Source organism: Pseudomonas sp. H26/SER47-MNA-CIBAN-0231, from assembly GCF_040310465.1.
Classification (GTDB): Bacteria; Pseudomonadota; Gammaproteobacteria; order Pseudomonadales; family Pseudomonadaceae; genus Aquipseudomonas; species Aquipseudomonas atacamensis.
Map to the genome: position 1 here is coordinate 114934 of NZ_JBEOPW010000004.1, position 56392 is coordinate 171325.

Below are 56392 nucleotides of genomic sequence, written 5' to 3' on the forward strand. Positions count from 1 at the left end.
CAATTGACACGTGAGTACGACAAGATGACCGCTGGTCGGATACAGCCCTCGACCTGTAATTTCTGACAGTAGACCGTTTTCAAGCTCTGACCTAGCTTGGAGGTCCGTCCTCTGGAAGCGGCTGGCAACCACCATGAAAGGATTCTCTGCAACTACCGTTATCGGACTGGCCGATGCGCTCATCCATTGGCAAATATTTTTCGTGCTTTGTCAGGCGGCCGCCCTGAGTCAGGCGGCCAGCAACTTTGCGGCGTTCTGCGTAGCTGCTGCGCTCTCTTTCTATCTGAACATGCTTTATATCTTTGAAAGGGAAACGCCGGTATTTCCCTATCTGATGTTCATCGGCCTGATGGGCGGCGTCAGTTATGGCGTGGGTGTCATCGGGGACGTCTGGCGCTTGTCCGGGCTTGTGACGGTCGCTTCGTTTTCGCTGGTGAATATTGTTTCAGGGTACTGCGTTTTCCGCTTTGTCCTTTTTCCAGGGCGACGGGCATGAACGTCTCTCCGCCTGACGTACTGCCGATGTCAGCGTCCTGCGCTACTTCAATGCCCTTCGTGGTTGATCTGGACGGGACCCTCGTCAAATCTGATCTGCTGTTCGAATGTGTGATGTCCTTTGTCCGCAGCAAACCATTGCACTGCCTGAAACTCTTACCCTGGCTCTGGCATGGCAAGGCGTATCTGAAAGATCGACTGGCAATGGCGACGGACATCGATGTCGCGACTTTGCCCTATGATCCCGACGCGCTCCGGATGATTGAGGAACAGCGCAATGCCGGTCGGAAAGTTGTTCTGGCCACGGCCAGTCATCACACATTGGCGGTACGTATCGCCGAGCACCTGAAGCTCTTTGATGACGTTCTGGGTACGACCCTTGAGCAGAACCTTTCCGGAACGAACAAGCGTGATGTGCTGGTGACGTTATATGGGGAAAAAGGGTTCGATTACATCGGTAACTCGCTGGACGACTTGCCGATTTGGCGCTCGGCCAGACGTGCTTATATCGTCAACCCTTTAGCAGGCGTCGAACGCGCCACCCGGCACATGGATAATGTAGTTCAGGTGGTTCAATCTCGGGTTACGTATTTCAGAAGTTTGTACAAGGCCTTGCGCATTCATCAATGGATGAAGAATGTGCTGATTTTCGTTCCCCTTCTTGCGGCGCATCTAATGGCCAATCCGCTGCTGTTGGGGCGCGGCATGCTGGCCTTCATACTTTTCGGCTTGTGTGCATCGAGCGTCTATCTCCTGAATGACTTGCTCGACCTGAACGATGACCGCAAGCACCCGACCAAACGCAATCGACCCTTCGCCAGTGGATCGTTATCTATCCAGTCCGGTCTGGTGGTTTTTCCCCTGCTGTTGTCAGCTTCGTTCATCGGTGCCTGGTTGTGGCTGCCTCATCCATTCGTTGCCGTGCTCGCCTGTTATTACATTTTGACGCTGGTGTATTCGCTGGCGCTGAAGCGGTTGATGGCACTGGATGTGATCGCCTTGGCGCTGCTTTATACCTTGCGCATCATTGCCGGTGGCGCCGCGTTTGGCCTCGACCTGACGGGGTGGATGCTGGCTTTTTCCATGTTCATGTTTTTGAGCCTCGCGCTGGTCAAGCGTTATGCCGAACTGTTGCTGGCGCTGCACAGCGGCATCACCGGTAAGACCGGCGGCCGCGACTACTTCCCTGCGGACCTGGCAATGCTCTCCTCTTTGGGGGCCGCATCCGGTTATCTCGCCGTCCTGGTGTTGGCGCTTTACATCCATGACAGCGTGACTACCCAGCTGTACGCATCTCCCCGATGGCTCTGGTTTGCCTGCCCACTGATGCTGCTCTGGATCACCCGTATCTGGCTCCTGACGCATCGAGGCCGCATGAATGAGGATCCGGTGGTTTTCGCACTGCGTGATCGCTTGAGTCTGGTGATGGGAACGGCGTTCTGCCTGATTTTCTGGGTGGCGGCATGAGCCACTCGACTTGCCATCGCAGGCGCTATGGCGGGACCTGCGTCTTTTGACAGATTTTTGCTTCGAATGGAGTTCGAATATGAGTCAGCTGAACGTCGAAAATTTCTACCGCAACTCTCGCATCAATACCTCGGATATGAGGATTGCGATACTGGTTTTTTTTGTGCCGACGGGTTTGTTGTTGTTGTCGACGTTGGTGATGAACTCTGGGGTTATGATTTATACGCTGGATGACCCCTACATACATATGAAGATGGCCAGAAATATCTGGAATGGCCATTACGGAATAAATCTTCATGAATACTCTGCGCCGTCGTCAAGTATCATATGGCCCTTTCTACTGGCGCCTTTTTCATATCTAGGCAGCGTATTTTTTTATGTGCCGTTAGCGCTGAATGCAGTGTTTGCGTTTTTGACGTTTTTGTTGGTATTCAATCTTCTAAAGAGTCTCGGTTGCAAATACGCAGCGTTGATCACGTTTGCCATATTTTGCTCATTTAATTTATATGGTCTTGTTTATAATGGCATGGAGCATAGCCTGCAGGTCGCTCTGACGGCTTTTATTGCTGCAAGTATTGTTCGGCGGGAGTATTTGCAGGAAGAGAAAATAACGAACTTTACGTATTTCGCCATTTTTTTGTTGCCACTGGTGCGTTATGAGGGACTGGCCGTTTCGCTGCCGACGTTAATTTATCTATTGATCAATGTTGAACGTAAAAAGCCTTTGTTTTGCGCTATTGCAATACTGCTCGCCCTGGTCTCTTTCAGTTTTTTCCTGAACAGCCTGGGGCTGGGCTGGTTACCCTCTTCAGTGCTTGCCAAAAGCGATATCAATGATATGGCGTCATTGGGGCTGCATGTTTTAACGCAATACGGCCAATGGGGGTGGGTGGTCTACACGGTATTGATGGTTTGCGCGTTTTTCGCTGGGAATAAATCGGTGATATGGCTGCTGCTCAGCGTTACGTTACTTCATATGGTATTCGGCAAGTCGGGTTGGTACGGGCGATATGAAATTTACTGGCTGGTATTCGTCGCCATGTTGATCCTCGCAATCTGTAGCACGCAACTCGTCGGGAGGGGGATGGTGCTTGTATTCAGCTGCTTGCCCGTGGCGTTCACTGGGCTTGTCTACGTAACATTAAGCACTCCTTGGGCATCCGCAAATATCTATAATCAGCAATATATGATGTCAATGATTGTCGGTCGTTTGAATGAAGCCGTGGCGGTTAACGATCTGGGACTTGTTTCGTTGGCGACAGACAATTACATATTGGATCTCGCGGGTCTGGCTAGTTATGAGGCCTTACTGTTGAGACGTAAGCAAAAAGACTCGTTGTGGATCGGGGGGCTGATGAAGCGGCATAATGTCAAATACGCTTTTATTTATGAAGAGTGGTTCGCCGGGCGTCCTGCCAACTTCCTGAAAGTTGCTATTTTGAAATTGGCAGTTCCGAATATAACTTCAGCCGAGAGTTCTGTCTCTTTGTATGCAGTGGACTCGGCATCCGCTGACAAGTTGAAGGTTGTATTGGCTGTGTTTCGCAAAGCATATCCGAGTCGTCAATTTGAGCTCATCTATGTTCAGTAACCTAAAAATTATTCGTTGGATTTTTTACCAAGGATAGGAGGTGACACCATTGTTACTTTCGTCATGGGGCAACTACCCCTTTGCAGCACAAACTGGTCATCCTTGCCAATGGCGAGCCGATATCAGACCGCAGTGGCAGCAGTTGATCGAATCACACGGGACAACTTTGCCGTTTGGCAATGGCCGCAGCTATGGCGATAGCTGCATGGCTGCAAGCGATCATGTGCTGCAATTGCGTCCTCTGAACCGCTTCATCGAAGCCGACTGGGAAAAGGGTGAGATCTGCGCTGAAGCCGGCGTGACACTGGGCGAGATTTTACAACTCGCCATTCCCCGTGGCTGGTTTTTGCCCGTCACGCCCGGTACGCGGCATGTAACGCTGGGTGGGGCGGTAGCCAACGACGTCCACGGGAAAAATCACCATCGCTGCGGCACGTTTGCTCATTCGCTGGTGTGTTTCGAACTGCACCGATCCGTGCAATCGCCGATGGTCTGTTCGCGGCGGGAAAATCCTCAGTGGTTTGCTGCGACCATCGGCGGGCTCGGCCTGACGGGCGTGATTACCTGGGTGCGCATTCGTCTGCGCAAGATCCAGTCGAGCCTGATCGACAGCACACGGGTGCGTTTTGACTGTCTGGATGATTTTTTTGCCCTGTCGGCCGACATGGATGCGCAGCATGAATACAGCGTCGCGTGGATTGATTGCCTGGCCAAGGGCAATGCGCTAGGGCGCGGATGCTTCACGGCTGGTGATCATTGCGTGGCGGGGCCCCTTGAGATCGCTGCACCACGTTCTCTGTCTGTCCCGATCCGCCCTCCGGTATCGCTGATCAATTCGCTCACCTTGAAACTGTTCAACGATCACTACTGGAAACGGCAGCCAACGAACGGACAACATCAAAAGGTTGGCTACAGCTCGTTCTTCTATCCGCTGGACCGTATCGAAAACTGGAATCGTATCTACGGACGCAGAGGTTTCCAGCAATTTCAGTGCGTATTGCCGGCCTCGGGTGCAGCCGTGGCACTGGCCGAATTACTCAAGTCGATTGCGCGCAGCGGCAGTGGCTCTTTCCTCGCGGTGCTCAAGCGTTGTGGCGACATTCCTTCGCCGGGATGGCTTTCCTTTCCTATGCCCGGTACTTCATTGGCGCTGGACTTTCCACACGACATAGATCTGCCGAAAAAACTTCTGCCGCGTCTCGACGCCATCGTGCGGGAAGCAGGCGGTCGTTTGTACCCAGCCAAGGACGCTCACATGAGCGGTAGCGATTTTCGCCAGGCCTATCCCGCCTGGGAGCAACTGGAAGCGATGCGCGATCCGACCCTGATGTCCCGTTTCTGGCAGCGAGTCACTCGATGAAAAAAATACTGATTGTGGGCGCCACCTCGGCGATTGCCTGTGCTTGCGCACGATTGTGGGCGGCTGATCGCAGCGAATTGTTCCTGGTTGGCAGGGATGCGCAAAAGCTTCAGCAAACCAGCATCGATCTGCAGGCTCGAGGTGCCAGAGCCGTGACCACGTACGTCATGGACGCCAGTGATATCGCCGCACATCCGGTCATGTACGAGAAATGCCTGGCGACGTTGCAGACGGTGGATATCTGTCTGATTGCCTATGGCTCGCTGCCAGATCAGTACGCGTGCGAACAACACGTTGAACAGGCCATGGAGCAGTTCGCCAATAACGGCAGTTCAATGATCGCGCTGTTGACGCTGTTGGCAAATCGCATGGTTGTCCAGCAGCACGGCACGCTGGCGGTCATTTCATCGGTTGCCGGGGATCGAGGACGACCTTCCAATTACCTGTACGGCGCGGCAAAGGCGGCGGTTTCCACGTTCTGCGAAGGCTTGCGGGTACGCTTGTTCAAAGCGGGTGTGCATGTGATCACGATAAAGCCTGGGTTAGTCGACACGCCCATGACGCGAGGGTTGGCGCTGCCCTCCGTGCTTGTAGCGCAACCGGATACGGTTGCCCGGCGAATAGTCAGAGGGATCAATCGACAGGTGGCGGTGCTGTATGTGCCCGGCTTTTGGGCGGTGATCATGTGGCTGATTCGGGTGATGCCGCAGCCGCTGTTCAAGAGGCTGAACCTGTGAATCAGACGCTGATGTTATCCGGGTGGCGTTACCGCGTTTTGATTGGCTCGGTGATCTGCTCCGCCCTCGCTTATCTCGCTGTTTCCCTGTGGGGTGGGTGGTCGGCGGTGAGCGCGGCGGTCAGTCGAGTAGGTTGGTGGCAGTGCGGGCAAATCGTCGGCGTGATTTTGCTTGGATACGGTCTGCGTTTTTTGCGTTGGCAGGGTTATCTGTCTGCCCTGGGTCACCGGTTGCCCTGGCGGCCGAGCTTGAACATCTACCTGGCCGGATTCGCCCTGACGACTACTCCCGGCAAGGCCGGGGAGGCGTTGCGCGGTGTTTTGCTCAAACGTTTGGAGGTGCCTTACGCACAGAGCTTTGCCGCGCTGTTCAGTGAGCGGCTTGCGGACCTGCTGGCGATGGTGGGCCTGGCATTGTTCGGTTTGAGCGCGCATCCGGAATGGTTGTCGATGGTCGTTGCCAGTCTCGTCCTCCTGGCATGCGGTGCATCGATGATGTTTTCGCCAAGCCTTGCCAGCGCGATTGATCGTCGCACTGAGCAACGGCACGACAGATTCTCGCGGTTGCTGGGGCATGCCGTTCAGGTATTGCGTCAGTCGCGCCGCTGTCATTCCCCTCGTCGCCTCATGGGCGCAACGCTATTGAGCCTGCTGGCCTGGGGGCTTGAAGCATTGGCGTTTTACTGGATTTTGCAGGCGATGGGCGCGGACGTGAGCCTGACGTTAGCGATCTTTATTTATGCGGTGGCCATGTTGGCGGGGGCGTTGAGTTTCATGCCGGGTGGGCTCGGTAGCACCGAAGCAGTAATGGTGGGGTTGCTGGTGTCGAGTGGCGTGGAATTGGCAGATGCGATTGCGGCGACGGTTTTGTTGCGGTTGGTGACGTTGTGGTTAGCAGTTGGGTTGGGAACGGTTGTACTAATTCAAATAAAAGTCTGATTCCGGACAAGGCTGTTGTTCGGAATGTCGAGAGGGGACTATGCGTATCCTGACAAATAAGAATACTTTAATAGTTTATGTTTTATTAGGATCTTGTATTGCGCTTGGTGCAATACTTAGAAGTTATAATATTTTTGATAAAAGTCTGTGGATGGATGAGCTTTTTAGTGCGTGGGCTAGCGATCCGGAAAATAGTCTCGAAACGGTTTTTCATAGGACGGTCGAAGACGTACATCCGCCACTATTTCAAATATTGCTTTGGGTTGCGTATAAGATTTTCGGTTATGACGAAAGGGTGGGGCGGGTTTTTTCAATGGTTTTGGGTGTTGCGGTTATCCCAGTCATGTACGTTCTTGGGTATAAATTGTTCAATGTGACAGTGGGGTTGTTTGTTGCGTTCTTGTCGGCAATTAATTTTTACTTGATTGTGTTCTCTCAAAATTCTCGATCTTACGAGTTGCTGGTGTTTTTAACTGTTGTGTCTTTTGTTTTACTGCTTGATTTGATCAGGAAGCAAAATTATTCAAGCGCAATATATTACGCGCTGGCGTGCGCGGCTTTGGTCAATACGCATTATTTTGGTTTTCTGCTGGTCATGAATCAGGCCTTGTTTTTAATGTGGTTTTCATTTTGCCCGCGTTTTAAAAAGCGTGTTTTTTTTCTCGGTGCGGGAGCTGGCGTTGTTATCCTAGCGTCAATTGTTCCAATAATTCCCTATATTTTGATCAATATGGAAAGAAAAGATACCTGGATTCAGGTTCCTGTTGGAACATTTGCAGTTGAATCATTGGTGTTGCCCTTCGGTGATCTATCTGCGGCGTTGTTGAGTCTTGTGCTTCTATTATTCGGGTTGAACTCGTTGATTAAAAAAGATGCGGAGCGCTTGCCCTTGTCACTACTCTTGAGTTGGTGGTTGATAAGTTACGCAGTCGCATACGTGAAATCGATTTTTTTTACCCCTGTATTATCGGAGAAGAATATTATTGTTTTTGTTCCGGTGTTGCTGGTTTTTATTGCTTGTGGTGTCGAGCAAGTAAGAGGGGGTGGGGCAAGAGTAGTGTTGCTCGCATTCCTTGCGTTGGTGTCTGTTTCCTATTTTTTAAAAGGAGCAGATTTGCCTGAAAGTGTAAGGATTGAACACGACTTGAGGTCTCCGGCTATCAAAATAATTAATGAAGGGGGAAATATTCCCGTGTATGGACGTTGGGATACTCTCCATGCGACCTACTTTAAATTATTAGGTGCTTCAATTGACGTGGCAGGTCTTGATGTTATTGAGGATGGTATGGCTGCAGGTAAGGCGCCGGTCTGTTTTTTTATGATCGCCGATCAATGGGATAGGGAACACATCAATAACTATCCGAATAAGTATTCGGTCGAATTAAAAGATACGGCCGAATTCAAGAATTCGGCCGTTCTCAAGTACTGTGTCATGGGACATTCAGTTGAGCCACCATGATATTGCTTTTCTGAATTCAAGAATCGGAGTTCCGAATAGGTACGATGTTCCGTCTGTTCTCTAAGCTGCGACGACCTCGCTCGGCTCAAAACTGTCCGCCCGCGCCATCTGCCACATCCGCGAATAGAACTCGCCATTCACTTCACCGGTGAGCAATTCCCCCGGTTTCAAAAACACGTGCAACTGCGAGAACAGTTTGATCTCGGTCGCCGACATGCGTCGTACCAGATGCTTGGCCGATAGTTGCGACGGATGCTCAAGCCCGGCCGCCGCGAGCATTTCCGCCAGTGCTTTGAGCGTGCTGCGATGGAAGTTGTAGACGCGCTGGGCCTTGTCCGGCACCACCAGAGCGCGTTGGCGCAGGGCGTCCTGGGTGGCGACGCCGGTCGGGCATTTGTTGGTGTGGCACGACTGTGACTGGATGCAGCCGATGGCGAACATGAAGCCGCGCGCCGAGTTGGCCCAGTCAGCGCCGATGGCCAGCACGCTGGCGATGTCGAAGGCGCTGACGATCTTGCCGCTGGCGCCGAGTTTGATCTTGTCGCGCAGGTTGAGGCCGACCAGCGTGTTGTGCACGAACAGCAGGCCTTCGCGCATCGGCACGCCGATGTGGTCGGTGAACTCGACAGGCGCTGCGCCAGTGCCGCCTTCCTTGCCATCGACGACGATGAAGTCCGGAAGGATGCCGGTTTCCAGCATGGCCTTGGCAATGCCCATGAACTCCCACGGATGGCCGAGGCAAAATTTGAAGCCGACTGGTTTGCCACCGGACAGTTCGCGCAGTTGCTGGATGAACTGCATCATCTCGATCGGCGTGGAAAACGCACTGTGGCGCGACGGCGAGACGCAGTCCTCGCCCATCAGGATGCCGCGTGTTTCCGCAATCTCCCTGGTGACCTTGTGCTTGGGCAAGATCCCGCCATGGCCGGGTTTGGCGCCCTGGCTCATCTTGATTTCGATCATGCGCACTTGCGGATTCTGCGCCTGCACGGCGAAGCGCTCAGGGTCGAAACGGCCGTCGCTGGTGCGGCAGCCGAAGTAGCCGCTGCCCAGCTCCCAGGTCAGATCGCCGCCGTGTTCGCGGTGATACGGGCTGATGCTGCCTTCACCGGTGTCGTGGGCAAAGTTGCCGAGTTTCGCGCCCTGGTTCAGCGCGCGAATGGCGTTGGCGCTGAGCGAGCCGAAGCTCATCGCCGAGATATTGAAGATCGACGCTGAATATGGCTGCGTGCACTGCGGCCCGCCGACAGTGACGCGGAAACCATTCGGGTCGCTCAACGGCGCCGGGCGCATCGAGTGGCCGATGAATTCGAAGCCGGACTGGTAGACGTCGATCAGTGTGCCGAACGGTTTGTCGGCGGTTTCGTTTTTCGCTCGCGAGTACACCAGCGAACGCTGGGCGCGGGAGAAGGGCAGGGCGTCGCTGTCGGATTCGAGCAGATACTGGCGAATCTCCGGGCGGATACCTTCGACCAGATAACGGATGTTGCCCAGAATCGGATAATTGCGGCGCACTGCATGGCGCGTCTGCAACAGGTCGAACACGCCGAGCAGGCTCAGCACCGCGGTGATGGCGGTGATCGGCCACAGCCAGTCATGTTCGAGAAAGGGCAGGCTGGCGAGGGTGAAAATCACGCAGACGGCAAAGAAGGCGTAGCGGCTCAGCAGCGACAGGCTCATACGGTTTCCTTGGTTCGGACTCAATTTTGTGCAACGGCACGCATTTCTGTGGGAGCGAGCAGGCTCGCTCCCACAAAAAGCGTTAGTCACATTGTTTCAGGCGTTCTGCGCCTGCAGAAAAATCGAAAACAGCTCGGACTGGGATTTGATCCCCAGCTTGCTGTACATGTGTTTCTTATGGACTTTCACGGTTTCCACGGAGATTTCCAGCTTGCGGGCGATTTCCTTACTGGAACAACCGCTGAGCATCAAACGCCCGACGTCCAGTTCCCGCGCGGTCAGTTGGGCGCCCTTGAGCTGTTGCACCGACGCTTCCAGTTGCACCCGCCAGTCTGCCTGCGCAGGTGCGGCGGCGAGGGCCACGGTTTCGTTGATTTCGTACGGCAGGCGCTGGCGCAACAGGCCCAGCACCCATGGTTGAATCAAAGACAGCAAAGCGATCTGTTCGCCAGTGAAACGTTTTTCACTGCCCAGCGACAGGCACAGCGTGCGCTCGCCTTCGAGCTGGCAATTGAACTGGATTTCGTCGGCCACCACATTCAGACGAAAGTATCGCTGGTAGTACTCGGTCAGCTCGAAATGCTCCGGCGCGACTTCCGAGAGGCGATACAGGCCGGTGCGCGACTGCTCGCGGCAGGCGATGTAGAACGGATCGAGCAAATACAAACCGCGCAGGTAATCCTGGAACAACGGGTCCGGGCTGCCGTCCTCGCCGGGGCATTCGGCGAAGACTTGCGGATGCTGATCGGCGCTGAACAGCAGCACCACCCAGCTATCGAACGCCACGTACTGCTCAAGCAGACGCACCAGTTGCGCCCAGAAATTCGGCTTGTCGAGCGCGTCGATCAGTTGCCCGACGGCGCGGTGCCAAGTGATGTCATTCAACGAAAGTGTCATCGATCTACCCCTATCGGGTTACCCCGGCCGCGTGATTCCCTGGCCGGTTGCTTGCTGCGCATACTGGCCCACAGACAGGCACCGGGCAATCTTTCCGGGCCGGGCCACATAACAAGGGATAACCATGAAAGTCGAACTCGCCCAACTGGCGGGCCGTGACAACGACACGGCTTACAACCTGCAACGCGCACTGGCGGCGATTGCTGCCTGCGCGGCCGACACGCAGATGATCGTGTTCCCGGAAACCCACCTGATGGGCTTCCCCAACGCCGAAACCGTGGCGCAGATCGCCGAACCGCTCGACGGCCCGACCGTCAGCGCCGTGCTTGCGGCGGCGCGTGAGCGCAACATCGCCGTGGTGGTCGGCATGGCCGAGAACGACAACGGCCGCTACTACAACACCACGCTGCTGATCACCCCCGAAGGCATCGCCCTGAAATACCGCAAGACCCATCTGTGGGCTTCGGATCGCGGCGTGTTCGAAGCCGGCGATCGTTATGCCACCTGCGTGTGGAACGGCGTGCGCGTGGGCCTGTTGATCTGCTACGACATCGAGTTCCCGGAAACCGCCCGCGCCCTGGCGCAACTGGGTGCGGAATTGCTCATCGTCACCAACGGCAACATGGACCCGTACGGCCCGACCCACCGCACCGCGATCATGGCCCGCGCCCAGGAAAACCAGGCGTTTGCGCTGATGGTCAATCGCGTTGATGCAGGGGATGACGGCCTGGTGTTTGCCGGCGGCAGTGCGCTGGTCGATCCGCTGGGGGCGCTGCTGTTCGAGGCCGGACGCGAAGAAGGGCAGTTCAGGGTCGAGCTGGATTTCACGCAACTGGAGATCGCGCGCAAGGATTACCGCTATCTGGATGATCAGCGTTTGAAGTTGCCGGGGGAGGTGGTGGAGCAGGCTTGCGGTGTTCGCGAGCTATTGATTCCACACCCATAACCGCTGCCCTCACCCTAGCCCTCTCCCGGAGGGAGAGGGGACTGACCGAGGTGTAGTTTCGAGATACATCGACCTGAGATACCGAGTCGAACTCAGATATTGAAGTCCACATAGATCGGCTCCCTTTCCCCCTCGCCCCCTTTGGGGGAGAGGGCTGGGGTGAGGGGGTAACGATCTTCAGTCGAACAAAAATAATCAGCCACACCCGAAATTTTTGCCGAACCCGGCTCTGCCATAAATCCAATAACATTCGGAGTAAGTCGCCCATGGCTCGTTTGCAACGCACCCTTTCGCTAGGGTCGGTGGTGCTGTTCGGCATCGCCTACATGACGCCGATCATTGTCCTCGGCACTTTCGGCATCCTCGCCCAGTCCACCGCCGGCATGGTGCCGGCCGCCTACCTGGCCGCGCTGGTGGCAATGTTCTTCACCGCCATGAGTTACGGACGCATGGCCGCCGCTTTCCCGGTCGCCGGCTCGGCTTACAGCTACGTGCGCAAGGCGATCAGTCCGAAACTCGGTTTCATTGCCGGCTGGGCGGTGTTGCTCGATTACCTGTTTCTACCGATGGCGATCTGGCTGATCGGCGCCGCTTATCTGGCTTCGGCATTTCCGTCGATCCCGCAATGGATCTGGGTGCTGGCGTTCATCGGCATCACCAGTGCGATCAACATCGTCGGGCTGAAACTGGCCAACGGCATCAATGCCTTGCTGATGCTGGTGCAGTTCCTCGTGTTGATCGCCTTCGTTGCGCTGTGCGTGCACTACATCGGCGGCGACGCGAGCACGCCGCTGTGGTCGATCAAACCGTTCTTCAACGGCGACATGCAGATGCCGCTGATCATGAGCGGCGCCGCGATTGCCTGCTATTCATTCCTTGGCTTTGACGCAGTCAGCACCCTGACCGAAGAGACCCGCGATCCACGCCGCACCATACCCCGGGCGATCATGCTGATCACGTTGATTGGCGGCCTGATCTTCGTTGGCGTTTCGTACTTCGTGCAGATCGCTCATCCATCGTTCCAGTTCGACAGCATCGACTCGGCAGCCTATGAAATTGCGCGCAACATCGGTGGCGACCTGTTCGTGTCGATCTTCCTGATCGGCCTGATCGTCGGCCAGTTCGCCTCGGGGCTGTCGGCCCAGGCCAGTGGTTCGCGACTGCTGTTCGCCATGGGCCGCGACGGCGTCTTGCCGAAGTCATTTTTCGGCACCTTGCATGCGCGCTTCGGCACACCGGTCAACAGCATTCTGTTGTGCGCGGCGGTGGCGTTGCTGGCGCTGAAACTCGACGTCACCACCTCGACCTCGTTCATCAACTTCGGCGCGTTCCTGGCGTTCAGCCTGGTCAACCTGTCGGTGATCTTCCACTACTGGATCGGCGGCGAGAAAAAAGGCCCGCGCGAGTTGCTGCTGTTTCTGCTCTGCCCGCTGATCGGTCTGGTCGCCGACCTGTGGCTGATGGTCAGCCTTGATCATCTGGCGGTGTGGCTGGGGCTGAGCTGGCTGGCGATTGGTGTGGTGTATCTCGCCGTGCTGACGGGTGGTTTCCGCCGTCAGCCGCCGGAACTGGATTTTCAGGAAGCGACCTGAGCTTCGTGGCTTGGCTTCCCTCTGACGGGCATGGGATCCTTGGCGCTTTTGCGCCAAGGGATTACTTTATGTCGACCATTCATATCGCCGCAGCCCTGTTGCTCAACGCGCAAGGCCAGACCCTGCTGGTGCGCAAGCGCGGCACCACGGCTTTCATGCAACCGGGCGGCAAGATCGAAGCCAACGAGTTGCCAGTGCACGCATTGGCCCGTGAGCTGGAAGAAGAACTCGGGCTGCAGATCGACCCGGCGCAGGCGATTTTCCTCAACAGTTTTTCCGCCCCCGCCGCCAACGAGCCGGGCTTCATTGTCCATGCGGAAATCTTTCAACTGACCATCGATAGCGACGTCTGCCCGGCGGCGGAAATCGAGGAAGTCATCTGGGTCGATCCGGCCACTGATCCGGCGCTCGAGCTGGCGCCATTGACACGCGAGCACATCCTGCCGTTTTATCGCCGTTCACTGATTGCACTCGCCTGATCATTCCCGCAAAGGACGTTGCCATGATCCCGTTGCAAGACCTGCTGATCTTCGCCGCCGCCGCATTGCTGATGGTGCTGACGCCGGGGCCGAACATGATCTATCTGATCTCGCGGTCGATCTGTCAAGGGCGCCGCGCCGGAGTGACTTCGTTACTTGGCGTGGTCGGCGGGTTCTTCGTGCATATGTTCGCCGCGGCGGCGGGTTTGACGGCGGTGTTTCTCGCCGTGCCGATGGCTTATGAAGTGTTGAAATGGGCCGGTGCGCTGTACCTGCTGTGGCTGGCCTGGCAAGCGGTGAAACCCGGCGCGCGTTCGCCGTTCGAAGCGCAGCAATTGCCGCCGGACTCGACGCGCAAGCTGATCACCATGGGCTTTCTCACCAGCGCACTGAACCCGAAAATCGCCGTGTTCTATCTGTCGGTGTTTCCGCAATTCATCAGCCCTGAGCACGGCTCGGTGTTCACCCAAAGCATCGTCCTCGGCCTCACGCAGATCAGCGTCAGCTTCAGCGTCAATCTGTTGATCGCACTGTTCGCCGCAGGCATCGCCTCGTGGTTTGTGCGCAACCCGACGTGGCTGGCGATGCAGCGTTATTTCATGTGCTTGGTGCTCGGCGGCCTCGCCGTAAAACTGATGCTCGAACAACGCCGGACCGCCTGACATGTGGATCGAACGGCTGGACGCCAGCCACGCCCTGGCTTACCGCGAACTGATGCTTGAAGCCTATGACCGGCATCCGCAGGCCTTCACTTCCAGCGTGCGCGAACGCGCAGTGATGCCGTTGAGTTGGTGGGAAGGGCGCCTGACCAGCAAGCTCGATGTGGTGCTGGGGGCATTCGATGCCGGGACGTTGGCCGGGATTGTCGGCCTGGCGTTCGAACCGCGCGAGAAGGCGCGCCACAAGGCCACGCTGTTCGGCATGTATGTCTCGGCGGATTTTCGTCGCCGGGGTCTGGGCTTTGATCTGGTGCAGGCGGCATTGGCCGAAGCGCAAAAGCATCCGGCGCTGAAACTGCTGCAGCTCACTGTCACCGCCGGCAATGACGCGGCTTTTCAGTTGTACCAGCGTTGCGGCTTCATTCAGTACGGCCTCGAACCACTCGCCGTGCGGGTGGGCGAAGACTACTTCGACAAGATCCATATGTGGCGCCAGCTCTGACCCACCACGACAATCCTTGTACTGATCGTTCCCACGCTCTGCGTGGGAATGCAGCCCGGGACGCTCTGCGTCCCATCCAAAGCCGAACGCAGAGCGTCCGTTGAGGCATTCCCACGCAGAGCGTGGGAACGATCATCTCCTGCACAGCAGATCAGCGTACGGCACTGACCCCATCGAGGGTCGAAAACGAAGTGTCCTTGGCGGTCAGCAGGAAGTCGCGCATATACGGCGCGTCGAGCATGTCGGTGCGAATCGCCGCGTACAGCGTCGCGAACAAGCCCTTTTCACCCAACCGTTTGCCCTTCACATAGCCGCGCGAGCTGTATTCATGCAGCGCCCAGTGCGGCATGCCGCAGACGCCACGGCCGCTGGCGACCAGTTGCATCATCATCACCGTCAGCTCGGAAGTGCGCACCTGCGCCGGTTCGATGTCGGCCGGTTCGAGGAAGCGGGTGAAGATGTCCAGGCGATCGCGCTCGACCGGGTAGGTGATCAGCGTTTCCGTCAACAAGTCTTCAGGAACGATGTACGGCTTGCTCGCCAGCGCATGCTGGTTGGCCACCGCGAGCATGGCTTCGTAGGTGAACAGCGGCACGTAAGTGATGCCGGCAATTTCCAGCGGATCGGAGGTCACCACCAGATCCAGATCGCCACGGGCCAGTGCCGGCAGCGGCGCGAAAGCGAAACCCGAAGCCAGGTCCAGCTCGACTTCCGGCCAGGCATCGCGGAACTGGTCGATGGTCGGCATCAGCCACTGGAAGCAGCTGTGGCATTCGATCGCCATGTGCAGACGCCCGGCGGTGCCACCGGCCAGCCGACCAATGTCCCGTTCCGCAGCACGCAACAGCGGCAGAGTGGCGTCGGCCAGTTGCAGCAGGCGCAGACCGGCGCTGGTGAAGCGCACCGGTTTGGTCTTGCGCACGAACAACTGCATGCCCATGCGCTCTTCCAGCTCTTTGAACTGGTGCGACAAGGCTGACTGCGTCAGATGCAGGCGGTCAGCGGCATCGACAAGACTGTCGGCTTCGCGCAGGGCGTGCAGGGTTTTCAGATGTCGGATTTCAAGCACCGGCGGGCTCCATGAAGAAAACTTGTGACGAATGCGTGGAAGGTGAGTTTGTCTCATGAAGCAATCTTTGTCGATCTGCCGGCCAGGATCCGGCGATGCAATCGACAGCGGACCGCTCGGCAGTCTTCATCAAACTGTCATGCAACTGTGGCAGCGCGCTCGCACGAACTTCATCAGACTCGCGCTCTACTGGGGTGCTGCGTTTTGGTGTTTTTCATGTTCAAGAGATTTCTTTCAGTCGCGGCCGCGTTGGCCGCGCTTTTGTTCGGGGCCGGCTCGTTGGCAGCCGCGCGCTGTGATGTCAACGTGCCGACCGAGCACGCCGAGCTGGCGCAGGTCAGTCTTGCCTATCAAAGTATCGGTCGTGCATCGGACCCGGCGCTGTTGCTGGTCATGGGCCTGGGTGGGCAGTTGATCCACTGGCCGGACGAAGTCGTGGTCGCTTTGTGCCAGCAGGGTTTCCGCGTGATCCGCTATGACAACCGCGACGTCGGATTGTCGACCTGGCGGCAGGCACCGATCGAGGCCAATCTGACCTTCGAAGTGCTGCGTTACAAGCTCGGTCTGCCGGTCTCGGCCCCGTACAGCCTGACCGACATGGCCGAGGATGCGCTGGGCTTGATGACGGCGCTGAAGGTTGAGCAATTCCACGTGCTCGGCGCGAGCATGGGCGGGATGATCGCCCAGCACATGGCGGCGATGGCGCCGCAGCGGGTGGAAAGCCTGACGCTGATCATGACCACTTCCGGCGCTGAAGGCCTGCCGGCGCCGAGTGCGGCGCTGGTGCAGTTGCTCTCGCGGCGGGGCGCGCCGAACCGCGAAGTGGCGCTGGAGCAACAGGCCGATCTGCTCGCGGCACTCGGTAGCCCGGCGGTAACCGATGATCGCCAAGCGCTGTTGCAACAGGCGGCGGCGTCCTACGACCGCGCGTTCAACCCCGAAGGCGTCAAACGGCAGATCATGGCGATACTTGCCGAACCCAGTCGCGTGGCTTTGCTCAATCAACTGCGCGTGCCGACCCTGGTGGTGCATGGCACTGCCGATCCGCTACTCCCGGTGATGCACGGCGTACATCTGGCGGCGCACATTCAGGGCAGTCAGTTGAAACTGATTCCGGGGCTGGCGCATCGCTTTCAGGAGGCGTTCAAGGAACCGTTGCTGGCGGCGGTGCTGCCGTATCTGCAGGCGCATCGCGAGGATACTTCGCATTGGGCGCAGGTCGATCCGGCGGCGCCGAACAATCTGCTGTAACAGTGCCAGCATCCTGTCGCCAAAAAAATATCAATGTGCCACTATTGTTTGCCGCGTTGTTGCCGATAAGGCGCAGGAACGTTTTCAGACATAGGGACTTGATCCATGATTTTTCGCGCTACACGTCAATGGGCCGCGCTGGCTCTGCTCGCCGTACTGACTCTCACCGGCTGCGCCCATGTGCAACCGCCCGTGGCCCTGGACAAACAGTTCTGGGATGCCAAAGAGCCGACCATCGGTGTGGCCATTACCGTCGTACCGTCGCCGGTGCTGGCGCTGACCGGCAATCAGGGCATCCTCGATTACGCCATCAATGCCGGCGTCAACAGCAAGCTCAGCGCCAATGTCGAGACCTGGCAGGTGCGCGACCTGGAAACCCTGCCCGACGCCATCGTCGCCAAGCTGCAAGCCAAGGGCTACAAGGCCAAGCGCATTGATGAAAAGGTCGATCTGAAGACCTTCAAGGAAGTCGATTTCCGCGAGGGCTACATGACCAAGGACCTGTCGCCGATGAAAGCTGCCCACGGCATCGACCGTCTGCTGCTGGTGTCGATTTATGCCACCGGTGCCACCCGCAGCTACTACAGCATCGTGCCCACCAGCGTGCCGATGGCCCAGGTCGGCGGCCAGGGCATGGTGATCGATCTGTCGGACAACAAACTCTTGTGGTACCAGCCATTCGCCGCTGTGCAAGCCGCGCAAGGCGAGTGGGACGAGCCGTCCTACACCAACCTGTCCAACGCGTTTTATCAGGCGATGGATAACAGCCGGCAGCAAATGATCGCCCCGTTCGCGCAATGAAACGTCTGGCGCTGACCCTCGCGGCGATCTCGCTGCTGGCGTTGCCTGGCTGTGCGCAGAAACCGGCACCCGAGGCCGGTTTCAAGGATCAGGCCGCCATGAGCTATGTGCAGGCTCACGGGCTCAAGGTCGACGTGCAACTGCCGGCGGAATTCGTCGGCGCCAGCACGGTGATCGACAGCAAGGCGGCAGTGAACGCGGCCAATTCCAGTTACACGCTGGTATCGAGCTCCGGCGCGGGCGCCGGGCTGGCGGGGATTCTGGTAGCCAGCCTGATCAACACGCAAATGGGTTCCGGTACGTTGCAGCGCGATGCCGAAAAAGCCGCGCTGAACGAATCGCGGCCGCTGGCCGACCTGCTTGCTGGCGTGCCGTTGCAGGAGCGCTTGCAACAGCGTTTTCAGGCGGCGTCGCAAGTCTCCGGATTCAAGCAGGGGGCAGGTGCGGTCACGGCACGGTTGCTGATCGAACCGAAGCTGATGCTGACGCCCGATCGCGGAAGTTTCGTGCTGGTCAATCAGGTGCAATTGCAGGATATCGCCGGCTCGCCGCTGTACCGCATGCGCATCGAAGTGGCCAGTCAGCCGATCCGTCGTTGCGGCAAGCAATGCATCGATGACGGCGCCCTTGACCTGGCCAAGGTCACCGCGGTGCTGGATGAATGCATTGATGAATCCATGCGCGTATTGAGCGCCGACCTGATGCAACCTACGCCACCGCCCGCCGCTCAGGAAACCCTGCGTTACGTGCTCGACGGCCAGCGCGTGGTCGAGCGCGGTTATCAGCTGGCGCAGAACGGCAACTACTGGCGCTACCGCAATCTCTACGGTGCGGTGAAGTCAGTGCCGGTGCCGTTCGAGGATGCCTTGTCGTCCGCGCAACTGGCCCGAGTCTACGGTCGCTAGAGGCAGATGCGCGTGGGTTCAGGCATGCAGCCTGACCCACACGCTGACCAGCACCGTCGCCGCTATCAACCAGGCCACCGCCGCCACCGCCAGTGACGCTTCCAGGCGCATGCGGTCGACCATCACATACAACGTCGCCAGATAGACGAAGTAGGGAATGATCGACCACATGCCGAACACGATTGTGGTCTTCAGATCGTCGACCGAACGGCCCTTGCCGACGATGTAATGCGCGATCAGGGCAAAGGTCGGGAACAGCGGCACCAGGCCGGCGATGTAATAGTTCCTGGTCTTGGACAGTGCCGCGAGGATCAGCACCACTGCGGCGCCGATGGCGGCTTTGAGAATCAGATCCATCAGTGGCTCAGCCCGTACTTTTTGACTTTGTCGAACAGCGTGGTCTTGGCCATGCCCAGTTCCTGGCTGGCCTGGGTCAGGTTGCCGCCGCTGCGTTGCAAGGCGTCGACCAGCAGATTGCGCTCGAACGCTTCCACCGCTTCGGCAAACGCCAGGCCCTGGCCGGCGCTGGCCCCGGATTTCTTGAAAGCCGGCAGGCCGAGGGCGAAGCGTTCGGCGACGTTGCGCAGTTCGCGCACATTGCCCGGCCAATCATGGCTCATCAGGTTCGACAGGGTCTGGTTGTCCAGTTCCGGCAGTGCGCGATCAAAGCGCAGCGCCGACTGCTGGGTGAAGTGTTCGAACAGTTGCAGGATGTCTTCACGGCGTTCGCGCAGCGGCGGCAATTCCAAGGTCACGACGTTGAGGCGGTAGTACAAGTCGCTGCGAAATTCCCCGGCCTTGCTCGACTCATCAAGGTCGGATTTGGTCGCCGCAATCACCCGGCAATCCACTGCCACGCTCTGGTTCGAGCCGAGACGTTCGAGGGTGCGTTCCTGCAATACGCGCAGCAACTTGATCTGCAACGGCAGCGGCATGCTTTCCACTTCATCGAGGAACAGCGTGCCGCCGTCGGCGTGCTCGATCTTGCCGATGCGGCGTTTGCCGGCGCCGGTGAAGGCGTTGGCTTCGTGGCCGAAGATCTCGCTTTCAAAAAGGTTTTCCGGCAGGCCGCCGCAGTTCAGCGCGACGAACTGTTTGCTGTGGCGCCGACTGAAATCGTGCAGGCAACGAGCGACCAGTTCCTTGCCGGTGCCGGTCTCGCCTTCGATCAAGACGTTGGCCGAAGTGTCGGCGACGTTGGCGATCAGTTCGCGCAGGTTCTGCATCGCTGGTGAACGGCCGATGATCCGCCCTTCAAGGGAGTCGCGTTCAGCCAGTTGCCGACGCAACGAGGAAACCTCGCGGGCGAGGCTGCGTTGCTCCAGCGCCCGTCGCGCGACGTCTACCAGACGCTCCGGCGAAAACGGTTTTTCCATGAAGTCGTAAGCGCCTTTCTGCATCGCGCCGACAGCCATGGAAATGTCGCCGTGGCCGGTGATCAGCACCACCGGCAGGCTGCGATCACGCTGCTTGAGGCGGGTGAGCAATTCCAGGCCATCGATGCCCGGCAGGCGGATGTCGCTGATGACGATGCCGGCAAAGTTGTCGCCGACCTGCGCTAGCGCTTCTTCGGCACTGCCGACGCCGATGCACGGAATGTCTTCGAGGGTCAGCGCCTGTTGGCAGCCGAGCAGCACATGGGGGTCGTCTTCGACAATCAACACACTGAGTTCGTGGTTCATATTGGCTCGGCAGGAGTAGGGCTTACCAACGGTAAACTGAGGACGAAAGTGGTGCCACCGCCGGCCGGGTGTTCGACACCCAGGTGCCCGCCGGTAGCGGCGGCGAGGCTGGCGGACAGGGTCAGGCCCAGTCCCAGGCCTTGCTCGCCGGGCTTGGTGGTGAAGAACGGTTCGAACAGATGCTTGCGCGCTTCGGCGTCGATGCCGTGGCCATTGTCGCGCACCCGCAAGCGATACTTGCCGTTGAATTCTTCACCCTCCAGCCACAGCTGCGGCTGCGGTTGCGCGTGCATGGCGTCGAGGGCGTTGCCGATCAGGTTGACGAGGATCTGTTCGAGGCGGGTCTGATCGATCAGCAATTGCACATCGGCAAACTGCCGGTGAATCTGCAGCGCGGTGTTTTCCACGCGCGCGCCGAGCACTTGCAAGGCGGCGTCGACGGCTTTGCCGAGACTGGCCTGACCCTTGTTGTCGCCGCGCCGGGCAAACGAACGCAGGCTGGCGGTGATCCGGCCCATGCGGTCGATCAGGTCGTTGATGGTCTTGAGGTTGGTGCTGGCGACGTCGAGCTGGCCGCGCTCGAGAAAGCGCACGGTGTTGCCCGACAGCGTGCGCATCGCCGCCAGCGGCTGGTTCAGTTCATGGGCAATGCTGGTCGACATCTGGCCGATGGCGGCGAGTTTGCCGGCCTGCACCAGTTCATCCTGAGCGCGGCGCAACGTCTCTTCGGCCTGGCGGCGCTCGCGGATCTGACTCTTCAGGCGTTCGTTGCTGGCACGCAGATCGGCGGTGCGTTCGGTAATCCGACGTTCGAGTTGGCTGTTGGCTTCCTGCAACGCTTCGCGGGCGGCGAGGCGGGTGGCGAGGACTTTGCGCCGCTCGTTCCAGGCAATCAGCAGGAAGGCGAACAGGGCAAACGCAACGGCCACCAGAATGCCTTGGTTGATCGCTTCACGGCGCAGGTCCTGCAACGGCGTGAGCAGGGTGAAATTCCACGGCGTGTCACTCAGCAGTCGGGTTTGCGCCAGATAGCTGATGTCGTCTTCGTCGGGCTGCAATTCGCTGTTGGCCGGGAAGGTCAGTTTCTCCACGCCTTCGGCCAGTGTCTCGCGGGCCAGCGGTTGCAGTTCGTTGAGTGGAAACCAGTAATACTGCAGGCTGCGGGCGAGTTTTTCCTTGACCTCGTCGCTGAGCGGGATCACCGATTTCAGCCGTCGCGCCGGATCGCTGGAGAGAATGATGATGCCGTTCTCATCGCTGACGAACGCTTCCAGACGCGCCCGTTGCCAGCGCTCTTCCATGGCTTCCAGACGCACCTTGACCACCGCGACACCGATGATCTTGCCGTGCTCTTCGAGGCCGTGGGCGAGGTAGTAACCGGGTTCACCATTGGTGCTGCCGATGCCATAGAAGCGCCCGGGCTGGCCGCGCACGGCGTCTTTGAAATAGGCGCGGAAGGACAGGTCTTCACCCAGGTAACTGTCGACATCGCGCCAGTTGCTGGTGGCCATGACCCGGCCGGTGGTGTCCATGACGTAGATGGCCCGGCTGCGGCTGCGGCGGTTCAGGCCTTCGAGGTAATCGTTGACCGTCTGCCGGTGCTCCGGGGTCGGGTCGGCCAGCAACTGCGGCACACTGGTTTCGAGTTCCAGCAGACTGGGCAGGTAGGTGTATTTGCTGATCTCGCTTTCGACCGCGCGGGCGTGCAGTTCCAGCTGACGCTGACCGTTCTCGCCGAGGCTGCGGATGCCGAAGTGTTCACTGGTCCAGAAGCCGATGAAACCCAGTCCGACCATCAGGGCGATGATCAGCGGCGGCAGGAACAGATGACGGATCAGACGGGGCTTCACGGCAAGTGATGGCTCTGCAGCGCGATAAAGAGTGGGGTCGCATTTCATCACAGATGCCTTGGGTCAACCACAACACTTGTTTGTGCCTGTGGCGAGGGGATTTATCCCCGTTGGGCCGCGAAGCGGCCCCAAAACCATCACTGCGGTTTAACTGAAAGACCGCATGCACAGGTTTTTACGACTGCTGCGCAGCCGGACGGGGATAAATCCCCTCGCCACAGGGGATCTCATTGTCAGGCTGCCCGCACCCCACAGACAGGGTGCGGGTGTGTTGCTTTTAGTGCTGCAGGATTTTCTCAAGGAAGTGCTGCGCGCGTTCGGAGCGGGCGCTGATGTCGCCGAAGAATTCCTCTTTCGGGCAGTCTTCGATGATCTTGCCCTGGTCCATGAAGATCACCCGGTCGGCCACTTTACGGGCGAAGCCCATTTCGTGGGTCACGCACATCATGGTCATGCCTTCGTGGGCCAGCTGCACCATGACGTCGAGCACTTCATTGACCATTTCCGGGTCGAGCGCCGAGGTCGGTTCGTCGAACAGCATGACGATCGGGTCCATCGCCAGCGCACGGGCAATCGCCACACGCTGTTGCTGACCACCGGACAGTTGCCCCGGATGCTTGTGGGCGTGCGCCGACAAACCTACGCGCTCGAGCAGTTGCAGACCTTTTTTGGTCGCCTCTTCCTTGCTGCGACCGAGCACCTTGATCTGCGCGATGGTCAGGTTTTCGGTGATGGTCAGGTGCGGGAACAGTTCGAAATGCTGGAACACCATGCCCACGCGCGAACGCAGTTTCGGCAGGTTGGTTTTCGGGTCAGCGATCGACGTACCGTCAACCACCACGTCACCTTTCTGGAACGGCTCCAGGGCGTTGACGCATTTGATCAGCGTCGACTTGCCGGAACCCGACGGGCCGCAGACCACGATCACTTCGCCTTTCTTGACCTCGGTGCTGCAATCAGTCAGCACCTGGAAGTCCCCATACCACTTGTTGATGTTTTTGATAGAGATCATACGGCGAACCTTTTTTGCAGACGCTTGACCAACCGCGAGGCGGCGAAGCTGATGATGAAGTACACGAGACCGGCGAAAATCAGGAACTCATTGGAGCGGCCGATGATGTCGCCGCTGGCACGCGAGGCGTTGAGGAAATCCACCAGGCCCACGGTGTAGACCAGCGAGGTGTCCTGGAACAGGATGATGCTCTGCTGCAGCAGCAGCGGGGTCATCTTGCGGAACGCCTGCGGCAGGATGATCAGGCGCATCATCTGCCCGTAGTTCATGCCCAGCGCTTGCGCGGCACCCATCTGGCCTTTGGAAATCGACTGCACACCAGCACGGACGATTTCGCAGAAGTACGCCGCTTCGAACATCATGAACGCCACGACGCAAGAGGTGAACGCACCGATCGGCGTGTCTTCGCCGGTGATCCAGCGCAGCACGAACGGCACCGCCAGGTAGAACCAGGTGATCACCAGCAGCAGCGGAATCGAGCGGAAATAGTTGACGTAGGCGCCAGCGATGCTCGACAGCAGCTTGTTGTGCGACAAACGGCACAGCGCGAGGATCGTGCCGAGAATCATCCCGCCGATCACGCCCATGGCCATCAGCTTGAGGGTCATCACCATACCGTTCCACAAACCAGGAATGGCCGGGACGATGCCACTGAAATCGAATTCCATTATTTACCCCCCACGGAGATCAGGCCGGGCACCGCGACTTTTTTCTCGACCAGGCGCATCAGCAGCATCAGGCTCATGTTGAGGGTGAAATAGATCAGGGTTGCCAGGGTGAACGCTTCGAACAGGTTGGCCGAGAACTCGGCGGTCTGTTTGGTCTGCGCCAGCAATTCCATCAAACCGATCAGGGACGCCACGGAGGAGTTCTTGAACACGTTGAGGAATTCCGAGGTGAGCGGCGGAATGATGATCCGGTAGGCCTGGGGCAGCAGCACGTTCCAGTAGATCTGTGGCAGTTTGAAACCCATCGCGCGGGCGGCGGATTCCTGGCCACGAGGCAGCGCCTGGATCCCGGTGCGCACTTGCTCGCAGACACGGGCGGCGGTGAACAGACCGAGGCAGACGACAACGCTCAGGTAGGCCGAAGTAGTCGGGTTGAGGTCCTGCTTGTACCACTCCTGCAGATCCGGCGGCAGCAGATCGGGCACCAGGAAGTACCAGATGAACAGCTGCACCAGCAGCGGCACGTTACGGAACAGCTCGACGTAGCAGGTCGCGATGCCCGATACGATGCGGTTCGGCACGGTGCGCATGATGCCCAGCAGCGAGCCGAGCAGCAGGGCGATGATCCACGCCACGACGGCGATGGCGATGGTCCAGCCCAGACCGGAGATGAACCAGTCGAGATAGGTCTCGCTGCCCACGCCGGTGGACTTGAAGAACACGCCCCAGTCCCAGTTGTAATTCATTAGGGTCTCCCCTCGATTCGATCGATGTACAAGTGCCCGCCTGGGGAACTCCGTTCCCTCCCCAGTCTTTTTTCAAAGACCGGGCACACGCGATCGGCTCGACAGCCACCGGTTCGAGTGTTTCCAGAAAAATGCCAGCAGGGAGTGACCATCCCCTGAAAAGGCAGGCGCCTCCTCAGGGGATAAGGTTAGTCAGAAAATCAGGACTTCTTGTCGTCAGCCGCTTTGTCGGTCGGATTGGCGATCAGGGTCTTGAGCTCGTCGCTCATCGGGAAGTTCAGGTTCAGGCCTTTTGGCGGAATCGGCTGCATGAACCACTTCTCGTAGATCTTGTTGATGTCGCCCGAAGCGTAGGTGGCCTTGATCGCGTCATCCACAGCCTTTTTGAACGGCTCGTCGCCTTTGCGCATCATGCAGCCGTAGATTTCGTACGACTGTGGCGTGCCGGTCACTTCCCAATCGGCGGCTTTCTTGGCCTTGGCGGCTTCGCCGGCCAGCAGCGCGTCATCCATCATGAACGCAACGGCACGGCCCGATTCCAGCATCTGGAAGGACTCGCCGTGGTCTTTGGCGGAGATGACGTTCATGCCCATCTGCTTGTCGGCGTTCATCGCCTTGAGAATGCGCTCGGAAGTAGTACCGGCGGTGGTTACGACGTTCTTGCCTTTCAGATCGTCGAAATCCTTGTACTTGGAGTCTTTCTTGGACAGCAGACGGGTACCGATTTCGAAGATGCCGACGGAGAAGTCGACCTGCTGTTGACGCTCGACGTTGTTGGTGGTCGAACCGCACTCGACGTCCACGGTGCCGTTCTGCACCAGCGGGATACGGGTCTGCGAGGTAACGAGGTTGTATTTGACTTGCAGGTTCGGCAGGTCGAGGTCTTTCTTGATCGCTTCGACGATTGCCAGCTGGATGTCGTGCGAGTAGCCGACCGGTTTGCCGGATGCATCAGCGATGTAGGAGAACGGAATGGAGGCGTCACGGTGGCCCAGGGTGATGACACCGGACTCTTTGATCTTCTTCAGGGTGCCGGTGAGCTCGGCGGCGAAAACTGGCGTGCTGATCAGAGCGGCAGCAATGGCTGCGCCCAGGATATGGGGAACGATGCGCATCAAATTTTCCTCGACATTGTTTTTTTTATGGAGCCAGTTTGTCGGCCCTTTTTGTGCTTCGAATGCCTGACGGCTCCTGAAGTGTCGGCACAGCAGGCATTCGTCGAGAGAGTGTAGAGCATGACTCGTGCCAGACCAGTCGCAGTCGGTTAACCAGTTGTTTTATAACGTTATTAAAGTTTTATGGCGGTACTTTTTTGAGGGTGAGATCCGGTTAACCGAATCGACTGTGGAGTCGCGTTCGGAAAACCGAACGATCAAAAGCCCCTCACCCTAACCCTCTCCCGGAGGGAGAGGGGACTGACTGCGGTGGATGGTCGAGTTACGGCGACGTGAGATACCGAGTCGACCTCGGACTTTGGAACCCACGGAGATCGGCTCCCTTTCCCCCTCTACCCCTTGGGGGAGAGGGCTGGGGTGAGGGGGAAAAGATCTAACTGCCCCAATCAGGTTCAACAAAGTCCACATAACAAAAAGCCCCTGAATCTCTCGATGCAGGGGCTTTCGTTTGAACGGTGAGATCAAGCCGCCTCGATCTTCCGATTCTGCTCAACCTTGCCCAGATACGTCGCGAGCTTCTGCTGCTCCTCCGCTGTGGTGAACAAGCCTAGCTTGGTACGGCGCCACAGAATGTCGTGCGCCGTAGTGGCCCATTCTTCGCTGCACAGGTAATCGACTTCGCGGGTGTAGAGCCCGCCGCCGATGTGTTCGCCCATGTCGGCCAGGCTTTCCACGCCTTCGAGCATGCGCCAGGTGCGGCTGCCGTAGGTGACGGCCCAGCGCCGGGCGATTTCAGTCGGCACGAAATCGAATTTGTCGCGAATTCGCGCGCTCAGCGCCTCTGGCGTGGTCATGTCTTCGCCGCCGGGCAGGGTGGCGGTCGCGGTCCAGCTCGGGCGCATCTGGGTGAAGAACGGCATCAATTGCGCCATCGCCGACTCGGCAAGTTTGCGATAGGTAGTCAGCTTGCCGCCGAACACCGACAGCAGTGGCGCTTCTTCGGCGTTGCCAGACAGCGCCAGGGTGTAATCGCGGGTCACTGCCGACGGATTGTCGGATTCGTCGTTGCACAGCGGGCGAACGCCCGAGTAACTGTGCAGGATGTCTTCGCGGCTCAGCTGCTTCTTGAAATGGGCGTTGACCACTTTCAGCACGTAATCGGTTTCGCCTTCGGTGATCGCTACTTTCGCCGGGTCGCCGGTGTACTCGCGGTCGGTGGTGCCGATCAGAGTGAAGTGGTTCAGGTACGGAATGGTGAAAACGATGCGCTGATCTTCGTTTTGCAGAATGTGCGCATGCTCGCCTTCGTACAGTTTCGGCACGATGATGTGGCTGCCCTGGATCAAACGGATGCCGTAAGGCGATTCCATCTTCAGGTCGTCACGGATGAACTTGGCCACCCATGGGCCGGCGGCGTTGACCAGAGCCTTGGCGGTGATCGAAAACAAACTGCCGTCGGCGCGCTCCAGATGCAGATGCCACAAACCTTTGGTGCGGCGGGCACTGACACAGCGAGTCTGGGTGTGCACGTGGGCGCCTTTTTCGCGGGCGGCCATGGCGTTCAAGACCACGAGGCGGGCGTCATCGACCCAGCAGTCGGAGTATTCGAAGCCTTTCTTGATTTCGCTTTTCAGCGCGCTGTCGGAGCCGAACTTCAGGCTTTTCGAACCCGGCAATTTTTCGCGCTTGCCGAGGTTGTCGTAAAGGAACAGGCCGGCACGAATCATCCACGCTGGACGCAGGTGCGGGCGGTGCGGCAGGACGAAACGCATCGGTTTGACGATGTGCGGCGCCTTGGCCAGCAACACTTCACGCTCGGCGAGCGCTTCACGCACCAGACGGAATTCGTAATGTTCCAGGTAGCGCAGGCCACCGTGGATCAGCTTGCTGCTGGCCGACGAGGTATGGCTGGCCAAGTCGTCTTTTTCGCAAAGGAACACCGAAAGACCGCGACCGGCGGCATCCGCTGCGATCCCCACGCCATTGATCCCGCCGCCAATCACGGCAACGTCATAGATCTCGGAGAGAGGGGGCGTACGCAAGGTAGAGGTGGACATCGGCTGGCCTCGGTTCTTTTGGTTTTATGTCTTGGAAATCGAACATTAATGTTCATTTGCGAAAATGGTAGCCCATAAACACGCGCGCAGCCAGTCGCGTTCGATTGAAAAAACTCATCGAAGGGCCGAGAAAGGAAAATATCCGAACATTAAAAGCAAAAGATCGCAGCCTTCGGCAGCTCCTACAGGAGGAATGCATTCCAGATGTAGGAGCTGCCGAAGGCTGCGATCTTTTGATGCCTGGAAGCGTTAAACGACTTCCAGCCGAATCTTGTGCTGACTCAACAACTGCGCCAGCGCCGGTACCGGCTGCTGATCGGTGACCAGGCAATCGATCAGGCTGATCGGCCCCAGTCGAATCATCGCGTTACGCCCGAACTTGCTTGAGTCCGCCGCCAGAATCACCTGCCGCGCATTGGCAATGATCGCCTGGCTGACCCGTACTTCCTGATAATCGAAGTCGAGCAGGCTGCCGTCCTCATCGATCCCGCTGATGCCGACCAAGGCGAAATCGACCTTGAACTGATTGATGAAGTCCACGCTCGCCTGACCGACCACACCGCCGTCCCGCCGCACGTTGCCGCCGGTCAGCAGCACATCGAAATCATCCTTGGCGCTGAGCATCGAGGCGACGTGCAGGTTGTTGGTGATGATCTTCAGGTGATTGTGATTGAGCAGGGCGCGAGCAATCGATTCGGTGGTCGTACCGATATTGATGAACAGCGAGGCGTGATCGGGAATCTGTGCGGCGATGGCTTCGCCGATGCGTTGTTTTTCGTCGCGCATCTGATCGGCTCGCATCGCATACGCGGTGTTTTCGACACTGGAATCGTACGCGGCGCCACCGTGGTAGCGACGCAGCAGATTGGCTTCCGCGAGCTGATTGATGTCGCGGCGGATGGTTTGCGGGGTGACAACGAACAGCGTCGCCATCTCCTCGATGCTCACATAGCCGCGTTCGCGGACCAGCTCGAGGATTTGCTGCTGACGGGGAGGCAGATTCATGGGGCTTCCTTTGGGCTGCCGTGCAAAATTTGCCCATGATGCCGCAGGAATCCGCTCCCGACCAGTTAGATACCTATGTGTAACTCAAGGCTGGCTTATTCAGCGTCCTCACGCGCCCAGTCACGGGTGCGGCTGACGGCTTTTTTCCAGCCTTTGTAGAGTTTCTCTTTCTCGGTTTCGTCCAGGCTCGGTTCGAACTCGCGCTCGATCACTGCCTTGCCGCGCAGTTCTTCCAGGCTGCCCCAGAAACCGCAGGCCAGACCGGCCAGATAAGCCGCGCCGAGTGCGGTGGTTTCGCGCATTTGCGGGCGTTCGACCTGGGTGCCGAGGATGTCGGCCTGGAACTGCATGAGGAAGTTGTTCGCCACCGCGCCGCCGTCCACGCGCAGGGCTTTGAGGCGTTCGCCGGAATCCTGTTGCATGGCGTCGAGTACGTCGCGGGTCTGGTAGGCGATCGATTCCAGCGCGGCGCGGATGATGTGATCCACGCGTACGCCGCGCGTCAGGCCAAACAGTGCGCCACGGGCATACGGGTCCCAGTACGGTGCGCCAAGGCCGGTAAACGCCGGCACCAGATACACGCCATTGCTGTCCTTGACCTTGTTGGCAAAGTATTCGGTGTCGTGGGCGTCGTTGACGATTTTCAGTTCATCACGCAGCCATTGCACGGTCGAGCCGCCGTTGAACACGGCACCTTCGAGTGCGTAGGCAACTTCGCCGCGCGGGCCGCAGGCGATAGTGGTGAGCATGCCATGCTGGGATTTCACTGCTTTGTCGCCGGTGTTCATCAGCAGGAAGCAACCGGTGCCGTAAGTGTTTTTCGCTTGGCCCGGCTCCACGCACATCTGGCCGAACAGTGCTGCCTGCTGGTCGCCAGCGATACCGCCGATGGCGATGCCGCTCTTGGTACGACCGTAGATTTCCGAGGAGGCTTTGACTTCCGGGAGCATCTCGCGGGGGATGTCGAGGATCTCCAGCATCTTCGAATCCCACTCCAGCGAGTGAATGTTGAAGAGCATGGTGCGCGAGGCGTTGGTGTAATCGGTGACGTGCACCTTGCCGCCGGTGAATTTCCAGATCAGCCAGCTATCGACGGTTCCGAACAGCAGTTCGCCGTTGCGCGCCCGCTCGCGGCTGCCTTCGACGTTGTCGAGGATCCACTTCAGTTTGGTGCCGGAGAAGTACGGGTCGGTGACCAGGCCGGTGGTGTCGCGGATGTAGTCTTCGTGACCATCGCGCTTGAGCTGCTGGCAGATCTCGGTGCTGCGGCGGCACTGCCAGACGATCGCGTTGTAGATCGGACGGCCAGTGGTCTTGTCCCAGACCACAGTGGTTTCACGCTGGTTGGTGATACCGATGGCGGCGACCTGGTCGTGATGCAGACCGGCCTGTGCCAGCGCTTCAACCATCACCGCGCTCTGGGTGGCGAAAATTTCCATCGGGTCGTGCTCGACCCAACCGGCTTGCGGGTAATGCTGAACGAATTCGCGCTGCGCGGTGCAGACTACGTTCGCGTCGCGGTCGAAGATGATCGCGCGCGAGCTGGTCGTACCCTGATCAAGGGCAATGATGTAGTTCTTGTTCTGAATGTCGGTCATGTCGATTGCCTTGGACGAAAAAAACGAGAGTGGGCCGTGGCGCCGGCTCGGATGGGCAGGAGCCGGCGCCGACTGTTTCAAGAAGTTCTTGGTTTGCCGTCAATGGCCGGTTCTGCATCCTTTGTAGCAGGTGTGGCGCCGGTCAGGTGACGGGCAATCAGCCCGCGATACCCGGCAGCACCGAGGCAGGCACCGACAATCGGTGCAAAAATCGGAATCAGGAAGTACGGAATATCACGACCACCGGTGAAGGAAATTTCACCCCAACCGGTAAAGAAAGTCATCAGTTTCGGACCGAAGTCACGCGCAGGGTTCATCGCGAAACCGGTCAGCGGGCCCATCGCACTGCCGATCACGGCAATCAGCAAACCGATCAGCAGCGGCGCCATCGGGCCGCGTGGCAGGCCGTTGTTGTCATCGGTCAGGGCCATGATCACGCCCATCAGGATCGCGGTGATGATCATCTCGACCAGAAATGCCTGGGCCGTCGACAGCACCGGGTTCGGGTAGGTCGAGAACACCGACGCCAATTCCAGGCTGGCGGCCGAGCCACGAACCATCTGGTGGGTTTGTTCGTAATCGAAGAACAGATTGCTGTAGAGCGTGTAGACCAGCAACGCGCCGCAGAAGGCGCCGGCAATTTGCGAAAGGATGTAGAACGGCAGTTTGCGCTTTTCGAAGTCAGCGAAGATTGCCAGAGCGATGCTCACGGCCGGGTTCAGGTGCGCGCCGGAAACCCCGGCGGTGAGGTAGATCGCCATGCTCACGCCGACGCCCCAGATGATGCTGATTTCCCACAGGCCGAAGCTGGCGCCCGCGACTTTGAGCGCGGCGACACAACCGGTGCCGAAGAAAATCAGAAGGGCGGTGCCCAGGAATTCGGCCATGCATTGGCCGGAAAGCGATGGTTGCGGTAAAGCAGCTGTCATTGAAAACCTCGGTTCTTTTTCTTGTGTAGCGCCTTGCCAACGGAGCAGGGCGCGATCTTCACCGGGTCGGAATCCCCATTCGGTTCCCGGGTTACTGCTGGGTACAGCGCGGAGCATGATTCTTACATTATTCAGATTCGAAAAAATATAGACAAGAAACAAACCTGTCAAAGGTCGAAAGTGAACCGTCGGTCACAATTAAACTATTCGCCGTGTGAATGATCAGCGGCGCGAACGGCTTGAATGCAGCGCGAGGCCACGGGATTCGCGGCTTGGAATAGAGCCTTTTGCCCAACGATGACCTAGAATCCGCCGCAGGTTTTTCAAAGATTGCCGAACCCGGAGCTGCCATGACCCCTGCGTTGGACTTGTTGAAAAAAGTTCGTGCCGAACATCGCGTGCACAGTTACGAACATGATCCGAAGGCCGCGTCCTATGGGCTGGAGGCGGCGGAGAAGCTCAGGCTCGCACCGGCGCAAGTGTTCAAAACCCTGCTGGCCGCCAGTGAAAAAGGCGAACTGCTGGTGGCTGTGGTGCCGGTCGTCGGAACGCTCGACCTCAAGGGCCTGGCCCATGCCGCTGGAGTGAAGAAAGCCGAAATGGCTGATCCCGCTGCCGCGCAACGCTCCACCGGCTACCTGTTGGGCGGCATCAGCCCGCTCGGGCAGAAGAAACGCCTGCGCACCTTCATCGACAATTCCGCTCAGGGGTTCGCGACTATCTATGTGAGTGCCGGGCGGCGAGGACTGGAAGTGGAATTGGCGCCGGCGGTGCTGGCCGAGCACACCCAGGCGCAGTTCGCCGATATCGGCCGGGCTTAAAATGCGCGCCCGCTGTATGAAGAAAAAATTGCGCTTCTGTCACTGGCACTGATCCGGGCCGCCGTTGCATGCTCGGTCGACCAATTCAGGGAGAAAATCATGCAGCTTGCGTTTCATCAGGTCGACGCGTTCAGTGATCGGCCGTTCAGTGGCAACCCGGCGATGGTCTATCGGCTCGACAGCTGGCTGGCCGATGACTTGATGCAGAAGATCGCCGCCGAACACAACCTGGCGGAGACTGCGTTTCTGGTGCGCGAAGGCCAGGCCTGGCATATCCGCTGGTTCACCCCGACCACCGAAGTGCCGCTGTGCGGGCATGCGACCCTGGCCAGCGCGTTTGTACTGTTCGAAATCTATAAGGAAAGTGCCGAGCGCATCGACTTCATCTGCAAGTCCGGGCCGCTGAGTGTCAGCCGCGAAGGCGATCGGCTGTGGCTGGATTTCCCGACGATCGTGCCTTCGGAAATCGGCGTGACGCTGGATGTCGAGCGGGCGCTGGGTGTCGAGGCGGTTGATGTGCTCGGCTCCAACGAACTGTTCGTGGTGCTGGAATCGGAGCAGGCCGTGCTCGACTGCCAACCGGACATGGCGGCGCTGGCGAAACTGCCATGGCTGGGCGCAATCGTCACCGCGCGTGGCAACCAGCACGACTTCGTCTCGCGCTATTTCGCCCCGGCCATCGGTATCAATGAAGACCCGGTGACCGGCTCGACCCATTGCAGCCTGATTCCGTACTGGGCCAAACGTCTGGGCAAATCGAACCTGACCGCGTGCCAGCGCTCGGCGCGGGGCGGGGAGTTGTTCTGTCGGCTGGAAGGTGAGCGGGTGAAGATTGGCGGCAATGCGACGCTGGTGGCCAGCGGTACCCTGTTTTTAGGCTGAGGCAATACCAACTGTGGGAGCGAGCCTGCTCGCGAAAGCGCTCTTTCAGTCAACATCTTCGGCGACTGAAACACCGCATTCGCGAGCAGGCTCGCTCCCACAATTTTTATCCAGTGCGGATCAGAAGCTGGTGCTGAACCGACGGACGCCGTTTTCCACCGCCGGAATCTGCGCCGCGGTGCTGCCGGATGCCTGGAACAGCACCAGGTGATCCGCCGCTACGCGAATCCCGACCTGCGCGCCAACCAGATGATCGGCATGGCTGGGGAAGATCGATTCCAGTTGTGCACCGGTCGGCAGTTGCAAGCGATACAAGGTCGCCGCGCCGAGGAATGTCTTGCCGACAATCTGCGCCTGCAATGGGCTGTCCGGTGCATAAACAATGTCATCCGGACGCAACAGCACATCCACCGCACCGCCGATCGGCCAGGTGTAGGCGCGATTGCCGCGCAGCTCACCCAGCTCGGTCTGCACCGATTCCGGGGTGACGAGCTGGCCGCGAATGAAATAGCCCTGACCGATGAAACTGGCGACATATGGCGTCGCCGGTTCGTGATAGAGGTTGTAGGGCGTGTCCCACTGTTCCAGCCGACCTTCCTTGAACACACCAACGTGATCGCTGACGGCGAAGGCTTCTTCCTGATCGTGGGTGACCAGAATCGCACTGGTACCACGGGCCTTGAGGATGTCGCGCACCTCATGGCTGAGCTTGCGGCGCAGTTCGCCATCGAGGTTGGAGAACGGCTCGTCGAGCAGCAGCAACTGCGGTTCCGGCGCCAGGGCGCGGGCGAGGGCGACCCGCTGTTGCTGGCCGCCGGACAGCTCGTGGGGGAAGCGCTTGCCGAGGTTTTTCAGGTTGACCAGTTCCAGCAGCTCTTCGACCACGCGCGCCTTGTTAGGGTGCTTGCGAATGCCGAAAGCGATGTTGTCGGCCACGCTCAGGTGCGGGAACAGCGCGTAATCCTGAAACACCATGCCGATCCGGCGTTTCTCCGGCGCCAGGGTGAAACCGGCGCTGGAGAGGGTTTCGCCACCGAGGGTGATTTCGCCTTCATGCACCGGTTCGAAACCGGCGATGGCGCGCAGGGTGGTGGTCTTGCCGCAGCCGGACGAGCCGAGCAGGCAGCCGATGTCGCCGGCGTTGAGGTGCAGATTGAGGTTCTGCACCACGCGTTGATCTTGGTAGCCGCAAGCGAGGTTGCGCAGGTTCAGCAGTAATTCATGGCTCATGCGTGGTGATATGCCGGTTCGACGAGGAACTCGAGCAGGGCCTTCTGTGCGTGGAGACGGTTTTCTGCCTGATCCCAGGCGACGGAGCGCGGGTCATCGAGCAGGTCGAGACTGATTTCTTCGCCACGGTGCGCCGGCAGGCAGTGCATGAACAGCACGTCCTCGGCAGCGAGGTCGAGCAGGGCACGGTTGACCTGGAACGGCGCGAACAGCTTGAGGCGCTTGGCAGTTTCCTCTTCCTGGCCCATCGAAGTCCAGACGTCGGTGCTGACCAGATGCGCGCCACGCACGGCGTCTTGCGGATCGCGGACGATGGTCACGCGATCACCAGCCTGGGCGACGAATTCCGGGTTCGGCTCGTAGCCTTCCGGGCAGGCAACGCGCAACTGGAAGTCGAACTGGATCGCCGCTTCTATATAGCTGTTGCACATGTTGTTGCCGTCACCGATCCAGGCCACGGTCTTGCCCTGGATCGAGCCACGGTGTTCGAGGAAGGTCTGCATGTCGGCGAGCAACTGGCAAGGGTGCAGATCATCGGACAGGCCGTTGATCACCGGCACCCGCGAGTTGGCGGCGAATTCGGTGAGGGTGCTGTGGGCGAAGGTGCGGATCATCACCGCATCGAGCATGCTCGACATGACAATGGCGCAATCGCTGATCGGCTCGCCACGGCCCAGTTGGGTATCGCGCGGGGACAGGAAGATTGCCTGGCCGCCGAGCTGGATCATGCCGGCCTCGAAGGAGATCCGGGTGCGGGTCGAGGATTTTTCGAAGATCATCCCCAGCACGCGGTTTTTCAGAGGCTCGAACAGTACGCCGCGGTTACGCAGGTCCTTGAGCTCAACGCCTCGACGGATCACGCTGACCAGCTCTTCGGGCGTGCAATCCATCAGGGAGAGAAAGTGCCTTGCGCTCATCATTGACTACCTTTTTGCTACAGACCGCAGATGCTCAAAGCCTTGTTTAACGGAACAACGGGCGAGACCTGCGGCGTAAGCCGCACGGGGCGACGAAATAGGGGGAGGCGCGATATTGACACTAAATGTCGCGTTTTTCCAATAGGGTACTTTTGTCAGCGGGATTCGGAGCGCGGACCGAGCATTTCGATCACGCATGTTGAAGCCGGATTCAGTACAGCGGTGAGCCTCTTTGTACACTGGCGCCGCCGGGCTTGGCAATGCGCCGCGACGGCAACGCAGCAGTCCTGGTCGGTTTACGAACGCGGCGCCACCGATTCGCTTGGTCGGATGTTCAGACTGAAACATTTGCTAAAGCAAAGTGCTGGGTTATAAATAAGTTTCGAGCGACGCAGGAAGCCTCCGCATGGAATCGAAAGAACAACTGTTAATGGAACTGCTGGGCCACACGGCTCGCTCCCTGACCCATCTCACCGCGTCCGTCACCTCGATGTCTTTCGAGTTGCTGCGCAGTGACGACGAAGTGGTCAAATCCGCCGGTCGGCACATGATCGATCGCATGGCCACCATCAGCGCCGGGCTCGATGAGCACTGGCGGTTGATCGGCGAGCTCACCGGCGTCCACGTCGCCCATGAGCAGATAGAAACCATCCAGGAGATCCAGCTGGCGGCACCGCCGCAGTTGCCGCCGAACTGATCGCGGCGATTTATCGGCTGTCCTGATAACCGTCGATTCACAAGACGAACGTCGCTGGCGCCGTCTCTGCGCACGGGCCATAGTTTTGTTCCCGCGGGCGTGATTGCCTGCTCCCGAACAAGACAGAGGCTGGCCATGACCAAGACTCTTCACCACCGTGCATGCCACCTGTGCGAAGCCATTTGCGGCCTGACCATCGAAACCACGGAAACCGATGGCAACGTCGCGATCACCTCCATCAAGGGTGATGCCCTCGACACCTTCAGCCGCGGCCATATCTGCCCGAAAGCCGTGGCCCTGCAAGATATTCAGAACGATCCCGATCGCCTGCGTCAGCCGATGCGCCGCGTCGGCAGCAAATGGCTGCCGATCGAATGGGACGAGGCGTTTGCGCTGGTGGCCGAGAAACTCGCGGCGATTCAGGAACATCACGGGCAGAACGCCGTTGCGGTGTATCAGGGCAATCCGAGCGTGCACAACTACGGCCTGATGACCCACAGCAATTACTTCCTGGGGTTGCTGAAAACCCGCAATCGCTATTCGGCAACGTCGGTCGATCAACTGCCGCACCACCTCAGCAGCTATCTGATGTACGGCCACGGCTTGCTGTTACCGATTCCCGATATCGATCACACCGACTTCATGCTGATCCTCGGCGGCAATCCGCTGGCGTCCAACGGCAGCATCATGACCGTGCCGGACGTCGAGAAGCGCCTGAAGGCGATTCAGGCGCGCGGCGGCAAAGTGGTGGTAGTCGATCCGCGCCGCAGCGAAACCGCAGCGATGGCCGATCAGCACGTGTTCGTCCGCCCGGGCGGCGATGCGGCGTTGCTGTTCGGCATGCTCAATACGCTGTTCAGCGAAGGCCTGACCCGCGACAGCCATTTGCCGGTCGATGGCCTCGACGAAGTGCGAAACGCCGTGGCTGAATTCAGCGCCGAAGCGATGAGCCCGCTCTGCGCGGTGCCTGCCGAACAGATCCGCCAACTGGCGCGCGACTTCGCTGCCGCACCGAGTGCCGTCTGCTATGGGCGCATGGGCGTTTCGACCCAGGCCTTCGGCACTCTCTGTCACTGGGTGGTGCAGTTGATCAATCTGGTCACCGGCAATCTCGACCGCGTTGGCGGTGCACTGTGCACCCAACCCGCTGTGGATCTGGTGGCGTCGACCTCGGGCGGGCATTTCAACAAATGGCAGAGCCGGGTTTCCGGTCGTCCGGAATACGGCGGCGAGTTGCCGGTCTCGGCACTGGCCGAAGAGATGCTCACGGAGGGCGAGGGGCAGATCCGCGCGCTGATCACCGTGGCCGGCAACCCGGTGTTGTCGACACCCAACGGCCGGCAGTTGGAGCAGGCGCTGGACGGCCTCGACTTCATGCTCAGCATCGACCTGTACATCAACGAAACCACGCGCTATGCCGATCTGATCCTGCCGTCGACCTCGGCGCTGGAAAACGACCACTACGACACCACTTTCAACCTGTTCGCGGTGCGTAACGTGACCCGCTTCAATCGCGCCATCCTCGGCAAGCCCGAGGGGGCTTTGCATGATTGGGAGATCTTCGTCGGGCTGGCCAAGGCCTTCGCCGAGAAAACCGGCAAGGAGCTGAAACCGACGATGCCGCCGGCGAAGATGATCGACATGGGCCTGCGCATGGGCCGCTACGGCGATGCGTCCGAGCACAAGTTGTCGTTGGCGACGCTGTTCGATCATCCGCACGGCATTGATCTGGGGGCGCTGAAGCCGGATCTGGCATCACGTCTGAAAACGCCGAATCAGCGTATCCAGGCCGCACCGCCGGAAATTCTCGCTGACCTCGCACGCTTTGCCGCGTTGCAGGCGCCGGCTGCCGATGAGTTGTTGATGATCGGCCGCCGCCATGTGCGCAGCAACAATTCGTGGATGCACAACTTCCATCGACTGGTGAAGGGCAAGCCACGGCATCAGTTGCTGATGCACCCGGATGACCTGGCCAGCCGTGGCCTGGCCGACGGGCAACGGGTTCGGGTGAGTTCGCGAGTCGGGCAGATCGAGGTGGAAGTGCTCGCCAGTCTCGACATGATGAAAGGCGTGGTCAGCCTGCCCCACGGTTGGGGCCACGCGCGCCCGGGCGTGCAGATGGCGATCGCCAGCGGCCAGCCGGGATCGAGCGCCAACGACCTGACCGACGAGTGCCAGCTCGACGAACTGTCGGGCAACGCGGCGTTGAACGGTGTGCCGGTGACCGTGGCGGCGGCCTGAGCGGGTCTGTCGGGGAGACCGAGCATGGCGCTCGGGATTCCGTTACAATGCGCCACCGTGCCGACCTCTGAGTCGGAAAGTTCAGCCGAGGTGCTCCATGGATATCATCGAAACGATTAAAGAGCAGATTGCCAACAACACCATTCTGCTTTACATGAAAGGCTCGCCGAATGCCCCGCAGTGCGGCTTCTCCGCAAAAGCTGCGCAAGCCGTGATGGCCTGTGGTGAAAAGTTCGCGTACGTGGACATCCTGCAGAACCCGGAAATCCGCGCCAACCTGCCGAAGTACGCCAACTGGCCGACTTTCCCGCAACTATGGGTCGGCGGTGAGCTGGTCGGCGGCAGCGACATCATGACCGAGATGGCTGCAGACGGTTCGCTGCAAAGCACCATCAAGGCGGCTGTCGAAGCGGCAGCGGCGAACAAGTCCGAAGCCTGATTCGCTCTTGCAGGGATTTCGCAACCTCTGAAATCCCGGCGATAAAAAAGCCCCGCACCTCGAAAGAGGGCGGGGCTTTTTAGTATCTTGCGAGGGTCAGATCACTCTTCGCCCATCTGCGACTGCAGATAGTTTTCCAGGCCGATCTTGTCGATCAGGCCGAGCTGGGTTTCCAGCCAGTCGATGTGTTCTTCTTCCGACTCGAGAATGTCTTCGAGCAGTTCACGGCTGCCGAAGTCACCAACGGTTTCGCAATGGGCGATGGCGGCTTTCAGGTCGGCGTGACCGGTCTTTTCGATGCGCAGGTCGCATTCGAGCATTTCGCGGGTGTGCTCGCCGATGTGCAGCTTGCCCAAGTCCTGAACGTTCGGCAGGCCTTCAAGGAACAGGATGCGCTTGATCAGCTTGTCCGCGTGTTTCATCTCGTCGATGGATTCGTGGTATTCGTGCTTGCCGAGCTTGTTCAGACCCCAATCTTCATACATGCGCGCATGCAGGAAGTACTGATTGATCGCGACCAGCTCATTGGCGAGGATCTTGTTGAGATGCTGGATGACTGTAATGTCGCCTTTCATGATCGGAGTCCTGCCCTGTATTAACCGTATATAAGGCGGAGTTTGAGCTTGGCAGTTATAAGTGTCAAACCTAAGTTATTGAATAATAAATGAAAATTAATCGGAATAAGAATGTTTGTGTTCCGCGTCTGGACGCTAAGCAATTGATTTTCAGGCATAAAAAAACCGGACATCTAGTCCGGTTCTTTGAAATGGGGGCATTTACGCAGCAGTAAATTCTACCGGGTAAGGGATCGCGGCCTGGGCGGTTTGCAGCTTGGTCAGGGTTTCGCGCACCACTTCCTTGGCAAGGCAGGCGCATTTGCCGCACTGGCTGGCGACGCCGGTGGCCTGGCGAACTTCTTTGTAGCTGCAGCAACCTTCATAGATCGCTTCGCGGATCTGTCCGTCGGTGACGCCAGTGCAGAGGCAAACATACATAAGTAAGAACCGTCGCTGGTTGTGACTCAATTGCGATGGATCTTAATGTTAACGAGAATGATTGTCAAAGTGCTTTCGGAACGCTTCGCAGCCAATTTCCCGGCGACTGACGAACGGTATTTTCCCAATGCGCGTCTGACCCCATGAATACGCAGTGGATAACCGAACAGGGAAAATCCGTTACGGACAGGCCAAACACGCAGTGTATGATGGTCGTCCCTTGCGAAGAGGGTTCGTGTCACAGGGCTGTCGCCTGAGGGTGACAGGCTGGCCCGGACCCTGAACTTCAAGTTTCTACACCAGGAGATATCAATGAGCGTACTCGTAGGCAAACAAGCCCCAGACTTCACCGTCCCGGCCGTACTCGGCAATGGCGAGATCGTTGACAGCTTCACCCTGTCCTCGGCCATCAAAGGCAAATACGGCCTGGTGTTCTTCTACCCGCTGGACTTCACCTTCGTCTGCCCGTCCGAGCTGATCGCTCTGGACAACCGCATGGCTGACTTCAAGGCGCGCAACGTTGAAGTGATCGCTGTGTCGATCGACTCGCACTTTACCCACAACGCCTGGCGCAACACTCCAGTGAACAATGGCGGCATCGGCCAGGTGAAATACACCATGGCTGCCGACATGAAGCACGACATCGCCAAGGCATACGACGTTGAATCCGAAGGCGGCGTGGCTTTCCGTGGCGCGTTCCTGATCGACGACAAAGGCGTGGTTCGCTCGCAGATCATCAACGACCTGCCGCTGGGCCGTAACATGGAAGAGCTGATCCGTCTGGTCGACGCGCTGCAATTCCACGAAGAGCACGGCGAAGTCTGCCCGGCCAACTGGAAGAAAGGCGACAAAGGCATGAACGCTTCGCCGGAAGGCGTTGCGGCTTACCTGACCGAGAACGCTGCGGCCCTGTAAGGCGCAACGTCGAGGTACAAAAAAACCGGCCCACGTGGCCGGTTTTTTCATGCGCGGGATTTGCTCGACGAGGATCAGTCGTCGAAGTCTTCCCAGCCGCCCATCTGCTTCCAGCGATTGACGATGCCGCAGAACAGCTCAGCGGTCTTTTCGGTGTCGTAACGCGCCGAGTGCGCTTCACGCCCGTCGAAATCGATGCCGGCGGCCTGACAGGCTTTCGCCAGCACGGTCTGACCATACGCCAGACCCGCCAGGGTCGCGGTGTCGAAACTGGAGAACGGGTGGAACGGGTTGCGCTTCATATCCAGACGCGCAACTGCGGCGTTGAGGAAGCCCAGGTCGAAACTGCTGTTGTGTCCGACCAGAATTGCCCGCTTGCAGCCGTTGGCTTTCAGCGCCTTGCGGATGCCACGGAAGATGTCGGTCAGCGCGGTTTCTTCGCTGACGGCCATGCGCAGCGGATGATCGAGCTTGATCCCGGTGAACTCCAGCGCTGCCGCTTCAACGTTCGCACCTTCGAATGGCTCGACGCGGAAGAAGTAGGTGTGATCCGGGTACACGAAACCCTTTTCATCCATGGCGATGGTGGTCGCGGCAATCTCCAGCAGGGCGTCGGTGGCTGCGTTGAAGCCACCGGTTTCTACGTCGACGACAACCGGCAGGTAGCCGCGAAAACGTGCTGCCATCGGGTGACGGGAACCGCCGCCGCCACCTTGACCGTCCAGCTCATCGTCGAAATTGTCTTCACTCACGCGTGTTCCTCCAGCAGGCGCCAGCGCAGTTTTTCACCGGCGCGCAGCGGGATAACGGTCAGCTCGCCAAATGGCAGGCTGGTCGGGGCGGTCCATTCTTCACGGACCAGGGTGATGCGATCGGTGTTTGCCGGCAGGCCGTAGAAACGCGGGCCGTTGAGGCTGGCGAAGGCTTCGAGCTTGTCCAGCGCGTTACGCTGTTCGAACGCTTCGGCATACATCTCGATGGCGGCGTAAGCGGTATAGCAACCGGCGCAACCGCAGGCGGCCTCCTTGGCGTGCTGGGCGTGGGGCGCCGAGTCGGTGCCGAGGAAGAACTTGGCGCTGCCACTGGTGGCGGCGTCGAGCAAGGCTTCCTGATGGGTGTTGCGCTTGAGGATCGGCAGGCAGTAGAAGTGCGGCCGAATCCCACCGACCAGCATGTGGTTGCGGTTGTACAGCAGGTGATGCGCGGTGATGGTCGCGCCGACGTTGGCCGAAGCCTCGTTGACGAACTGCACGGCGTCGCCAGTGGTGATGTGTTCGAACACCACTTTCAGTGTCGGGAAACGCTCGACCACGCGGCGCATGTGCTCGTCGATGAAAATCTTTTCGCGGTCGAATACATCGACGTCGCCACGGGTGACTTCACCGTGGATCAACAGCGGCATGCCGACTTCGGCCATGGCTTCCAGCGCCGGGAAGATCTTGTCGATGCTGGTCACGCCGGAATCGGAGTTGGTGGTCGCGCCGGCCGGGTACAGCTTGGCGGCGTAGACGAAACCGCTGGCCTTGGCCTGACGAATTTCTTCCGGTTGGGTGCGGTCGGTGAGGTACAGCACCATCAACGGCTCGAACTGACTGCCGGCCGGGCGGGCAGCGAGAATGCGCTGACGATAGCCGTCGGCTTCAGCGGCGTTGCGCACCGGCGGTACCAGGTTCGGCATGATGATCGCGCGCCCGAAGGTGCGGGCCACATCGGCAACGGTATTGGTCAACACGGCACCATCGCGAAGATGAATGTGCCAGTCGTCGGGACGCAGCAGGGTCAGGCGGTCGGACATGAGGGGATTCCAGGCGGGTCAAACTGAGGCGAATGCTACCGGAAAAGACTCTTGCAGGCACCCGCTATCAAGTTTTGCCGCAAGCGTCCGATATCCCGGAGGTATGCCGTAAACATTGTGTGAATCGGTGTTTGTGTTTCACAAGCCAATGGAGCCTCCCGTGCGCCAGCGTTATTTAGCCCTGCTCAGTGTGTTTGCCAGCCTTCCCGCGATGGCGCTGACTTACCAGACCCGTCTGGAGAACATTGAGTGGACGGTCGCCGGCGACCAGTTCGAATGCCGCCTGACCCAGCCGATCACCGATTTCGGCTCGGGCGAGTTCGTGCGCAAGGCCGGTGAGCAGGCGATCTTTCGCCTGAACGCCTACAACGCCATGCTCGGCGGCGGTTCGGCGACTTTGCTCGCTGCCGCTGCACCATGGCAGCCAGGGCGTGGCGACATCAATCTGGGCTCTGTGCGTCTGGGCAGCGGCAATGTGTTGTTCAACAGCTCGCAATCTCAGGCCGGGGGATTGATCAGCGGTCTGCTGGACGGTCGCAGCCCGGTGGTACGCCGTGCGTCTGGCGATGGCCGCGTCTCCGAAGTGCGTTTGTTGCCGGTGAAATTCAGCAAGGCGTTCAACGACTATCAAGGCTGCGTGGCGAAATTGCTGCCGCAGAATTTCGACCAGATCAAGCAGTCGCAGATCGGCTTCCCCGGCGAAGGCGTTGAGCTGGACCCGGCTGCCAAGGCCAAGCTGCGAGTGATGCTCGAATACATGAAGGCCGACCCGACGGTGAACCACATTGACCTTGACGGCCATTCCGACAACAGCGGCAATCGCCTGACCAACCGCGAATTGTCGCGCCGCCGCGCGCTGGCGGTGGTGGATTTCTTCAAGGCCAACGGCATTCAGGAATCGCAGATCACCGTGCGTTTCCACGGCGAGCAGTATCCGATCGTGCCGAACACCAGCAAAGCCAATCGTGCGAAGAACCGTCGGGTAAACGTGAAATTGTCGCGCGTCGCTCCGACTACCGCCCCGACTCCGGCGCCGCAAGCGAGTACGCCGGCCACGGCCGCAGCGACTTCCTGACCCGCCGGTCATCGTCGCGCTCTCGACAGATTCTGTCGCTTTGTCGTCTTAAGCTGTCGCGCCTCTGTAAATTATCGCGTTTGAGCGGTAGACTCCCCGGCTTTCCGTAGAACCCCGTGGAGTGATGGCATGGCGGACGTAAACAAGGTCGTTCTGGCGTATTCCGGCGGCCTGGACACTTCGGTGATCCTCAAGTGGCTGCAGGATACTTATAACTGTGAAGTGGTGACCTTCACCGCTGATCTCGGTCAAGGCGAAGAGGTCGAGCCGGCCCGCGCCAAGGCTCAGGCCATGGGCGTCAAAGAAATCTACATCGACGACCTGCGCGAAGAATTCGTGCGTGATTTCGTGTTCCCGATGTTCCGCGCCAACACCGTTTACGAAGGCGAGTACCTGCTGGGTACTTCCATCGCCCGTCCGCTGATCGCCAAGCGCCTGATCGAAATCGCCAACGAAACCGGCGCCGACGCCATTTCCCACGGCGCCACCGGCAAGGGCAACGACCAGGTGCGCTTCGAACTGGGCGCCTACGCGCTCAAGCCAGGCGTGAAAGTCATCGCCCCTTGGCGCGAGTGGGACCTGCTGTCCCGCGAGAAGCTGATGGACTACGCCGAGAAGCACGCGATCCCGATCGAACGCCACGGCAAGAAGAAATCCCCGTACTCGATGGACGCCAACCTGCTGCACATCTCTTATGAAGGCGGCGTGCTGGAAGACACCTGGACCGAGCACGAAGAAGACATGTGGCGCTGGACCGTCTCCCCGGAGAAGGCTCCCGACACCCCGCAGTACCTGGAACTGACCTACCGCAACGGCGACATCGTCGCGCTGGACGGCGTCGAAATGACCCCGGCCACCGTACTGGCGACGCTGAACAGGATCGGCGGCGAGCACGGCATCGGTCGTCTCGACATCGTCGAAAACCGTTATGTCGGCATGAAGTCCCGTGGCTGCTACGAAACCCCGGGCGGCACCATCATGCTGCGCGCTCACCGCGCCATCGAATCGATCACTCTGGACCGCGAAGTCGCTCACCTCAAAGACGAGCTGATGCCCAAGTACGCCAGCCTGATCTATACCGGCTACTGGTGGAGCCCTGAGCGTCTGATGCTGCAACAGATGATCGATGCTTCGCAGGTCAACGTGAACGGCGTAGTGCGCCTGAAGCTGTACAAGGGCAACGTCATCGTCACCGGTCGCAAGTCCGACGATTCGCTGTTCGACGCCAACATCGCCACCTTCGAAGAAGACGGCGGCGCTTACAACCAGGCCGATGCGGCGGGCTTCATCAAGCTCAACGCGCTGCGCATGCGCATTGCTGCCAACAAGGGCCGCAAGTTGTTCTGAGTGGCTCAGACCCACGCGCAATAAAAAAGGCGGCCAGTTCAGGGCCGCCTTTTTTTTCGGAATTTTCATCGTGTTCATCAAGCCGTTTCTCTTGTCTGCCCGCTTGCGGGATGTGCCACGCCTGTCAGCTGGTTCGCCCCAGCAGGGTAACTGTCTGTGTGCACAGGTTGTAAACGACACACAGTGTTGCACCTGAGCTTTTCTTCGCCTGTTTGATCTGTTGCAGCGAAGTATGCGCCAGAGAGTCCGAAACATGATTCGACAGAAAAACCAGCACTCGCGGATTTTTTTTACCGGCGCTCCGAAGAGTGTCGAGAATCGCATCGAACTCCCTGGACGCATCAACGTCCCGGGCGTCGATGATGTTCAGTTCGCTTATCAGCGGTGACAGTTTGATCGTCTGCACCACGGGGTTCGCTTGGCCATCGATATCGGTTGGTGGGTCAGGCGCGTTGTGAATCCTGCATGGACGCTGAAATCCGCCGCTCCCAGTGTTGCTGGACACCACGCAGCTGGTTATCTCGAAAGCGCACGATCCATCGGTTTTTCGCAACGGTACTTTTCGTTCGCTGTCGCGTTCCGAATGCTCAGCCGCCTTCAGGAAATTTTTGTCCTTGCCGAAATCCGAGGGCGAGTAGAGCGAGCGGTGGTTGAAGTTGAGCGTGATAAAAAAAAGAAATAACAAGTAAAACGGAAAGCTGATCAGAAACCAGACATAAATCTCCCGGTCCTTGTTGTCGAGAAACGGCAGCGATACCGCCGCTGAAGTTTCCGAGATAATGGCGAATATCGCTATGACGGTCATTGGGTTAGTGATCTTTTTCGTTATCTTGAGCATGATTCAAGTTCTATGCTGTTTGTTTGAGGTTGAATATTTCTATATATAGCAAAAGCCTTCATTGAAGTTTCAGGCTGTTGTTTCAAGTTTTATAGAAGGGCTGCCGGTGCGTCGAATATGCAGTAGCGGCGGTTCGTTACGTCATATGTCGAATCGGCAGCCGGCAAGAGTGGTCCAGGAAACTTCAAATGGCTCGACTGGAATTCGGACCTGCGTAGGACGTGTGCGCAGTAAACGGAAATTCGCTGTGGTCTTGAAGGACGGGAAGCAGTTGCAATGGATGCGACGGGACCTATTTGTGGGAATTATCCTCAATGCCTGTAGGGAATGTCTCTCGATGCAAATGCGTGTAAAAGTTGCCATGCCTTGAAGCAAGTGACTGGGATATCGTGCGTGTTCTAAAAATTCGAACAGCGAAAACTGGACTTGCCCATGAATAAAGTGCTGATCGTGGATGACCACCCCGTCATTCGACTTGCGGTACGTATGCTGATGGAACGGCATGGCTACGAAGTCATTGCAGAAACGGATAATGGCGTTGATGCACTACAAATTGCTCGTGAACAAATACCGGATCTTGTCATTCTGGATATTGGAATACCCAAACTCGATGGGCTGGAAGTTATTGCTCGCCTGACTTCCACCGCCATGCCGGTGAAAGTGCTGGTGCTGACTTCCCAGGCTCCCGGACATTTTTCAATGCGTTGCATGCAATCGGGTGCAGCGGGTTATGTGTGCAAGCAGCAGGATCTGACCGAACTGCTGAGTGCTATCAAGGCAGTTCTGTCCGGCTATAGCTATTTCCCCAATCAGGCCCTGCACACCGTGCGTACCAGTCTGGGCAATGCGAGTGAGGCGGACATGGTTGATCGTCTGTCCGGGCGGGAAATGATGGTGCTGCAGCAATTGGCGCGCGGCAAGACCAACAAGGAAATCGCCGACGGCATGTTTTTGAGCAACAAGACTGTTAGCACTTACAAGACTCGCCTGTTGCTGAAACTCAATGCGCGGTCTCTGGTTGATCTGATCGAGTTGGCGCAGCGCAACGGCCTGGTTTGAACGATTCGACAGCTGAGACCGTCATGGGCCGATCAAGCTCGGTTGTCGCAGAAAATGAAAAGCCTCCGCTTCGGGAGGCCTTCAGGTATCACAGATCAAAATCGTAATCGGCCAATTGCCTTTGCAGTCGGCGCTCCTCAAGCAGGTTGTCGATTGTGCGACGCTTGCTGAGGTTGGTCTTCGCCACCTCTACCACCGGTTCGACCTCATCGGCCTCGACGGCAATAAAATCTTCTTCTACATCCAGTTGCTCTTTGTCGGTACTCATGAAGTCAACTCCCGGCTAAGACTGCCTTTGGCGCTCCTTATATCGACATTACTGCGGCGGGTAAAAAAGATTTTTTCAATCGATGGATACGAAAAACCGATGACGGCTCAATCGTCAGAAGTTTTGTGTTTGTATTCGCACAAATCTTCGATGCGGCAGCTGCCACAGCGCGGTTTACGCGCCAGGCAAACATAGCGGCCATGCAAAATCAGCCAGTGATGGGAGTCGAGCAGGAATTCTTTCGGTACAAACTTCATCAGCTTCATTTCAACTTCCACCACATTTTTCCCGGGCGCGATGCCGGTGCGATTGCTGACGCGGAAAATGTGCGTGTCGACCGCCATGGTCAATTGACGGAAAGCGGTGTTGAGCACCACGTTGGCGGTCTTGCGTCCGACGCCCGGCAAGGCTTCCAGTTCTTCCCGGGTTTGCGGGACTTCACCGCCGTGGCGTTCAACCAGCAAACGGCAGGTTTCGATGACGTTTTTCGCCTTGCTGTTGTACAGGCCAATGGTCTTGATGTACTCCGACAGCCCCTCGACACCCAGTGCATGAATAGCAGCGGGTGTATTGGCGACGGGAAAGAGTTTGGCGGTCGCCTTGTTGACGCCGACATCGGTGGACTGCGCCGAAAGAATCACCGCAATCAGCAGCTCGAACGGCGAAGAGTAGGCCAGTTCGGTTTTCGGCTCGGGATTGTCTTCGTGCAGTCGGCGAAATATCTCAAGACGTTTTGCAGCATTCATGGGCGATGCGTTTCCTTGATGACAGAGTTGCGGCGTGTCCACGCCTGACGTACGGCGAGAAGCAGGCCCAGTAAAACGAAAGCGCCGGGGACCAGCGTAAACAGATGCAGCCCCTCGGGGAACAAAACCAGACCTTGCCAATGCTCCGAAAGACCTCGGCCAAGGCTGCCATAACCGACGATCTCGCGCAGCCCGCCCACCACCAGCATGAGCGCGCCGAACAAGGCGCAGCGTTTGAAGCTGACAGCGACGGGCTCGCGGAAGGCACCGTGGTATTCAAGCACGACGCAGTGCAAGGCGATCAGCCCTATGTAGAGCTCAGACGTCTGCTGCCATGACAAAAACCAGCGTTGCGCCATGATGTTTGCGCAACTGGTCAGCGTCGCGGCAAGTATCAGGCTGGCTAGCAACGCACGGGTGCCCATCAGGCGTTCGCGCAGCGGCGACATGCAAACGGCAAAAACGCCGAGCACCGCGCCGAGCATCAAGGTTATCCCCAGTGCAGCGCTAAATGTTTGTGTGGCGCCCAATAGCGGCACCAGCATCAATAAACTTACCGTGCGTTTCATAAGCGAGTTCCTAACAGCAACGCCCGATGCTCATCGAAATAACGCAGTGCGTCGTGAATCGCGTTGATGGCGGCACGGGAGGTTATGGTCGCACCAGCGATTTGATCGAACTGCCCCTGATCCTTTTTCAGCGCCCAACCGGCGTCTGTCGGCTCAGTACGGGATTTGCCGAGGAAGGCCTGAAGCCAGGCATTCGGCCATTCACCGATGTAACCACCCAATCCTGGCGTTTCGCGCTGCTCAAGGGTTTTCACGCCTAGAACTCTGCCGTTTGCATCGATGGCTATCAGCAGTTCCAGAGTACCTGCGTAACCTTCGCTGCGGCTGCGCAACAGCACCGCGACTGTCTGACCGGAGCGGGTCGCTCGATAGCCGCCCGACAGCGTGCTATGGCGCAAAGCAGGCTCGGCGAGCGTCAGCGGTTGCTCCAGCGGCTGATTGTCGTAGAGCGCGGCAGGCATGACATCAAGCAATTTGCGGCTGTCGAGCAAGCGCTGCTCGCTGGCAATCTGCGGTGCATTGCTGCGTTGCAGCACGTATGTCGCACTCAGGCCAACGAGTGCCAGCAGCACCACCGTCGCGACACTCGCTGAGCGGTTCACGCGTTCACCTTCGACTGGCGGCTGGCGGCGAAGCGCTCCAGCGTCGGCACCAGCAGATTCATCAGCAACACTGCAAACGCGACCCCGTCCGGGTAACCACCCCACGTGCGAATCAGATAAGTCAGCAGGCCGACGCCAACACCGAACAGCAGGCGGGCAAGGGCGCTTTTCGCGCCGGACACAGGTTCGGTCACGATAAAAAATGCACCGAGCATGGTCGCGCCACTGAGCAGATGAAACAGCGGCGAACCTTGGGAATCGGACCCCGAGCCGTTCCAGCACAACAGGCTGATGACGAACAGACTGGCGAGCATCCCCACCGGTGCGTGCCAGGAAAAGATCCGCCGCTGCAACAGCCACAGACCGCCGAGCAGAAACGCCAGATTCACCCATTCCACACCGCGCCCGCCGAAACGGCCGAAGGCCGGGTTGCTGGCGAACAGCTCATCGATGGTCAGGCTTTTATTGATGCGCAGACTGTCCAGTGCCGTGGCCTGCGCCCAGGCGTCAGGTGCTGGAGCCGGGTTGAAAACCTGTTGCAACGCCGAGAGGAAATCGAGGCCATGACCGGGCCAATGCGTCATCGCCTGCGGAAACAGCACCATGCTCAGGGCAAAACCAAGCATCGCCGGGTTGAACGGATTTCTGCAGACGCCGCCATACAGGTGCTTGCCGAACAACAAGCCTGAAACGGTCGCCGTGACGGTCAGCCACCAAGGGCAATAAGCCGGCAGCGCAACGGCCAGCAACATCGCACTGACCAGCGCGCTGCCATCACGCAGTGCCGCTTGCACCGCTTGCCGACGCAGATGGGCGACCCCGGCTTCGACGAGCAAAGCACTGGCAACCGCCAACAGCAGATTGATCAACACGCCCCAGCCATACAGCCAGAACAAAGCGAGCAGCCCCGGTAGCGCTGCGAGCAGCACGGTATTCATCGCCTGTTGCAGGCGATCGTCCGCTGCCTCAAGGGGCGGCATGGTCTTGCACCTGGCGCTCGGCGTCAGTCACGGCTTGCTCCAGTGCTGCGATCTGCTCCGGCGCAGCTTCCGCTGCCTGAGCCTTTTTCAACTCGGCGCGGCGCATGGCCAGTTGAATCTTCGCCCGTTTCAACTCCGCGTCGTTGCTCGGAGCAGAGACGGCGGGAATCACCGGTTGGCTGCTTTCCAGCTTCGCCAGTGCTTGCTCGGCGGCTTCGAATTGTTGCTGCAGGACGATCAGTTGCGACTGCTGTTCGAACGTCGGCGGATGGCCGAAAGCTTTCAGCGATTTTTGCAACTGAGCCCGACTCATCGCCACATCGACCTTGGCCTTCTTCAGCGCCGCATCGGCGTTAGCGGCTTTTTGTGCGCGCACCCGCTCCAGCGCAGCCTGCACCGGGTCGCCGGTCGAGACTTGCGGTTGTGCCGCACGCGCGGCTCGCGCTTCACGTTCGGCCTGCTTTTGCTGTTCTTCACGCAGCAGGCGCTGGTTGCGGCGCTCGAAACGCTGGCGCGCATGGTCACGTTTGATCGCGCGGGCGCGCTGTTCTTCAAGATCAAATGCGAGACCGCCAACTACTGGGATCGTGTTCGCAGGCAAAGGGTGCATTTCTATGCAGTCGACCGGGCACGGCGCAACGCACAGATCACAACCGGTGCACTCGTCGATCAGCACCGTGTGCATGAGTTTTGCCGCGCCGACGATGGCGTCGACCGGGCAGGCCTGAATGCACTTGGTGCAGCCGATGCATTCGGCCTCGCGGATGAAGGCGACTTGCGGCGGTGCCGGGCCACGGCTGATATCCAGTTCCAGGACCGGTATTTTCAACAGCTCGGCCAGCGCAGCGATAGTTTCTTCGCCGCCCGGCGGGCACTTGTTGATCGGCTCGCCGTCAACAATGCCTTGCGCATAGGGTTTGCATCCGGGATGGCCGCACTTGCCGCATTGGGTCTGCGGCAGCAGGGCATCGATGCGTTGAAGCAGACTCATGTTTTGATCAATCCACTGAATCCGAGAAAAATCACTGCGATCAGTCCGGCGCTGATCAGGTCGATCGGCAGGCCGCGAAAGGGCAGGGGAATATCGTTGTCGGCCGTGCGCTCGCGCAGGTCGCAGAACACACTCAACACCAGCCAGAAACCCAGCCCGGCGCCGATACTCAATGCTGTCGCGTGCAGCAGGCCTTGATCGTTTTGCGCATTGATCAACGCCAGCCCGAGTACCCCGGCATTGCCCAGCAGCAGCGGCCACAATCCGTCGAACGGCCAATCCGGCAGCCCGCCCGCCAGCAGTTTCAGCAGCGGCGCGATCAACAACACACTCAACGGCAGAAACACGAACAGGCGCAGCGCTTCAAGCTGCAACGGCAGCAGTATCCACTGCCAGATCGCCTGACCGATAACGCCGACCACCACCATCAGGCACAACGTCGCCAATCCCAGCGCATGTACCTGGCGTCGGCTGCCCGCCAGCAGCGGAGCGACGCCCAGCGGCCAGTGCAACACCAAGTTGTTGAGCAGCGCAGCACTGATCAGCGTTAACACGAGTTCGGTCATGGTTCTGCCAGCGAAACGGGCGGGTGTCTCTTAAGGGTAGGCACTATCGGGCCAGATATGAAAAATCCCACCGGCATGCAGAGCACGTCGGTGGGATCGTTTTATCGCAACGTCTTACTTGATGCGCTGACCCGGTTTGGCGCCGCTGTCAGGGCTCAGCAGATAGATCTCTTCACCGCCGGGACCGGCTGCCATCACCATGCCTTCGGAAATACCGAACTTCATTTTCCGTGGCTTGAGGTTGGCGATCATCATGGTCAGGCGACCGTCGAGCTTGGACGGGTCCGGGTAGGCGCTCTTGATCCCGGAGAACACGTTGCGTTGCTCGTCACCGATGTCGAGGGTCAGGCGCAGCAGCTTGTCCGCGCCTTCGACGTGTTCGGCCTTGACGATCAAAGCGACGCGCAAATCGATGGCGGCAAAGGCGTCGAAATCGATTTCCGGCGACAGCGGATCCTTGGCCAGTTCGCCGTTGCCCGCAGGCTTGGCTTCGCCGGTGTCGGTCTGGCTGGCGGTCAGGTCTTCTTTCGAGGCGTCGGTCATGGCTTGCACTTTTACCGGGTCGATGCGGGTCATCAACGGTTTGAATTCGTTGAGCTGGTGATTGGTCAGCAGGGTGGTGTGGTCATTCCAGGTCAGCGGCGCGACGTTGAGGAACGCCTCGGCATCAGCGGCCAGCAGCGGCAGTACCGGTTTGAGGAAGATCACCAACTGGCGGAACAGGTTGATGCCGGTGGCGCAGATCGCCTGGACTTCATCCTGCTTGCCTTCCTGCTTGTTCAACGACCACGGAGCCTTGTCGGCGATCCACGCGTTGGCGCGGTCAGCCAGGGCCATGATTTCACGCATCGCGCGGGCGAAGTCGCGGGCCTCGTAGGCGTCGGCAATGCTCGGCGCGGCGGCGAGGAAAGCCTCGGTCAGCTCCGGCGCGGCATTGTTGTCGACCAGCAGACCACCGTTACCCTTGTGGATGAATCCGGCGCAACGGCTGGCGATGTTGACCACTTTGCCGACCAGGTCGGAGTTGACCTTCTGCACGAAGTCTTCGAGGTTCAGGTCGAGGTCGTCGACGCCACGGCCAAGCTTGGCCGCGTAGTAGTAGCGCAGGTATTCCGGCGACAGATGATCCAGATAAGTGCGGGCCTTGATGAAGGTGCCGCGCGACTTGGACATTTTCTGACCATTGACGGTCAGGTAGCCGTGCACGTTGATGCCGGTCGGCTTGCGGTAGCCGGCGCCTTCGAGCATGGCTGGCCAGAACAGCGCATGGAAATTGACGATGTCCTTGCCGATGAAGTGGTACAGCTCGGCAGTCGAATCCTTGCCCCAGAACGCGTCGAAATCCAGCTCCGGCGTGCGGTTGCAGAGGTTCTTGAAGCTGGCCATGTAACCGATCGGCGCATCCAGCCACACGTAGAAATACTTGCCCGGTTCGCCCGGAATCTCGAAACCGAAATACGGCGCATCGCGGGAAATGTCCCACTGCTGCAGGCCGGCATCCAGCCATTCGGCGATCTTGTTGGCCACGGCGTCCTGCAGGGTGCCGCTGCGGGTCCAGGCCTGGAGCATGTCCTGGAAATCCGGCAGCTTGAAGAAGAAGTGCTGGGAATCCTTGAGCACCGGGGTGGCGCCGGAGATCGCCGACTTCGGATCCTTCAGGTCGGTCGGTGCGTAGGTCGCGCCGCATTTTTCGCAGTTGTCGCCGTACTGGTCTTCGGTGCCGCATTTCGGGCAGGTGCCCTTGATGAAGCGGTCGGCCAGGAACATTTTCTTTTCCGGGTCGAAATACTGCGTGATCGAGCGCTGGGCGATGTGCCCGGCGTCACGCAGCTTGAGGTAGATCTGGCTCGACAGCTCACGGTTTTCTTCGGCGTGAGTGGAGTGGAAATTGTCGAAATCGACGAGGAAGTCGGCAAAGTCGGCGCTGTGTTCAGCCTGCACGTTGGCGATCAGTTGTTCCGGGGTGATGCCTTCCTTTTCCGCGCGCAGCATGATCGCCGAACCGTGGGCGTCGTCGGCGCAGACATAGATGCATTGGTTGCCGCGATGCTTCTGGAAGCGCACCCACATATCGGTCTGGATGTATTCCAGCATGTGGCCAAGGTGAATCGAACCATTGGCGTAGGGCAGGGCGCTGGTGACGAGGATCTTGCGTGGCTCGGACATGGGGCTTCGCTACTTGATGAAACGGAGGTCGGCCACTATAAAGCGCCGGCGCATATTTTTCACCCCTGCGCCACTGGGTACTTTGAGAGCTCGTGTGGTGAGGGGATTTATCCCCGTTCGGCTGCGCAGCAGTCGTGGATATCGTTACACACGCAGCTCCTGACGTACCGGGGGCGGAAGTTTTGGGGCGGCTGCGCAGCCCAACGGGGATAAATCCCCTCACCACAGTGGCTTTTCAGCGCAAGTAATCTGTTCGCCTCAAATCGGTGTCCAGCGTACGATAGCCGCCATTCTTTCCAGTCTTGTTATCGGAGTTGCCCATGAGCGCCGTCACTCGCGCAGCGGTGGAAGCCGTCCTCAGCCAATACACCGACCCCTACCTGAACCAGGACCCGGTCAGCGCCGGTTGCGTGAAGAACATCGAGATCATCGGTGACCGCGTCAATGTGCAGCTGGAAATCGGCTACGCCGCCGGTCTGTTCAAGAGCGGTTGGGCGCAATTGCTGCAACTGGCCATCGAAAACCTCGACGGCGTGGTCATCGCCCGCGTCGAGGTCACCAGCGTGATCGCCGCGCACAAGGCCCAGGCGCAGATTCCCGGGCTGGCCAACGTCAAGAACGTCGTCGCCGTCGCTTCCGGCAAGGGCGGCGTGGGCAAATCCACTACGGCTGCCAACCTCGCGCTGGCGCTGGCCCGCGAAGGTGCCAAGGTCGGCATCCTCGACGCCGATATCTACGGCCCGAGCCAGGGCATCATGTTCGGCATCCCCGAGCGCACCCGGCCCGAGGTCAAGGATCAGAAGTGGTTCGTGCCGCTCAAGGCCCACGGCGTGGAAGTCATGTCGATGGCGTTCCTGACCGACGACAACACGCCGATGGTCTGGCGCGGGCCGATGGTTTCCGGGGCGCTGCTGCAACTGGTCACGCAAACCGCGTGGGGCGATCTGGATTATCTGGTCATCGACATGCCACCAGGCACCGGCGACATTCAACTGACCCTGGCGCAGAAAGTCCCGGTGGCGGGTGCGGTGATCGTCACTACGCCGCAGGATCTGGCGCTGCTCGACGCACGCAAAGGCGTGGAAATGTTCCGCAAGGTCAACATTCCGGTGCTGGGCGTGGTGGAAAACATGGCCGTGCACATCTGCTCGAACTGCGGGCATGCCGAGCATCTGTTCGGTGAAGGCGGTGGCGAGAAACTGGCCACCCAGTACGGCGTAGAGTTGCTGGCTTCGCTGCCGCTGTCGATGCTGATCCGCGAACAGGCCGATGGCGGCAAGCCAACCGTAATCGCCGAGCCGGACAGCCAGATCGCCATGGTCTATCAGGAGCTGGCCCGCCACGTCGGCGCGCGGATCGTCTTGCAGGAAGCGGCCACGCCGGCGATGCCGAATATCACCATCAGTGACGATTGAATAAACGCTGGATGAAATGTGGGAGCGAGCCTGCTCGCGAAGAGGGAGTGTCAGTCAACGAAGATGTTGGCTGACCCACCGCTTTCGCGAGCAGGCTCGCTCCCACAGTTGTTTTGTGTTGGCAGTCAGATCCGCAACCCGCCATCCATCTCCAGAATCCGCCCGGTGTAGTAGTCGTTTTCGAAGATATACGCCGCCGAATGAGCGATCTCCTCAGGCTTGCCCATGCGCTTGAGCGGAATGCCCGACGTCATCTTTTCCAGCGCTTCCGGCTTCATGCCCAGGGTCATCTCGGTTTCGATGAAGCCCGGTGCGATGCCCGCGACACGAATGCCGTAACGCGCCAGCTCCTTCGCCCAGGTCACGGTCGCCGCTGCGACGCCGGCCTTGGCTGCGGAATAGTTGGTCTGGCCGACGTTGCCCGCACGGGAGATCGACGAAATGTTGATGATCGCACCGCTGTTCTTCAGCTCGACCATCTTCGCCGCGACTTCACGGGTGCAGAGGAACACGCCGGTCAGGTTGACGTCGATCACCGCCTGCCACTGGGCCAGGCTCATCTTGGTCATCTCACCGTCCTTGACCTTCAGCAGCAGACCATCGCGCAGGATCCCGGCGTTGTTGATCAGGCCGTGGATGGCGCCGAAGTCTTCGGCCACTTGCGCGACCATGTGCTCGACCTGTTCTTCATTGGCGACGTTGCACAGGTAGCTGCGCGCTTCGACACCTTTGGCTTTGCAGGCGGCCACGGCGTCGTCGAGTTTTTCCTGATTCAGATCGACCAAGGCCAGCTTCGCGCCCTTGCCGGCGAAATACTCGGCCATGGAACGGCCCAAACCCTGGCAACCGCCGGTGATAATGATTACTTTGTCGTTGAGTTGCATTCGCATGTCCCGCTGGCAGGTCTGAGTTGTTTTTGTTGTCGGCAACGCTCGATCGGCACCGGTCAGGCCTGGTTGCACACGAACATTTGCCCGATGCGCGCCGGTTACTTTTCGCTGCGCGCCTGTCCGTTTTCTAGACGGAACCCATTTAAGGAGTCACAAATTGAGCGCTGAAGTGGCGAAGAATGCCCGAGAATTGCTTCTCAAGGAATACCGTGGAGTGCTGTCGACCCACTCCAAATCGATGCCGGGTTTTCCCTTTGGCTCCGTCGTGCCGTATTGCCTGGATGAGCAGGGCCGGCCGCTGATCCTGATCAGCCGCATCGCCCAGCACACGCATAACCTGCAGAAAGATCCGAAGTGCTCGATGCTGGTGGGCGAGCGCGAGGCCGACGATGTGCAGGCGGTCGGGCGGCTGACCTATCTGGCCCAAGCGCAGAAGCTCGAAGACCCGGCAGCCATCG

55 protein-coding genes and 1 pseudogene (1 of these 56 cut by a window edge) are annotated in these 56392 nt (G+C 59.0%); 26 read left to right on the forward strand and 30 right to left on the reverse strand.

From position 1 onward, the window contains the following. Positions 1-133 precede the first annotated feature (133 nt). From AAEZ10_RS08030 to AAEZ10_RS08060, 7 genes are all read left to right on the forward strand, one after another. Positions 134-496 (forward strand): GtrA family protein, encoded by a 363-nt coding sequence (locus AAEZ10_RS08030; RefSeq protein ID WP_110646217.1) that lies wholly within the window; start codon positions 134-136, stop codon positions 494-496. Then, positions 493-1962 (forward strand): UbiA family prenyltransferase, encoded by a 1470-nt coding sequence (locus AAEZ10_RS08035; protein ID WP_350568704.1) that lies wholly within the window; start codon positions 493-495, stop codon positions 1960-1962. Before AAEZ10_RS08030 ends, AAEZ10_RS08035 begins: the two co-directional genes overlap by 4 nt. 79 nt (positions 1963-2041) lie before the next feature. After that, the gene (locus tag AAEZ10_RS08040) at positions 2042-3553 is read left to right on the forward strand and encodes a DUF8728 domain-containing protein (protein WP_350568706.1); all 1512 of its coding nucleotides are present in this window, start codon (positions 2042-2044) and stop codon (positions 3551-3553) included. A gap of 40 nt (positions 3554-3593) precedes the next feature. After that, on the forward strand, positions 3594-4913 hold the full coding sequence (locus tag AAEZ10_RS08045) for an FAD-binding protein (RefSeq protein ID WP_350568708.1): 1320 nt from the start codon (positions 3594-3596) through the stop codon (positions 4911-4913). Then, the gene (locus AAEZ10_RS08050; RefSeq protein ID WP_073473209.1) at positions 4910-5650 is read left to right on the forward strand and encodes an SDR family oxidoreductase; all 741 of its coding nucleotides are present in this window, start codon (positions 4910-4912) and stop codon (positions 5648-5650) included. The genes AAEZ10_RS08045 and AAEZ10_RS08050 overlap by 4 nt, the downstream gene beginning before the upstream one ends. Beyond that, the gene (locus AAEZ10_RS08055) at positions 5647-6588 is read left to right on the forward strand and encodes a lysylphosphatidylglycerol synthase transmembrane domain-containing protein (protein ID WP_073473206.1); all 942 of its coding nucleotides are present in this window, start codon (positions 5647-5649) and stop codon (positions 6586-6588) included. The genes AAEZ10_RS08050 and AAEZ10_RS08055 overlap by 4 nt, the downstream gene beginning before the upstream one ends. Positions 6589-6628: 40 nt before the next feature. After that, positions 6629-8047, forward strand: coding sequence for a glycosyltransferase family 39 protein (locus AAEZ10_RS08060; RefSeq protein ID WP_350568711.1), 1419 nt, complete (start codon positions 6629-6631; stop codon positions 8045-8047). Positions 8048-8107: 60 nt separating this feature from the next. On the opposite strand, the gene AAEZ10_RS08065 is transcribed toward AAEZ10_RS08060, so the two are convergent. Beyond that, positions 8108-9727 (reverse strand): FMN-binding glutamate synthase family protein, encoded by a 1620-nt coding sequence (locus tag AAEZ10_RS08065; RefSeq protein WP_350568713.1) that lies wholly within the window; start codon positions 9725-9727, stop codon positions 8108-8110. A gap of 96 nt (positions 9728-9823) precedes the next feature. Beyond that, on the reverse strand, positions 9824-10624 hold the full coding sequence (locus AAEZ10_RS08070; protein WP_024014176.1) for a helix-turn-helix transcriptional regulator: 801 nt from the start codon (positions 10622-10624) through the stop codon (positions 9824-9826). Positions 10625-10748: 124 nt separating this feature from the next. Here AAEZ10_RS08070 and AAEZ10_RS08075 point away from each other — a divergent pair, with 124 nt between their 5' ends. The 5 genes from AAEZ10_RS08075 to AAEZ10_RS08095 all read left to right on the forward strand — a co-directional run bounded on the left by AAEZ10_RS08075 (position 10749) and on the right by AAEZ10_RS08095 (position 14802). Further along, the gene (locus tag AAEZ10_RS08075; protein ID WP_350568715.1) at positions 10749-11570 is read left to right on the forward strand and encodes a carbon-nitrogen hydrolase family protein; all 822 of its coding nucleotides are present in this window, start codon (positions 10749-10751) and stop codon (positions 11568-11570) included. A gap of 266 nt (positions 11571-11836) precedes the next feature. After that, the gene (locus AAEZ10_RS08080) at positions 11837-13162 is read left to right on the forward strand and encodes an APC family permease (protein ID WP_122706532.1); all 1326 of its coding nucleotides are present in this window, start codon (positions 11837-11839) and stop codon (positions 13160-13162) included. 68 nt (positions 13163-13230) lie between these two features. Next, positions 13231-13641 (forward strand): NUDIX hydrolase, encoded by a 411-nt coding sequence (locus tag AAEZ10_RS08085; protein ID WP_073473193.1) that lies wholly within the window; start codon positions 13231-13233, stop codon positions 13639-13641. 23 nt (positions 13642-13664) lie between these two features. Continuing rightward, entirely contained in the window at positions 13665-14303 is a 639-nt protein-coding gene (locus tag AAEZ10_RS08090) for a LysE family translocator (protein ID WP_350568718.1), read from the forward strand. 1 nt (position 14304) lies between these two features. Further along, the gene (locus AAEZ10_RS08095; protein ID WP_071173446.1) at positions 14305-14802 is read left to right on the forward strand and encodes a GNAT family N-acetyltransferase; all 498 of its coding nucleotides are present in this window, start codon (positions 14305-14307) and stop codon (positions 14800-14802) included. Between the two features lie 151 nt (positions 14803-14953). On the opposite strand, the gene metR is transcribed toward AAEZ10_RS08095, so the two are convergent. Further along, positions 14954-15871 carry a transcriptional regulator MetR gene (gene metR, locus AAEZ10_RS08100; RefSeq protein WP_016773382.1) on the reverse strand — a complete coding sequence of 306 codons (918 nt, stop codon included), beginning with the start codon at positions 15869-15871 and terminating at the stop codon, positions 14954-14956. A 216-nt stretch (positions 15872-16087) separates the two neighbouring features. Between metR and AAEZ10_RS08105 the strand changes: the two genes are divergently transcribed. The 3 genes from AAEZ10_RS08105 to AAEZ10_RS08115 all read left to right on the forward strand — a co-directional run bounded on the left by AAEZ10_RS08105 (position 16088) and on the right by AAEZ10_RS08115 (position 18828). Continuing rightward, on the forward strand, positions 16088-17122 hold the full coding sequence (locus AAEZ10_RS08105) for an alpha/beta fold hydrolase (protein WP_151552056.1): 1035 nt from the start codon (positions 16088-16090) through the stop codon (positions 17120-17122). Between the two features lie 105 nt (positions 17123-17227). After that, entirely contained in the window at positions 17228-17923 is a 696-nt protein-coding gene (locus AAEZ10_RS08110) for a hypothetical protein (protein ID WP_024014168.1), read from the forward strand. Further along, positions 17920-18828: a hypothetical protein gene (locus tag AAEZ10_RS08115; RefSeq protein WP_122507766.1), complete on the forward strand. Its 909-nt coding sequence runs from the start codon at positions 17920-17922 to the stop codon at positions 18826-18828. Before AAEZ10_RS08110 ends, AAEZ10_RS08115 begins: the two co-directional genes overlap by 4 nt. 18 nt (positions 18829-18846) lie before the next feature. Here the strand turns inward: AAEZ10_RS08115 and AAEZ10_RS08120 are convergent, their stop codons facing one another. The 11 genes from AAEZ10_RS08120 to AAEZ10_RS08170 form a co-directional block, all read right to left on the reverse strand. Further along, positions 18847-19176 (reverse strand): GlpM family protein, encoded by a 330-nt coding sequence (locus tag AAEZ10_RS08120; protein WP_172834034.1) that lies wholly within the window; start codon positions 19174-19176, stop codon positions 18847-18849. An 8-nt stretch (positions 19177-19184) separates the two neighbouring features. Further along, complete coding sequence (gene aauR / locus AAEZ10_RS08125) at positions 19185-20510, reverse strand: two-component response regulator AauR (RefSeq protein WP_016773388.1); 1326 nt, start codon at positions 20508-20510, stop codon at positions 19185-19187. Beyond that, the gene (gene aauS / locus AAEZ10_RS08130) at positions 20507-22408 is read right to left on the reverse strand and encodes a two-component sensor histidine kinase AauS (protein ID WP_073473185.1); all 1902 of its coding nucleotides are present in this window, start codon (positions 22406-22408) and stop codon (positions 20507-20509) included. The genes aauR and aauS overlap by 4 nt, the downstream gene beginning before the upstream one ends. 229 nt (positions 22409-22637) lie before the next feature. Then, positions 22638-23372, reverse strand: coding sequence for an amino acid ABC transporter ATP-binding protein (locus AAEZ10_RS08135; RefSeq protein WP_016773390.1), 735 nt, complete (start codon positions 23370-23372; stop codon positions 22638-22640). Beyond that, on the reverse strand, positions 23369-24040 hold the full coding sequence (locus AAEZ10_RS08140) for an amino acid ABC transporter permease (protein WP_016773391.1): 672 nt from the start codon (positions 24038-24040) through the stop codon (positions 23369-23371). Before AAEZ10_RS08140 ends, AAEZ10_RS08135 begins: the two co-directional genes overlap by 4 nt. After that, the gene (locus AAEZ10_RS08145) at positions 24040-24786 is read right to left on the reverse strand and encodes an amino acid ABC transporter permease (RefSeq protein ID WP_056790046.1); all 747 of its coding nucleotides are present in this window, start codon (positions 24784-24786) and stop codon (positions 24040-24042) included. Before AAEZ10_RS08145 ends, AAEZ10_RS08140 begins: the two co-directional genes overlap by 1 nt. 200 nt (positions 24787-24986) lie before the next feature. Beyond that, positions 24987-25901 (reverse strand): glutamate/aspartate ABC transporter substrate-binding protein, encoded by a 915-nt coding sequence (locus AAEZ10_RS08150; protein ID WP_206421627.1) that lies wholly within the window; start codon positions 25899-25901, stop codon positions 24987-24989. A gap of 521 nt (positions 25902-26422) precedes the next feature. Next, the gene (glpD, locus tag AAEZ10_RS08155; protein ID WP_263219458.1) at positions 26423-27958 is read right to left on the reverse strand and encodes a glycerol-3-phosphate dehydrogenase; all 1536 of its coding nucleotides are present in this window, start codon (positions 27956-27958) and stop codon (positions 26423-26425) included. Between the two features lie 249 nt (positions 27959-28207). After that, positions 28208-28963 carry a DeoR/GlpR family transcriptional regulator gene (locus AAEZ10_RS08160; RefSeq protein WP_007916700.1) on the reverse strand — a complete coding sequence of 252 codons (756 nt, stop codon included), beginning with the start codon at positions 28961-28963 and terminating at the stop codon, positions 28208-28210. A 95-nt stretch (positions 28964-29058) separates the two neighbouring features. Then, the gene (gene glpK, locus AAEZ10_RS08165; protein ID WP_110646230.1) at positions 29059-30561 is read right to left on the reverse strand and encodes a glycerol kinase GlpK; all 1503 of its coding nucleotides are present in this window, start codon (positions 30559-30561) and stop codon (positions 29059-29061) included. Positions 30562-30638: 77 nt separating this feature from the next. After that, positions 30639-31490 carry an MIP/aquaporin family protein gene (locus tag AAEZ10_RS08170; protein ID WP_016773396.1) on the reverse strand — a complete coding sequence of 284 codons (852 nt, stop codon included), beginning with the start codon at positions 31488-31490 and terminating at the stop codon, positions 30639-30641. 350 nt (positions 31491-31840) lie between these two features. Between AAEZ10_RS08170 and ybaK the strand changes: the two genes are divergently transcribed. Both ybaK and AAEZ10_RS08180 read left to right on the forward strand, forming a co-directional pair. Further along, entirely contained in the window at positions 31841-32311 is a 471-nt protein-coding gene (gene ybaK, locus AAEZ10_RS08175; protein ID WP_130928526.1) for a Cys-tRNA(Pro) deacylase, read from the forward strand. 99 nt (positions 32312-32410) lie between these two features. Continuing rightward, positions 32411-33193, forward strand: a complete 783-nt coding sequence (locus AAEZ10_RS08180) for a PhzF family phenazine biosynthesis protein (protein ID WP_122706518.1) — start codon at positions 32411-32413, stop codon at positions 33191-33193. Between the two features lie 120 nt (positions 33194-33313). On the opposite strand, the gene AAEZ10_RS08190 is transcribed toward AAEZ10_RS08180, so the two are convergent. After that, positions 33314-34423, reverse strand: a complete 1110-nt coding sequence (locus tag AAEZ10_RS08190) for an ABC transporter ATP-binding protein (RefSeq protein ID WP_236168277.1) — start codon at positions 34421-34423, stop codon at positions 33314-33316. Further along, positions 34420-35340, reverse strand: coding sequence for an ornithine carbamoyltransferase (gene argF / locus AAEZ10_RS08195; RefSeq protein WP_024014160.1), 921 nt, complete (start codon positions 35338-35340; stop codon positions 34420-34422). Before argF ends, AAEZ10_RS08190 begins: the two co-directional genes overlap by 4 nt. A gap of 406 nt (positions 35341-35746) precedes the next feature. Here argF and plzR point away from each other — a divergent pair, with 406 nt between their 5' ends. The 3 genes from plzR (at position 35747) to grxD (ending at position 38717) form a co-directional block, all read left to right on the forward strand. Beyond that, entirely contained in the window at positions 35747-36037 is a 291-nt protein-coding gene (gene plzR, locus AAEZ10_RS08200) for a PlzR type 4 pili assembly inhibitor (RefSeq protein WP_016773401.1), read from the forward strand. 135 nt (positions 36038-36172) lie between these two features. Then, positions 36173-38278, forward strand: coding sequence for a molybdopterin oxidoreductase family protein (locus AAEZ10_RS08205; RefSeq protein WP_350568727.1), 2106 nt, complete (start codon positions 36173-36175; stop codon positions 38276-38278). Positions 38279-38375: 97 nt separating this feature from the next. After that, the gene (grxD, locus tag AAEZ10_RS08210; protein WP_016773402.1) at positions 38376-38717 is read left to right on the forward strand and encodes a Grx4 family monothiol glutaredoxin; all 342 of its coding nucleotides are present in this window, start codon (positions 38376-38378) and stop codon (positions 38715-38717) included. Between the two features lie 101 nt (positions 38718-38818). Here grxD and bfr read toward each other — a convergent pair whose 3' ends face one another. After that, positions 38819-39292, reverse strand: coding sequence for a bacterioferritin (gene bfr, locus AAEZ10_RS08215; protein WP_016773403.1), 474 nt, complete (start codon positions 39290-39292; stop codon positions 38819-38821). A gap of 201 nt (positions 39293-39493) precedes the next feature. After that, positions 39494-39712 (reverse strand): bacterioferritin-associated ferredoxin, encoded by a 219-nt coding sequence (locus tag AAEZ10_RS08220; protein ID WP_003227725.1) that lies wholly within the window; start codon positions 39710-39712, stop codon positions 39494-39496. Between the two features lie 312 nt (positions 39713-40024). Between AAEZ10_RS08220 and AAEZ10_RS08225 the strand changes: the two genes are divergently transcribed. After that, complete coding sequence (locus tag AAEZ10_RS08225; protein ID WP_003227723.1) at positions 40025-40627, forward strand: peroxiredoxin; 603 nt, start codon at positions 40025-40027, stop codon at positions 40625-40627. 74 nt (positions 40628-40701) lie between these two features. Here AAEZ10_RS08225 and rnt read toward each other — a convergent pair whose 3' ends face one another. Beyond that, positions 40702-41379, reverse strand: coding sequence for a ribonuclease T (gene rnt / locus AAEZ10_RS08230; RefSeq protein WP_016773404.1), 678 nt, complete (start codon positions 41377-41379; stop codon positions 40702-40704). After that, positions 41376-42422 (reverse strand): dihydroorotase, encoded by a 1047-nt coding sequence (gene pyrC / locus AAEZ10_RS08235; RefSeq protein WP_016773405.1) that lies wholly within the window; start codon positions 42420-42422, stop codon positions 41376-41378. Before pyrC ends, rnt begins: the two co-directional genes overlap by 4 nt. A 160-nt stretch (positions 42423-42582) precedes the next feature. Here pyrC and AAEZ10_RS08240 point away from each other — a divergent pair, with 160 nt between their 5' ends. After that, complete coding sequence (locus AAEZ10_RS08240; RefSeq protein ID WP_071173435.1) at positions 42583-43497, forward strand: flagellar protein MotY; 915 nt, start codon at positions 42583-42585, stop codon at positions 43495-43497. A gap of 129 nt (positions 43498-43626) precedes the next feature. Next, positions 43627-44844, forward strand: a complete 1218-nt coding sequence (locus tag AAEZ10_RS08245; protein WP_011335737.1) for an argininosuccinate synthase — start codon at positions 43627-43629, stop codon at positions 44842-44844. Between the two features lie 124 nt (positions 44845-44968). On the opposite strand, the gene AAEZ10_RS08250 is transcribed toward AAEZ10_RS08245, so the two are convergent. Continuing rightward, the gene (locus AAEZ10_RS08250) at positions 44969-45682 is read right to left on the reverse strand and encodes a hypothetical protein (protein WP_110646234.1); all 714 of its coding nucleotides are present in this window, start codon (positions 45680-45682) and stop codon (positions 44969-44971) included. Positions 45683-46114: 432 nt separating this feature from the next. Here AAEZ10_RS08250 and AAEZ10_RS08255 point away from each other — a divergent pair, with 432 nt between their 5' ends. Next, entirely contained in the window at positions 46115-46741 is a 627-nt protein-coding gene (locus tag AAEZ10_RS08255; protein WP_016773408.1) for a response regulator transcription factor, read from the forward strand. A gap of 88 nt (positions 46742-46829) precedes the next feature. Here AAEZ10_RS08255 and AAEZ10_RS08260 read toward each other — a convergent pair whose 3' ends face one another. The 8 genes from AAEZ10_RS08260 to metG all read right to left on the reverse strand — a co-directional run bounded on the left by AAEZ10_RS08260 (position 46830) and on the right by metG (position 53629). Beyond that, the gene (locus AAEZ10_RS08260; protein WP_016773409.1) at positions 46830-47009 is read right to left on the reverse strand and encodes a PA3496 family putative envelope integrity protein; all 180 of its coding nucleotides are present in this window, start codon (positions 47007-47009) and stop codon (positions 46830-46832) included. Positions 47010-47116: 107 nt separating this feature from the next. Continuing rightward, complete coding sequence (gene nth, locus AAEZ10_RS08265; protein WP_016773410.1) at positions 47117-47755, reverse strand: endonuclease III; 639 nt, start codon at positions 47753-47755, stop codon at positions 47117-47119. Beyond that, the gene (locus tag AAEZ10_RS08270; RefSeq protein ID WP_350568733.1) at positions 47752-48324 is read right to left on the reverse strand and encodes an Rnf-Nqr domain containing protein; all 573 of its coding nucleotides are present in this window, start codon (positions 48322-48324) and stop codon (positions 47752-47754) included. Before AAEZ10_RS08270 ends, nth begins: the two co-directional genes overlap by 4 nt. Continuing rightward, positions 48321-48926, reverse strand: coding sequence for an RnfABCDGE type electron transport complex subunit G (locus tag AAEZ10_RS08275; RefSeq protein WP_350568735.1), 606 nt, complete (start codon positions 48924-48926; stop codon positions 48321-48323). Before AAEZ10_RS08275 ends, AAEZ10_RS08270 begins: the two co-directional genes overlap by 4 nt. Continuing rightward, positions 48923-49906 carry an RnfABCDGE type electron transport complex subunit D gene (locus tag AAEZ10_RS08280; protein ID WP_350568737.1) on the reverse strand — a complete coding sequence of 328 codons (984 nt, stop codon included), beginning with the start codon at positions 49904-49906 and terminating at the stop codon, positions 48923-48925. Before AAEZ10_RS08280 ends, AAEZ10_RS08275 begins: the two co-directional genes overlap by 4 nt. Next, positions 49893-50897, reverse strand: a complete 1005-nt coding sequence (gene rsxB / locus AAEZ10_RS08285) for an electron transport complex subunit RsxB (RefSeq protein ID WP_350568739.1) — start codon at positions 50895-50897, stop codon at positions 49893-49895. The genes AAEZ10_RS08280 and rsxB overlap by 14 nt, the downstream gene beginning before the upstream one ends. After that, complete coding sequence (locus tag AAEZ10_RS08290) at positions 50894-51463, reverse strand: Rnf-Nqr domain containing protein (protein ID WP_350568741.1); 570 nt, start codon at positions 51461-51463, stop codon at positions 50894-50896. Before AAEZ10_RS08290 ends, rsxB begins: the two co-directional genes overlap by 4 nt. A gap of 114 nt (positions 51464-51577) precedes the next feature. Continuing rightward, the gene (gene metG / locus AAEZ10_RS08295) at positions 51578-53629 is read right to left on the reverse strand and encodes a methionine--tRNA ligase (RefSeq protein ID WP_350568743.1); all 2052 of its coding nucleotides are present in this window, start codon (positions 53627-53629) and stop codon (positions 51578-51580) included. Between the two features lie 320 nt (positions 53630-53949). Here metG and apbC point away from each other — a divergent pair. Then, positions 53950-54999, forward strand: a pseudogene (gene apbC, locus AAEZ10_RS08300) (iron-sulfur cluster carrier protein ApbC); the annotation flags it as partial. Positions 55000-55169: 170 nt separating this feature from the next. Here apbC and AAEZ10_RS08305 read toward each other — a convergent pair. Then, positions 55170-55928, reverse strand: a complete 759-nt coding sequence (locus AAEZ10_RS08305) for an SDR family oxidoreductase (RefSeq protein ID WP_016773416.1) — start codon at positions 55926-55928, stop codon at positions 55170-55172. A gap of 163 nt (positions 55929-56091) precedes the next feature. Here AAEZ10_RS08305 and AAEZ10_RS08310 point away from each other — a divergent pair, with 163 nt between their 5' ends. After that, positions 56092-56392, forward strand: the start of a protein-coding gene (locus tag AAEZ10_RS08310) for a HugZ family pyridoxamine 5'-phosphate oxidase (RefSeq protein WP_073473138.1). 425 nt of this gene lie beyond the right edge of the window; 301 of the gene's 726 nt are visible here — the first part of the coding sequence; its start codon is at positions 56092-56094; its stop codon lies beyond the right edge, outside the window.

Coding starts and splice junctions, on each gene's coding strand:
- AAEZ10_RS08030 (WP_110646217.1), top strand. CDS start 134: ATGAAAGGATTCTCTGCAACTACCGTTATCGGACTGGCCGATGCGCTC.
- AAEZ10_RS08035 (WP_350568704.1), top strand. CDS start 493: ATGAACGTCTCTCCGCCTGACGTACTGCCGATGTCAGCGTCCTGCGCT.
- AAEZ10_RS08040 (WP_350568706.1), top strand. CDS start 2,042: ATGAGTCAGCTGAACGTCGAAAATTTCTACCGCAACTCTCGCATCAAT.
- AAEZ10_RS08050 (WP_073473209.1), top strand. CDS start 4,910: ATGAAAAAAATACTGATTGTGGGCGCCACCTCGGCGATTGCCTGTGCT.
- AAEZ10_RS08060 (WP_350568711.1), top strand. CDS start 6,629: ATGCGTATCCTGACAAATAAGAATACTTTAATAGTTTATGTTTTATTA.
- AAEZ10_RS08065 (WP_350568713.1), bottom strand. CDS start 9,727: ATGAGCCTGTCGCTGCTGAGCCGCTACGCCTTCTTTGCCGTCTGCGTG.
- AAEZ10_RS08070 (WP_024014176.1), bottom strand. CDS start 10,624: ATGACACTTTCGTTGAATGACATCACTTGGCACCGCGCCGTCGGGCAA.
- AAEZ10_RS08075 (WP_350568715.1), top strand. CDS start 10,749: ATGAAAGTCGAACTCGCCCAACTGGCGGGCCGTGACAACGACACGGCT.
- AAEZ10_RS08080 (WP_122706532.1), top strand. CDS start 11,837: ATGGCTCGTTTGCAACGCACCCTTTCGCTAGGGTCGGTGGTGCTGTTC.
- AAEZ10_RS08085 (WP_073473193.1), top strand. CDS start 13,231: ATGTCGACCATTCATATCGCCGCAGCCCTGTTGCTCAACGCGCAAGGC.
- AAEZ10_RS08090 (WP_350568718.1), top strand. CDS start 13,665: ATGATCCCGTTGCAAGACCTGCTGATCTTCGCCGCCGCCGCATTGCTG.
- AAEZ10_RS08095 (WP_071173446.1), top strand. CDS start 14,305: ATGTGGATCGAACGGCTGGACGCCAGCCACGCCCTGGCTTACCGCGAA.
- AAEZ10_RS08105 (WP_151552056.1), top strand. CDS start 16,088: ATGTTCAAGAGATTTCTTTCAGTCGCGGCCGCGTTGGCCGCGCTTTTG.
- AAEZ10_RS08110 (WP_024014168.1), top strand. CDS start 17,228: ATGATTTTTCGCGCTACACGTCAATGGGCCGCGCTGGCTCTGCTCGCC.
- AAEZ10_RS08115 (WP_122507766.1), top strand. CDS start 17,920: ATGAAACGTCTGGCGCTGACCCTCGCGGCGATCTCGCTGCTGGCGTTG.
- aauR (WP_016773388.1), bottom strand. CDS start 20,510: ATGAACCACGAACTCAGTGTGTTGATTGTCGAAGACGACCCCCATGTG.
- aauS (WP_073473185.1), bottom strand. CDS start 22,408: ATGAAATGCGACCCCACTCTTTATCGCGCTGCAGAGCCATCACTTGCC.
- AAEZ10_RS08135 (WP_016773390.1), bottom strand. CDS start 23,372: ATGATCTCTATCAAAAACATCAACAAGTGGTATGGGGACTTCCAGGTG.
- AAEZ10_RS08140 (WP_016773391.1), bottom strand. CDS start 24,040: ATGGAATTCGATTTCAGTGGCATCGTCCCGGCCATTCCTGGTTTGTGG.
- AAEZ10_RS08145 (WP_056790046.1), bottom strand. CDS start 24,786: ATGAATTACAACTGGGACTGGGGCGTGTTCTTCAAGTCCACCGGCGTG.
- AAEZ10_RS08150 (WP_206421627.1), bottom strand. CDS start 25,901: ATGCGCATCGTTCCCCATATCCTGGGCGCAGCCATTGCTGCCGCTCTG.
- glpD (WP_263219458.1), bottom strand. CDS start 27,958: ATGTCCACCTCTACCTTGCGTACGCCCCCTCTCTCCGAGATCTATGAC.
- AAEZ10_RS08160 (WP_007916700.1), bottom strand. CDS start 28,963: ATGAATCTGCCTCCCCGTCAGCAGCAAATCCTCGAGCTGGTCCGCGAA.
- glpK (WP_110646230.1), bottom strand. CDS start 30,561: ATGACCGACATTCAGAACAAGAACTACATCATTGCCCTTGATCAGGGT.
- AAEZ10_RS08170 (WP_016773396.1), bottom strand. CDS start 31,490: ATGACAGCTGCTTTACCGCAACCATCGCTTTCCGGCCAATGCATGGCC.
- ybaK (WP_130928526.1), top strand. CDS start 31,841: ATGACCCCTGCGTTGGACTTGTTGAAAAAAGTTCGTGCCGAACATCGC.
- AAEZ10_RS08180 (WP_122706518.1), top strand. CDS start 32,411: ATGCAGCTTGCGTTTCATCAGGTCGACGCGTTCAGTGATCGGCCGTTC.
- AAEZ10_RS08190 (WP_236168277.1), bottom strand. CDS start 34,423: ATGAGCCATGAATTACTGCTGAACCTGCGCAACCTCGCTTGCGGCTAC.
- argF (WP_024014160.1), bottom strand. CDS start 35,340: ATGAGCGCAAGGCACTTTCTCTCCCTGATGGATTGCACGCCCGAAGAG.
- plzR (WP_016773401.1), top strand. CDS start 35,747: ATGGAATCGAAAGAACAACTGTTAATGGAACTGCTGGGCCACACGGCT.
- AAEZ10_RS08205 (WP_350568727.1), top strand. CDS start 36,173: ATGACCAAGACTCTTCACCACCGTGCATGCCACCTGTGCGAAGCCATT.
- grxD (WP_016773402.1), top strand. CDS start 38,376: ATGGATATCATCGAAACGATTAAAGAGCAGATTGCCAACAACACCATT.
- bfr (WP_016773403.1), bottom strand. CDS start 39,292: ATGAAAGGCGACATTACAGTCATCCAGCATCTCAACAAGATCCTCGCC.
- AAEZ10_RS08220 (WP_003227725.1), bottom strand. CDS start 39,712: ATGTATGTTTGCCTCTGCACTGGCGTCACCGACGGACAGATCCGCGAA.
- AAEZ10_RS08225 (WP_003227723.1), top strand. CDS start 40,025: ATGAGCGTACTCGTAGGCAAACAAGCCCCAGACTTCACCGTCCCGGCC.
- pyrC (WP_016773405.1), bottom strand. CDS start 42,422: ATGTCCGACCGCCTGACCCTGCTGCGTCCCGACGACTGGCACATTCAT.
- AAEZ10_RS08245 (WP_011335737.1), top strand. CDS start 43,627: ATGGCGGACGTAAACAAGGTCGTTCTGGCGTATTCCGGCGGCCTGGAC.
- AAEZ10_RS08250 (WP_110646234.1), bottom strand. CDS start 45,682: ATGCTCAAGATAACGAAAAAGATCACTAACCCAATGACCGTCATAGCG.
- AAEZ10_RS08255 (WP_016773408.1), top strand. CDS start 46,115: ATGAATAAAGTGCTGATCGTGGATGACCACCCCGTCATTCGACTTGCG.
- AAEZ10_RS08260 (WP_016773409.1), bottom strand. CDS start 47,009: ATGAGTACCGACAAAGAGCAACTGGATGTAGAAGAAGATTTTATTGCC.
- nth (WP_016773410.1), bottom strand. CDS start 47,755: ATGAATGCTGCAAAACGTCTTGAGATATTTCGCCGACTGCACGAAGAC.
- AAEZ10_RS08270 (WP_350568733.1), bottom strand. CDS start 48,324: ATGAAACGCACGGTAAGTTTATTGATGCTGGTGCCGCTATTGGGCGCC.
- AAEZ10_RS08280 (WP_350568737.1), bottom strand. CDS start 49,906: ATGCCGCCCCTTGAGGCAGCGGACGATCGCCTGCAACAGGCGATGAAT.
- rsxB (WP_350568739.1), bottom strand. CDS start 50,897: ATGAGTCTGCTTCAACGCATCGATGCCCTGCTGCCGCAGACCCAATGC.
- AAEZ10_RS08290 (WP_350568741.1), bottom strand. CDS start 51,463: ATGACCGAACTCGTGTTAACGCTGATCAGTGCTGCGCTGCTCAACAAC.
- metG (WP_350568743.1), bottom strand. CDS start 53,629: ATGTCCGAGCCACGCAAGATCCTCGTCACCAGCGCCCTGCCCTACGCC.
- AAEZ10_RS08305 (WP_016773416.1), bottom strand. CDS start 55,928: ATGCAACTCAACGACAAAGTAATCATTATCACCGGCGGTTGCCAGGGT.